A 57,671-nucleotide genomic window follows, 5' to 3' on the forward strand; every position below is an offset into this window, starting at 1 on the left:
AGCAACCTCGTGCTCGACGGTGGCAGCATTCCGCTTCCGGCCCGCCGCGGTCTCGTGCATTGCCTGTCCGGCCGCGACATCCGCATCGCCGATTGCGAAATCATCGCGAGCGGCGGCAACGGCATCTGGCTCGAGAACGTCTCGGGTGACATCAGCGGCAATACCATCACCAAGACCGCGGTCAAAGCCATTACCTCATTCGACGCGCAGGGGCTCGCCGTCACGCGCAACACGATCGCGGATACCAACGACAACGGCATCGAAATCCTGCGCACCTCGATCGGCGACGACGGCACGCTGGTGGCGGACAACCGCATTGAGGACATCAAGGCCGGCCCTGGCGGGTCAGGCCAGTATGGCAATGCCATCAACGCATTCCGCGCCGGCAACGTGATCGTGCGCGGCAACCGCATCAGCAATTGCGACTATTCAGCGGTGCGCGGCAATTCTGCGTCCAACATCCAGATCAGCGGCAACAGCATCACGGATGTGCGCGAGGTCGCGCTCTACTCCGAATTTGCCTTCGAAGGCGCTGTCATTGCCAACAACACGGTCGATGGCGCTGCGCTCGGGGTGTCCGTCTGCAATTTCAACGAAGGCGGCAGGCTCGCGGTCGTGCAAGGCAACATCATCCGCAATCTCTTGGCGAAACGGCCGGCCGGGACCAAACCCGACGACGACGGCGGCATCGGTATCTATGTCGAGGCCGATAGCAGCGTCTCGGGCAATGTGATCGAGAATGCACCGTCGTTCGGCATCGTTGCCGGCTGGGGCAAATATCTGCGCGATGTTGCAATCACCGGCAACGTGATCCGCAACGCCTTCGTCGGTGTGGGAATTTCGGTGACGTCGGGCGCCGGCACCGCACTCGTCAACAGCAATATGATTTCGGAGACGCCGCGCGGCGCGGTGGTCGGGCTCGATCACGCGCGCCCGGTGACGCCGGATCTTACCGCCGAAGATGCGCCGCGCTTTGCGCAGGTGTCCGTCGGCATGAATACCGTGCGGAAGCTGCCTTAAGATTTCCGCCGCTCGCCTTACAGCGTATTTCGTAACAGCGGATAACGCGCCGCGATGGTCGCGACATCCAGCACGGCCGCGAACGCATCCTCCGACAAAGGTTTGGCGGCACGCAGTTCGCTCGAAGCCCCATCATCCGCAGCAAGAATGGACATGATCTCCTGCGGCGGCACGATCGGAATATCCGCGATCTGCGGCTGAGGCACGCGATTGCGCCGCAATTCGTTCGGCGGCAATGCCGTTCGGCGGCCAATCCAGGACAGGTCGATCGGCCGGTTATCGCGCGACGCCTCACGTGACAGAATATCGCGCCAGGTCTGCACCGCGCTCTTGGCCTCACGGACATTTTCGAGAAATTCCTGTTCGCCGTAGAAGCGCCGCCAGCGTCCGGAATCGAATAATTCGGTGAGATAATTGAGCCGCTGCTCGGCGAGATTGCACCAGCGCGCGACGATTTCGCGGCCTTTTGCCACGTCCAGTTGAGATGTCATAAGCCAGCCCGCAAGGAGGAAAGACGCGGAAGCAACTGGTACGAATCACACGAACATGACCGATATATTTTGTGGAAAACTCGGAGAAAGTCTAGCGGGCTAAATTCGGATGGCGCAGCTAGCGGTCCAATTCTAACATTCGCATCCCTTCTCGGCGGGCACTTTTGCGAATGTTAGAATTAAAGGACGACTAGCAAATATAAGTTTTCAGTGGAGTTTTGGATCCGACATTCGCTTTACGGACTCGCGGCTAGGCGGGCAGCGAATGTCAAATCCACTCCACTGCCCCGCAATCATACTGACTGTCTGAAAAGAAAAGACCCGTCCGGGGGGACAACCGGACGGGTCAAGCCATATGGCGCTGGGGTGGATGGGCGCTCGCGCCAGATACAGCTGCTAGGGAGGGATGACCGCTCCCTACGCAGATAAGTCGCGGTTAGCCCTACCAGCGTTCAAAGGCCGTTAAGAAATTTAGCCCGCCTTAGTTCACGTCCGCGCGAGCAGGATTTGACGGCGTTCAGGGCCTGGTTTGGCCCGCATCCGGCTGAGATTCGCTGCCTGCCGGCTTTTCGGCCGCCATCGTCGCCACCGGAAGGTCTCGGGTTTCAGCCGGTTGAGCCTTTGAGGCTTCCGACAGCTCGTGGGTGGCCGGCTTCTCCGGCGCTACCGCAATCGGCATCGAAGGGGCTGCGACCGCCGAGACAGCTGCAAAAGCGTCCGCCTCGCCTGCCCCGAACTGATCGTCCGGTCCGGGCGGCCCGAGGTCCCGCGCCGTCTTCATCAGGATGGCGCGCACCTCATCAAGTTTCAGCGCCGGATTACGCTGCAAGACGAGCGCGGCGAGACCGCTGATGAAGGCGGAGGAAAACGAGGTGCCTGACGTGATCTGATACTTGTCGCCTGGCGCGGGCAGGAAAATATCGACGCCGGGCGCGGCGACCGCGATATAGCTGCCGCGGTTCGAGGCGGCAAATAGTCTATCCTGCGCATCGGTGGCGCTGACCGCAATGACGTTGCTATCCGCAGCCGGGTAGAGCGGCGGCGATTTGGGACCTGCATTACCGGCCGCCGCCACCATCACGATGTTCCGCGCGGCCATTGCCGCAAGGCCGCGCCCGATGAGCCCATCCTTCGGACCGGCAAAACTCATATTGACGATCTGCGCACCATGACTGGCCGCAAGATCGAGCCCCTTGAGCAGGACGTAAGAGGTGCTCTCCGCCCCCTTGCCCGAAGCGCCGAAGGCGCGGATTGCGAGGATTCGCGCCGCCGGCGCGCTTCCCATCAAACGCACATGTGCGACAATCGCGCCGGCAACACCGGTGCCGTGGACGTGCGGCCCGTCCTTGCTGTCGAGCGCATCGAAGGGCGTGATCGCAACGCCGGCGAATTCGGGGTGCTTGAGGTCGACGCCGGAGTCGATCACCGCAACGGTGACGTTGGCCCCCTCGGCCAGCGCGTGCGCCTCTGGCAGGCGCAGCTTGAGTTGCGGATATTGCGCCGGGTCGCCGTCGCGCGCACCCGTCTTCTGATCCTGCAATGCATAACGGAAGTTCGGCTGGACTGAGTGGACACTGCCGTCCTGCGCAAATTGCCGACTGGCTCTCTCCAGTGTCTTGCGGCCCTCAATACGGAACAGGCCAATCGTCGACCCGAGCAGTTCGAAACTCCGCGATTCGATCCGCCGCAAACCGTAACGCCTCGCCAGCGCATCGGCTTGCGCGTCGGTCAACGCGCCGTCGATCTCGGCCACGATCTCGTTGCCGATCTTGTTCGAGGCAAGCGATGGTTCGGACGCGTCGCCGCGACTGGATCCGCCCTTGTTCTTGCGACCCTTGCTGCTGGAAGCCACCTGGCCGGAGCAATTGCCGCTGTCGCGATCGGCCGCCGTGCAGGGAGTTTGAACGCTGATGTTGTCCCGGTTCAATCCGGTCACGGCGCGCCCGGCGAGATTCGGATTGATTCTGATATGCGGGCCATGATCGAGGCTCGGGACGCGCGACGAAAGATTGAGATTGGGCCCGCGCATGATGTTCTGCGCCGAGGCAGGCGAGCCGCCCCACCCTGCGAAGAACAAAGCGGCCAGCACGGCCAATGCCGTGGGCTGCATCTTCAGCCACGAGGTCGCGCCCATTCGCATCATGTGACCGGGCCCTTACGCGAGCGGTTAGTTCGCCACAGCGAGACTGACGATCTTTTCGTTTTGCAACCGGCTCAGGATGTTTGCGAAATCGTCCTTCGACATCGACGCATTGGCGAATTGCACGCGGAACATGCCGCCCTTGGCGCCGTCGACGATCGAGGCCTGATATTTGTCGAGCAGCGCGGTGATGTCGCCGATGCGCGCATCCGGCCTGAACTGCACCAGCGCGCGCTGCGGCCGCGCGGCCGAAAGCTCGCGGGTGATCGGCTCGTTCGTGCTCAACGACGCGGTCTGATACGAGGCGCCCCGGTCGTTCATCAGCACACCGGTGATGATGCCGGCCTGCAGAACTACGACCACTGCGGCGAGACTGGCGGACCAGGCCAACGTCCGCGGCGAAAGGCTAGAAAAAAAACCGGCGATGCGGCCCCCGAGATTGATCGACGAACCGGGCGCGCGCGCCGGCTCCGCGTCGATCGCGGCAAACAGCTTCTGCATGGCGCGCGCCGATGGTGCGCCCAGGCTTTCGTTCATGTCGATGGTGCCGGCATATTCTTCCCGGATCACAGCATATTGCTGCACGAGGTCGGGATCGCGGGCGAGCGCTTCCTCGACCTTGCGGGCGTCACGCGCGTTCAGCGTGCCCGCCGCGTACCACGGCAGCAGCAATTCGATCTCGGTCGGTTCCTGCTCCACGATCTTTCTACTCGCAGCCATCATGGCCAGCCTCGCTCTATGCCCGCCGCCTTCAGCAGCTCGGCAAGTTTTTTGCGTGCGTAGAACAAGCGGGTCTTCACGGTATTCTCCGGTATGCCGATGATTCCTGCTACTTCTTCCACGGACTTCTCGTGATAGTAGACGAGATCGACGATCTCGCGGTGGTCGGCCGAAAGTTGGCCCAGACACTTACGCAACGCGTCACTGGTATCCTTCTTCTGTACGGCCACCTCTGGATCGTCGGACGTATCCTCGATCGCGTTGGCCGCCTCGTCATCCAGCTCGGCATCCTTCCTGCGGCGAAGCACAGATAGTGCCTTGAACCGCGTGATTGCCAGGAGCCAGGTTGAAACGGCAGATCGCCCTTCGAATTTCCCGGCCTGGCGCCATACATCCAGGAAAACCTCGCTGATCAGATCTTCGGCAACCTGTTCGTCCCGAACGAGCCGAAGCCCGAACCGGAACACCCGGATATGATGGCGTCCATACAGAACCTGCATGGCGAGCCGGTCGCCGCCGGCGATCCGAGCGATCAACGTATCGTCCGAAGCCGCCTGTGTCGCACTCAATGGCCGTCTCGCAAGGTTGGTCGAACTGGACTGGCGGGTGGTTCGATCAAAAGGCAGGATTTTTCAATCTAAAGCAATTGCCCGTTTGAAACTGTGATCTGGCGCACAGAAAAACCGCCAGCACCATCTAACACATTATGGCACAAAGGTATAATAATACGCGCGCTGGATCCAAACCGTTCGGATTTTGGCCTGTCACGCATCGCCGGGCAATCGCTGCGCGTGATGGCGCAGAAACTGATTTTCTTCGTCCAAACAAGGGCGAAGCGGCTTCCCCACGCTGACATTTCGCCCCGAAAGATACCAAACCTAAAGGCTTTGCGCCGTAGATTTCGCCATTGCTTTCACCCAACGGCAAATTATGGGCATCGCTGCGTCGCCTTTTTTGAATCCGACGGCGGATAGGCCGAAGGACGCCGGCCGAAAGCTGACGGCCGAGGCGCTGTCGCGCCGGGCGCGGCAACGCCGCCAGATCCAGGGATTGATCGGCGCCAGCTACGTCGTCGACGCAATTGTCCTGCTGATCTATGCCCACGCCGGGACCACATCGGCGAGCATCGGCCCGGCGTTCGCCATCTGTGGCCTCATCTCGGTGACCGGATACATCGCGCTGTCGGAAGCCGGGTTCACCGAGCGCTTCAAGGATCACTATTTCGTCGTTCCCCAATCGATCATCAGCATGATCATCATGCTGGCCTTCACCTGGATCGCGCCGGAAGTCGGCGTGATGTTTTTATGCACGCTGTTCGTCGTATTCGCCTTCAGTTCATTGCGCTCGACGCCGTTGCAAACGGCGGTGGTCTGGACCGCGATGGCATTCGGCCTTGCCGGATTGTTCCTGCTGACCGACAAGCCGATCTCGCTGCCTCACGAAACCTATCTCGAACGCTTTGCCACGATGACGGTGTTCATCCTGACCATCGGGCGCTGTATGTTCATCGGCATCTTCTCCAGCGCCATGCGCGTATCGCTCTACAAGAGCGGACTTGCGCTGAGGGAGGCCAACAAGCGTATCGAAGAGCTCGCCGAACTCGACGATCTCACCGGCTCGTTCAATCGCCGCTGCATCATGCGCTTCCTGGATGAAGAGATCGCCCGCGCGCACCGCACCAATCTTCCCTGCTCGATCGCGCTGATCGACCTCGACTGGTTCAAGCGCATCAACGACACCTACGGCCACCCGACCGGCGACGAAGTGCTCAAGACATTCGCCATCACGGTCTTTGCCAACATCCGCGGCGTCGATCGGCTGGGCCGCTATGGCGGCGAGGAGTTCCTGCTCGTGCTCCCCGACACGCCTCACGATGCGGCGGCGCGTCTGCTCGAGCGGTTGCGGACCATCATTGCCGATCTCGACTGGAGCGCGTTCTCGCCCGGCATGCGGGTAACGGTTTCCGCCGGCGTTGCTTCGCTCAATCCAACCGAAACGCCGGACAGTTTTCTCGCACGCACCGACGGCGCGCTCTACAAGGCCAAAGCACAAGGACGCAACCGCATCGCCAGCGCCTGATTTCGATCATTCATCCCCGAGGCCGAAGAAAACCGCCGCGGGTCCTTAACGACGCTACTCCAGGACAGAGTCATGAGTTCGAGTTTGAAAACCGTTTCCACTTCCGAAGGCCTGCTTGACGAATTGCAAGCCACACTGGCCCACGGAACCGTCGCCCGCCGCGTCGAAACCCTCCGCCGGGTCGCGGACCTCTTCATCAGCGGTGCCGTCGAGTTCTCTGACGATCAGATCGCCCTGTTCGACGACGTATTCCAGTGCCTGATGCACCACATCGAGACTTCCGCCAAGGCGCTGCTGTCCAATCGCCTGGCTCCGATCGACCGCGCCCCGCCGCTGACGGTTCGCGCGCTCGCCTTCGACGATCTGATCGAGGTCGCCGCGCCCGTGCTGTCGCAATCGGAGCGCCTCGACGATCAAGCCCTGATCGAGACCGCACGAAGCAAGAGCCAGGCCCACCTGATGGCGATCTCGACCCGCAAAGTGCTGAGCGGGGCCGTCACCGATGTGCTGGTCCAGCGGGGCAACGACGAGGTGGTTCAAAGCGTTGTCGGCAATCCCGGAGCCGAATTCTCAGAGCGCGGCTTCACCCGGCTGGTCAACCGCGCCGAAGGCAATGACGTTCTTACGACCTGCGTCGGCTTGCGTCCCAACATTCCGCGGCACGTCTACCTGAAACTGATCGCCAAAGCGTCGGAGACGGTGCGGGCGAAGCTGGAAGCGGCCAATCAGCCGATAGCGCACGAGGTATCGAGCGCAGTGCGGGAAGCCACGCGCCTGGCGCGCTCTGCGCCATCGGCCATGACGCAGGAGACCGCAATCGCGCACGCCCTCGTCAAGTCCCTGTATGAGGATGGCCGGCTCGACGAATATCAGGTGGCGGCATTTGCCGAGGCCGGCAAGTTCGACGAAGCCAACGCCGCGGTTGCCGCTCTCGCCAACGTCGCGGTATCGATCGCCGAGAACATGATGGTAGAGACGCGCGCCGAGGGCGTCATGATCCTCGCCAAGATCTCCGGCATGTCATGGTCGACGGTCAGGTCGATCATCAAGATGCGGGAAAAGCTCGCCGGCAAGGAGCCGTCCGATCTTGAGAACTGCAAGGCGACATACGAGCGGCTCCGTCCGTCGACTGCACAGCAGGTGCTCCGCTTCCACCGCATGCAGCAGACGGCAACGCCGCCGGCGGCCTGATATTGCGCAGGCCTAGTAGCGGAGCACTTTCGCGCCGATCAGTGCGCCGGCCGCCGTGACCATTGCAGTTGCGATCGGATACCAGGTCGCCACGAACAGCGGCGAGTCATCGGTGCAGTGCGAGGCGTATAGGGTCGCCGCCAGTCCTGCCGAGATCAGCCCCGCAATTGCACCGGCCACCGCGGGGCGCGCCGGCGCGCCGTGCCGCAGTCCAATCAGCGCCGCCGCCAGCAGCGGCAGCGACAGTAGCGGAATGGCGGTCATACAGACGCGCGAATTGCTGCCGATCAGGCGCGTCATCATCGGCAGCCGCTGCGGCATCATCATCTCGCTGCCGATCCCGGCGGCAATAATCCCGACGGGAATCAACAGCAGCCAACCCCAGCCCTTCATCGACGCCTCGGGCCGCGACAGATGCAGGCCCAGGACAATGGCCGAGAACGCCAGCGCCAGCGTAATCACAAATTTCAGATCGAAGAACGGATTATGCATCGCCGTCATGACGTCGGGCCGAACGCCGAGCCCCGTCATGAACATGACAAGCGAAAACGGCGCAGCCGCCAGCAGAGCAAGCGCCAGCACAAATCCGACCGGGCGGGCACGGTGCGGATTGTCGGCGGCGAGCGTTCGAATGAGCTGTTCGGTTTCCATTCCCTATTGCTCCCGCAATTTGGCGGTGAGGCTCGAGAGAGCGCGATGGAGCGCCACCCGAACCGCCCCCTCGCTCATCGCGAACTTTGCGGCCGTATCCCTGATCGAGGTGCTTTCGACCGCGATCGACTGCAAAACCTCGCGCTGACGCGGCGGTAACGTCTGCAGCAGATTGGCGATCTCGTTGGCTGACGCGGTCTCCGCCGCAGGTTCGTCAGGAATGGTCTCGGCGAAATCGTCGATACTGACGAAAACCCGCCGGCCGCGGCGGCGCAACGTATCAATCAGCTTGTTGCGGGCGATCGCGAACAGCCAGGGTGCGAACGGCGCGTTCACGTCCCAGGTATGTCGTTTCAGATGCACCGCCAACAAAATGTCCTGCACGATATCCTCGGATTGATCGATTGGCTGACCAGCCCGTGCAAGCCCCCGGCGCGCCCCGGCCCTCAATACCGGCGTGACCGCCCTGAGCAGTCGATGATAGGCAGCGCTATCGCCAGAGATGGCCAGCCGCATCAGGCCGGTCCACTCGTCTTCACCTTCGCGCACGCGCGCTCCCACCCATCCAATTCGGTCGCTTTTTCAATTTGTTACGTCCGTCGGTGTAAATCACGAATTCGTGATCAGCCCATTGTTCCCGCCGGGGATCGTCGCACAAGAATTTGCGCCGTACGGCTCATAACACATTCTGCATCGCAGGCACGCAGGCTGATCAATCACGGCTAATTCAGCATCGCACCGATTTCCGCCCGGCGCGCCCCGCTTTTGCCGGACTTGTCCGAAGATTCCCACTTTTCGCCCCGCTACCGACATCCCGCGAGTCTCTTTCCCAAGCGGGACTGGCTCATGGGGAGATTTCAAATGACCAACAAAGCCAGCGGGCGCTCGGCCTTGATCTTGGCTGCCGGGTTCTTGGTGTTCGCAAGTCCGGCAATGGCGACAGACGGCGACGATTCCTCAGCCGCTGCAACGTCAGACAGTCAGGCCGCTGCTGTCACACGCCACCGATCCTTCCGGCATGCCTGGCACCACCGGGAGCACTATGCGCATCGCAGGCCGCATGCGGTCGCGAAAGCAGACGATGACGACAAGGCCGCCGCACCAGTGGTGGCCACGAGCGACAACAAGGTCCTGGCGACCATCCCACCGCAGGTCGCCAACGCCAACGCGCAGATGCTGCTGGCAGGCGCCCAGCTCAGTGCCGCCACGGTTATTCCGCCGGGCACGGACGTTCCCGCGAAGAGGTTCGAAACCGCCGATGCCGACAACGCGAGCGCCAACAAGGAGACCGTGGTCGCCGCGTCGGATCAGCTCAGCGATGCCGATCGGACGCTGCAGGAAAGCAATTCGGCCGCGCCCGCGACCACGGCTCCGCCGGCCGCACCCGCACCTGCGCCCGCGGCCACGATGACGGGCGAAAGCTCGGCCTGGGACCACACCTCGCTGATCGGCAAAGTCTTCATCGGCTTTGGCGCGCTGCTGACGATGGCTTCGGCCGCGCGCATGTTCATCGGCTGAGACAGCGTCGGGTCGCTGGCTGGACAACTTTATCTGGCCGGCGATCCGCATCACCGTCGCCTACTTGAAGCGCACCCCGTCAGCAGGCACATTTGCAGGCAAATCTGAAAATGCGGGATGCAGGCTATGAAAACATTCGAGCACATCATTGTCGAAACCAGGGGCAAGGTTGGCGTGATCACGCTCAATCGCCCGAAGATGCTCAACGCGCTGTCGTTCGGCGTATTTGGCGAAATCGCCACCGCCGTCGACGATCTCGAGGCGAACGCGGCCATTGGCTGCATTGTCCTGACCGGCAATGAAAAAGCGTTCGCCGCCGGCGCCGACATCAAGGAGATGCAGCCCAAGGGCTTCATCGAGATGTTTTCCAACGACTTCACCGCGATCCGCGGCGACCGTGTGTCGACCTGCCGTAAGCCGACCATTGCCGCGGTCAGCGGCTATGCGCTCGGCGGCGGCTGTGAGCTCGCCATGATGTGCGACATCATCATCGCGTCCGACACCGCAAAATTCGGCCAGCCGGAGATCACGCTCGGCACCATTCCGGGCATCGGCGGCACGCAGCGCCTGACGCGCGCGATCGGCAAATCGAAAGCGATGGACATCTGCCTCACCGGCCGGATGATGGATGCCGCGGAAGCCGAGCGTTCCGGCCTCGTCAGCCGCATCTTTCCATCTGACAAACTGATGAGCGAAGTGATGGCCATCGCGGAGAAGATCGCCGAGATGTCTCATCCGGCCGCCGAGATGGCCAAGCGCGCCATCAATCGCGCCTTTGAAACCCCGCTTTCGGAGGGACTCCAGGTCGAGCGCGATCTGTTCCGCTCGACGTTTGCCCTGGAAGACCGCTCCGAAGGCATGGCGGCCTTCATCGAAAAGCGAAAGCCGGCCAACAAGAACAGATAGCCCTCAACCATCGTGCTTGCGACTCCCCGTTAGCGCTGCAATCACTAGCGCGCGATAAAGCCGTTCCTGCCAGGTCGACGGTTTGTCCAGTCCCAATCTTGCCAGGCATTCGCTGTCGGCGGCTTGCAGTCGTTCTCTCCATCCCCGCCAGATCAACGCCGGCAAACGCTGCGGCGAGCGCTGCGCGTCCTGCAGGAACTGCAGGGCCGGGATCAGGCGCTGCTCCACATCAGTGAAATCGCTCCCGAACGGAAAGGATGGAAGCAAACCGGCCTGCCGTGCCGGCCGCAGCGCGTCCGCAATCCGCTCCGGATAATTGTCGCGAAAAGCCTTCGGGATCTCAAAGCCCGCAGGCAACTTGCCGGCGTCCTTCGCCCGGCTGGCAAGCTCGTCCTGAAAGCGGGAATCCGTCACCTGCAACATCGCCGCAATCACGTCAGCATCCGATTTGCCCCTGAGATCAGCCACGCCGTATTCGGTGACGACGATATCGCGCAGGTGACGCGGAATGGTCTCGTGGCCATAATTCCAGCGAATGTTGGATTGCCGCCTTCGGCCTGCCCATCGCGTTGCCTCGACCGTCAGGATGGAACGTGCGCCGGGCAGCGCAAAAGCCTGCGCCACGAAATTATACTGTCCGCCGACGCCGCTCACGACCTGCCCGTCCTCGAGGCCGTCGGAAACGGCTGCGCCCAACAAGGTCGCCATCATCGCGTTGTTGACGAACCGCGCATCGACGCGGGCGCGACGTTTTCCCTTTTCATCGCCGTAGAGTTCGTTGGTGAACGAGACGGGCATCATTTGAATGCGCGCGATCTGCTCTGCCGTCATGTCGCGCAGGGCGCGATAAAACGATTTCGGCCCCAGGAAGAACGCGCCATGGAGCAGAACGCCATCCACCTCGCGCTTGATGATGCCGGCCTCGATCAGGCCGATAAACGCCTCGAACAGCATTTCGCTGACGCCGTAGAGGCCTTTTTCGAAAGGAGCCGTTTCCGACGGCGGAGCAGCGGGTGCGAGCCGCTTCATCGTGGCGCCAAACTGGGCGGGATCGCGATGACGCAGGATCAAACCTTGCGCGAGCGCGTCCCCCACCTGCCCGATGCCGATCTGCAGTGTCCCGCCATCGCGGACAAGACCCGCCGCATGCAGGCCAATCGCATATTTGGTGTCGGTGATCGGCTCGGAGGACGGCGCGAACAGCGGAAACTCAGTCTCCGGACTGTCCAGCACAGCGCTGAACTCGTCGCCCGAGAGGTCGCCGGCGCCTGGCATGAACGGCAATTCGGAGTTGACCTGCCCGATCAGCTTGAAGGAGGCGCGGCCTTCGGCACGCGCCCGCAAGACATCCAGCGTCGTGTCGGTATTGCAGCTCAGGCTGTAGCGGGCAACGCCGTCGACCACGCGCTTGGCGACCAGCTGCGTCACGACATTGAGCCCGCGTGCGAGCAGATAGGACGCCGCGTGGGTATAATTGGCAGAGATATAGTGCTGCTGCGCGAATGGCACGTGCAGCCACCGGCCCGCCAGGAAGAAGAACTCGATCACCTCAACGTTCGTCGGCAGTTTGCCGGCGCGCAGTGCACCGGCGTAAGCGAGGTCCGGATAGCCGCCAAACAGCCGGTCGATGACGGGGGCAATGAAGCGCCGCTCGAGCAAATTGGCGGGACGCGGCTTTTCCAACGTCAGCGCCGAGAAGAAGGTGAGACGGATGGAGCGGTCGGCAACCGCACGCGCATAAAGCGCATTGACGATGTGATTGGCCTTGCCGAGACCGAGCGGCAGGCCGACGACAAGATTGGTCCCGACATCGCGGATGATGTCTTCGACGATCGCCTCAGGGTCGGAAAACAGCTTCGGCATCTATCTTCCTTCAGAACCGCCTCAGGGTCGGCATGAGGCTGACCGCTATCCGTCTGCCGCAATGGCGCGATGCGACATATCGCTTCCACTGTTCGTTCGGCTGCGATAACGGTTTTGTCAATGGCAAGGCGTTCGCACGCGTGAGACGTCGGCGAACGCCGGAATTTCTCACGGGGAGGTCACGATGATGAAATTGTATTACGCGACGGGCACCTGCGCACTGGCCTCTCACATCGCGCTTGAAGAGGCCGGCGCCGAATATTCGACTGTCAGAATCAACTTCGCAACCCACGAGCAAGGCTCGCCGGAATATCTGGCGATCAATCCCAAGGGGCGCGTCCCCTCGCTCGTGACCGACCGCGGCATCCTGACCGAGACACCCGCGATGTTGGCATTCATCGCCCAGAGCTTCCCAAAGGCGAAGCTGGCGCCGATCGACGATCCCTTCGCCTTTGCGGAGGTACAGGCCTTCAACAGCTACTTGTGCTCCACGGTGCACACCAATCACGCTCATCGCCCGCGCGCCACACGTTGGGCCGACGATCCCGCCGCGATCGAAGCGATGAAGAAAAAGGTGCCGGAAACCATGACCGCCTCCTTCGAACTGATCGAGACCAAAATGATGAAGGGGCCCTGGGTGATGGGCGATACCTATACGGTCTGCGACCCCTATCTGTTCACGATCGCGGGCTGGCTTGCCGGCGATAGCGTCGACATCGCCCGCTTTCCAAAGGTGAAGGCGCACCGGGATCGCATGGCCGAGAGGCCCAAGGTCCAAAAGGTCCTTGCAGCCGAAAAAGCTTGATATCCTGCAATCTTGAGCCCCTTCCCGCAGGAGATTTATCCCGATAGTGTGCGCCCAAAGCCGCGGCGGACAACGCCGGGCAAACGGGAGAAGCGTGCCATGGGACAGTTGGGGCGTGCGATCGCACTGATCGCGGCGACAGTTATTTTTGCCGGTCCCAGCACCGCCAAGATCGTCAAATTCGAAATCCTCAAAGTCGAATCTCCCGCCTTCGAAGGGCGGACCTTCGGCGCGGTCGGAACCTATGACCGCATTCTGGCGCGGGCGACGATCGCGGTGACGCCGGATGATCCGCACAACAAGATCATCGTTGATCTCGACCGCGCGCCGCGCAATGCGCAAGGCCAGGTCGAGGCGACGACCGACGTCGAAATTCTGCGCCCGACGGTCGCCGCCAGTGGCAACCGCGTCCTGTTCTACGATGTGCTGAACCGCGGCAGCAAGCTCGGGCTCGCGCTCTTCAACGATCTTCCCGCGGTGACGAATGACCTCGTCAAAGCCGGGGATGGCGGCAACGGATTTCTGATGAACCACGGCTACACGGTGGTGTGGAGCGGCTGGCAGGGCGACGTCGCGCCCGGCGCCGGCCGCATGACCTTTTCGCCGCCGGTCGTCTCCGGCGTGACGGGGCTTGCGCGCGAAGATTTCATCTTCGACCACACTGACAATCCGGCGAGCGCGACGCTGACCTATCCGGCGGCCGATCTCGATCCGGCCCACGCAAAGATCAGCGTGCGCGAACGCGAGGTCGATCCGCGTACTACGCCCGCCGGCCTTGACGTTTCGTTCGAGAGCCCGACCAAAATCTCGGTCAAGCGACCGGAAGGCTTTGACGCCGGCGCGATCTACGAATTCATCTATACCGCCAGGGACCCAAAGGTGATGGGCCTTGGCTTTGCCGCTACGCGCGACGTCGTCTCTTTCCTGCGCCACGAAGCCGCAGATGCCTCGGGGACCGCCAACCCGCTCGCGGGGCGGATCGACCGCGCCATCGGCTTTGGCCTGTCGCAAAGCGGCCGCTACCTGCATGACTTTCTCTATCTCGGATTCAATGCCGACGAATCCGGCCGCACGGTTTTCGAGGGACTGATGCCGCACATCTCGGGCGGCAAGAAAACCTTCACCAACTACCGCTTCAGCCAGCCCGGCCGCTCGCCTTATGAGCATGCCGACATGCTGTATCCCGGCGCGGACTTTCCGTTCACCTATCCCGTGCTGACCGACAGCATCACGGGGAAAAGCGACGGCTTTCTCGCCCGCTGCCTCGTCGCGGGCAATTGCCCGAAAATCATCAAGACGGACAGCGAACTTGAATTCTACCAGCAGCGCGCCTCGCTGGTCGTGACCGATACGACGGGCAACCCCATCGCTATGCCGGACAATGTCCGGCTTTTCCTTCTGTCAAACCTGCAGCACTATGCGCTCGCGCAGGACAAATCGCAGATGGTGAAGACCTGCGCCAATCCGACCAATCCCTTGAATGCCGGACCGGTGGTGCGTGCGCTGCTGGCCGCCATGACTGACTGGATCGGCAAGGGCACGTTGCCGCCGGCGAGCCGTTACCCGAGCCGCGCCGATGCGACGCTGGTGCCTCCGTCCGCGGATGACGTCGGCTTCCCCCGCCTGCCCGGCTTTGCCTATCCGAGCCGGATCGCACAGCCCACTGTCATCAAGGCCGACGAGATGCCGCCGTCGAAGGGCGCGGCGTACCCTGTGTTCGTCCCAAAGACCAACGCCGACGGCCGCGACATCGCCGGCATCCATCTGCCAACGCTGGAAGCGCCAGCCGCAACCCATACCGGCTGGAACCTGCGCAAAGCGGGCTTCGGCGAAGGCGAGCTCTGCGACAATAACGGTACGATGATTCCATTCGCGGCAACGAAAGAAGAGCGGCTCAAGACCAACGATCCGCGTCTCTCGATAGCCGAGCGCTATCCGAACGAAGGCGACCGGGCGACGGCGATCGCAAAGGCGACGCAACAATTGGTCAACGACCGGCTCATTCTGAAAGAAGATGCCGGACTGTTTATCGCCAATTCCAACTAGCTTCTTCACAAGGCTCATGCGGGCGAGCTAGGACAACGTCGACATATAAGAACTGAGTATCGAGCGGGAGGAGTTTCATGGCGGCGGAAGCCACAACGGCAATCGAGAGCCGGACGATCGCCAAGGTTTCCTGGCGGCTGTTGCCTCTCGTCGCGCTCGGCTATTGCATCGCCTATATCGATCGCAGCAACATTTCCGTCGCCTCGCTCACCATGAACCCGGACCTGGGATTCAGCGCGTATCTTTACGGCTGGGGCGCGGGTACTTTTTTCTTCGGCTATTTCCTGTTCGAAATCCCAAGCAATCTCATCCTGGAGAAGGTCGGCGCGCGAATCTGGATTGCGCGGATCATGATCACCTGGGGCCTCATCTCCGGCCTGATGGCTATCGTGACTGGACCCACCAGTTTTCTGATCATCCGCTTTCTGCTCGGCGCGGCGGAGGCGGGCTTCTTCCCGGGTATGATCCTCTACCTCACCTACTGGTTTCCCGCGCAATATCGCGGACGCGTCATCTCGACCCTCTTCATCGCACAACCGGTCGCCAATGCCGTTGCGTCGATCGCGTCTGCGGAAATCCTGAAGATGGACGGCATGCTCGGCATCAAGGGCTGGCAATGGATTTTCATCATCGAAGCCGTGCCGGCCGTCCTGCTGGGTCTCGTCGTCTTGCGTTACATGACAGACCGGCCGGCGCACGCCGACTGGCTCACCGAAGACGAGAGAAACTGGCTGCAACGACGACTTGACAATGAAAGCCGCCAGATCGCGAGCGCCGGCCACCTGACCTGGACAAGAGCACTGGCTGATCCGCGCGTCGTAGCACTGTCGTTGATCTATTTTATGAGCGTAACGGCCAACTACGGCATCGTTTTCTTCATGCCGCAGATCATCAAGGGAATCGGTCTCTCCAACACCATGACCGGCTGGGTTTCCGCGGTGCCCTATATCGTCGGAACGATTGGCTTGATCGCGTGGGGATGGTCGTCCGATCGCAACAAGGAACGCCGCTGGCATTTGATTGTGGCGTCCACGCTCGGTGCGCTCGGGCTTGCCTTTGCGGGATGGTCGGGGGCGTCGTACTGGGCGCTGCTCGGAATGGCCGCTGCTACCGTCGGTATCTATGGCTCGCGCGCCGCCTTCTGGCCGATGCCTTCGATGTTCCTGACGGGAACGGCAGCGGCCGGTGCGATTGCCATGATCAACGCGATCGGCAATCTCGGCGGATCCGTTGGCCCCCTCGTCGTCGGATGGGTCAAGGATTCCACGCAAAGCTTCAGCGCCGGACTTTACTTCCTCGCCGCCTGTTCGCTGATGGCCGCCATCATCACCTTCTTTGCCGCACGTGCAGCGGGCGCACCCGCTGCCGTGCCAAGCCCGAGCGCCGCCGAATAACCAACAAGAGCTAAAAAGAGGAGACGACCCATGATCAATCGACGAGACCTTCTGCTTGCATCCGTTGCCGCAGGCGTCGCGATGCAAGATCAAGCGGCCTTCGGCAAAGCGTCGCAGCCGAAGATGAAAGTGGATTTCGACGTTCCAGCCCACGCCTGCGACTGCCACACCCACATTCACCTGCCGGAGAAATATCCGTTCTTCGCCGGGCGCGTTTACACGCCCGAACCTGCGTCGCCGGAAGAAATGGCGGCGCTGCACAAGGCGCTGGGCATCGAGCGCGTGGTGATCGTGACGCCGAGCGTCTACGGCGCCGACAATCGGGCGACGCTGGAAGGCATGAAATTCCGTAACGGGACGGCGCGCGGCGTGGCCGTGATTGACGACAAGACGTCGGAAAGCGATCTCGACGAGATGGGCAAGGCCGGCATCAAGGGCATCCGCGTCAATCTCGCCACCGGCGGCACCAATGATCCCTCGATCGGCCGCAAGCGGCTCGAGGCCGCGATCGATCGCGTCAAGGGCCGCGGCTGGCACGTTCAGGTTTACACCATTCTGCCGCTGCTGAAGAACATCACCGACGTCCTCGCCTCCTCGCCTGTCCCCGTCGTGTTCGACCATTTTGGCGGCGCAGAAGCCGATAAAGGTCTCGAGCAGCCGGGCTGGGCCGAGCTGGTCGAAGCGGTGAAGAGCGGCAAGATCTATGTGAAGATCTCCGGCGCTTACCGCCTGTCGAACAAGGCGCCCGACTATCCGGATGCCGTTCCGTTCGCCAAGGCACTGATCGCCGCCAACCCGGACCGCCTGGTCTGGGGTTCGGATTGGCCGCATCCGGATTCGGTGACGCCGCCCGGCAAGAAGCCGACCGACCTGACGCCGCTCTATCAGATCGACGATGGCCGCGTACTGAACCAGCTGGCGGTCTGGGCGCCGGACGCCGCGACGCGCAAGAAGATCCTCGTCGACAATCCGGCGCGGCTTTACGGCTTCGCGTAAGTCAAATGCCAGCGGCCGGCGCTTCACCGCGCCGGCCGATCAGCAGGCGACAACGCAAACTGGCGCCGCCACGCACCGGCCTTGCGCAGCCCGCCGAACGGAAACAGATGGATCCCGGCAATCGAGGCGTTCGTTTTTTCGAAACCCGATTGGAGTCCGCGGATGACCTCATCCGGCCCGGCATCGGTCAAAAGGCGGCCGAAACGCCCGATCTGGTTACGCACCGACCTGATCGAGTTGCCGATCCCGCAGCGAAGCGCAAATTTGATCAACGTCGCAGGCGTCGCCGGACCGGCAAGGCCAACGATGACGGGAAGACCGCCGTGCGCCTCGAGTTCGCCGATCCATCCAAGGATCGGCGCGGCCTCAAAACAGAACTGCGTCATGACCTCGAGGCGAACGCCGGCCTGCCGGCCCCAGTCCCGCCAGGCGCCAAGCATTTTGAAAGCGTTTTGCGGTGTAAGGAACGGATGGCCTTCGGGATGGCCCGCAACACTCACGGACGAAATGCCGTGGGCCTCGATCAATCCGCTGTGACACACATCGAGGCTGGACCTGAATGGACCCTTTGCCGCCGCAACGTCGCCGGCAATCACCAGAACGCGCGTCACATCCGCCTCGCCGCGCGCCCTCTCGAGAAAATCACTGAGCGAGTCGCGCGAGGCCATCTCCCTCGCGGCGATGTGGGGAATCGGATTGTAGCCGGCGCGCCGCAGCGCGGCCGCCGTCTCGACGTTGCGGCGATAGTCGTCGCCCGGCAAGAACGTGATCGTCACATTGGTGCCGCGATCGAAATTGTCCTGTAACGCAGATAGCTGATGTCCATGCGATGAAATCTCGACGGAAGCCGCCGACACGAGCGCCGCGAATTCGCTGGATATGGCCTGGTCTGACGCCGTCATCGCACAGTCTTTCGAAAAATCAGGCAGGCGCGCGGCGACGCGAGATGACGTAGGTCTCGTCGTTGAACCACAGACCGCCATGCTTTTTCAGGACCCGGTCAGTGGCTTCGAGGTAGCGCCCGTCGCGAACCACGTCCGACAGCCTGACGTCCTCGATCTGCGCGACATAGATTGCGGCATTCCAGGCGGCAAACAGCGTCGACGTGCCGATCGGCCCGCTCACTTCGTCGGGAAGCGTGTGCATGTGATAGCGGAAGATCGAACGCGCATCGGACGATGCATTGAAATTGTAATACCGGGCTGCGGCGCCCAGTTCGTGCTTGACCTGGCGCAGGATGGCATGGCGATCGGACGTGAAGGGATTGTCGCCGGGCCAGACGCCTTCGACAATCTCCATCCCCGGATCGTTGCCGTGCGAGTGAATGCCGATCAGCCGGCCGCCCGGCCTCAAGGAGCGGACCAAAGGGCCGATGACCTTCGCCGCCTTGAATTCGACGCTGGCCCTCGCCCGATAAGGCTGCGACGCGATAACGAGATCATAGTCGGCCATCACCCGCCCGGGCCGCGGCATGATCGGGTCAAGCAGGAAGGAATGGTCTTCACGCCGAAGCGTCAGCACGATGGGCCGCGCGTAAACCGGGTTGCCGGTGGTGGGACTAATCCCCGCGCGCCAGTTCTCGGCGAGAAATCCTTCCAGCTCCCTGATCTGCTCGGCAAAGCCGTGCGCCGTGTTGCCTGACAGCGCAACATCTTTCCAGATCAGGCTTTGCGCCGCGGTTGCCGAACGCGGCGTCAGCCAGGGCGCTTCGGCGTAATAAAGATTGGTGACGACCAGCACGGTGGCGGGATGTTCGAACAGGCGGTCGGCCATTTTCTCCAGCATCAGCCGGACATCTTCGTAGCTGATCTCCTTGGCGACGGCATAAAGCGGCATGGTGGGAAAGCGCGCGTGCAGCGCGCGCATGACGCGCGAGAGCACGGTGCCGTCGCCCACGCCGGCGTCGAAAATCCGAAGCGCCGGAGGTGCCGGCTGCAAGCTGCCGAGCTCGAGCGAAATCCGGTTTGCGACATCAGTCTTCTCGCTGCAGGTCGACACGAAAAGCAGATACTTCTGGCGATTGTCGAAGAAGCGGAAGCCCGAGGGCGCTGGTTCAGTCACCGTCAACGCGCCGTTGCCGCGCTTCGGTTGAGGAGACATGCCGCCGGCCGCCGGCTGAGCGGCGCTGCGATGTTCGGACAGGTAGTTGCGAACCTTGTCCAGCGTGCCGGTCGTGATCCTGGCCCCGTCGCGCAACCGCGACACCAGCTTGCCGTCGTTGACGACGAGCCGCCCGAACGTCGACTCCGCGGTCTGCGTTGCCCGGCAGTAGTCCCGTATTTCGCCCAAGATCTGATCTGAGGTCCCAGTTTGCTCCCGAACTTGGCCTTCAAGTCGACCTTGGCGCTCTGCGGTCCGCATGATGAGCTCCGGCATTTCATCCCTGACTGGCAATCAAGAGCGGCCCGCGAGAGCGCGTCAACCACAATCCGAGTGGGCAGAGATCATGGGCACATGCCCACAATCAGCGCGCTAGTGGTCCGATTCTAACATTCGCATCCCCTTTTCGGCGGCTGCTTTTGCGAATGTTAGAATCACAGGACCACTAGCAAATGCATGTTTCTAGTGGAGTTTAAGATTTGACATTCGCTTTGCAAACTCGCGGCCAGGCGGGTAGCGAATGTCAAATCTACTCCACTAGCCATTGCGGCGGATTGCTGCCGAGCGGCACCGTCGGACGCGACCAGAAAGCCGGGGTCCGCGACATCTGCGCGGCGTGGCGGATCGCCGTGAGCGGCCCGAAGCCGGACGGCATCTGCTCGACAAACGGCTTGACCGCCTCCCCTTTCAAATCTTCGCCCTCGAGGCCGCCGGCAAGGCGGCCAAGATTCCAGATCCATCGTCCGGTCTGCGCCAGCGACACACGGACATGCCAGCTGCCGCCTTCACGCGGCTGGCGGGCTTTCGCCATCATGGCGCCGAACGCCATCAGGTAGCCGGTGGCATGATCGAGAATCTGCGCCGGCAATTCCTTCGGACCGTCAACGCCGGCCGCCTGCCCCTCCGCATGGTTGAAACCGGTCGTGGTCTGCACCAGCGAGTCGAAGCCGCGGCGCTCCGCCCACGGACCAACATGGCCATAAGCTGACAGCGTCACATAGATGATGCCCGGATTGATCTGTGCCGCCTCCTCCGGCGAGAAGCCGAGATGAGCCAGCGCTTGCGGGCGATAGCCTTGCGAAAGAATATCGGCGTCGCGAAGCAACGCCTTCAACCCGTTTCGCCCCTCGTCGCTTTTGAGATCGAGGAAAGCCGACAGCTTGCCGCGGCCGGTATCGATGGTGAGCCACGGGATCGCGGGCAAATCGGGACCCGAGATCAACAGCACGTCGGCGCCATGCGCGGCGAGCGTGCGGCCGGCGACGGGACCTGCGATCACGCGCGACAGGTCGAGCACGCGCAAGCCCGAGAGCGGCCGGTCGCCTTGAGGCCACGGTTTTGGTGCGGCGTCGCCGATTTTCTCGATTGAGATCACCGGCAAGGCGGCCAGCGCCTTCGCCTGCGGCAAGGCCGACCACTCGTCATGCGAACGCATCATCGAGACCACGCCACCGGCCTGATAGGCCGCGGTCTCGAACGCTTCGGCGTCCCATTGCATCAAGGCGGCCTGAACCGCCTCGCGTTCGGCCTTGCAGTCCAGGACGCGGCAAACGGCATCGCGATGATGGGGAAAATTGGTGTGCAGGCGAACGAAGCGCCGATCGCGCGTCTTGTAGACGCCCGCAATCGCATCCCACACCGGCGGTGGCGGCGTGCCTTCAACGCGCAGGTAACGCTCGCTGCGGCATTCGACGACAGCGTGGACCATGTCGACCGCAACCTGCTGTCCTTGTCCGCTGCGCAGCTTCCAGATATCGGCAGCCGCAAGCCCCGCGGCAGCGATGCTCACCTGGGCTGCAGCCGCGACACGGAACGAGGATGGGAGTTGCGGCTCATCACCCGTCAGCGTGACGGCATCGAGGGCCTCGGGCTCTCCGCCGGCCAAGGTCCACAGGTCGGTAAGGATTTCGCGAGGGCTTTGCATGTCGGTCTCTCTTCCTTAAACCTCTTTGCTCTGCCCTACCGTGGAAGGAACCGCAATGGCTGCGATCGATCCGTTGACTGCCGGTGGTGTCTTGCTTGCAACTGCCTTGACCGATGCGGTCTACGTCATGTTCACGTCGGCCGTGGTGGCGCGAAAGCGCGTACCCGCGGCGACATGGAGCAGCATCTGGTATCTGCTCTCATCCTTTGCCGTGATCTCCTATACGGAGAACTGGGTCTATGTCGTGTTTGCCGCAATCGGCTCCTGGCTCGGCGCATTTGCATCGATCACCTTCCTGCATCGGCCGCCCGGCGGTCCGCCGATCGGCGCTGCGCCGGAGATCTAGATACGCGCTGGTATTCTCGCGACGCGGAGCATGCGTCCGAGCTTTGCGAAGTCTCACGCCCACGAGGGCGCAGGAAATGCCGGATGCTTGCCGCACCCGCAGCCTCGCGTGCAAGAATAGAAAGCACACGAGTTAGTCACCACAGGTCAGCCAAGACAGTCCGGCATTCCCTGCGCGATGGTGTTACGGTGTCCTTCGTGCTCTCTCCGGTGATCGGGCTTCCTTGTCACCGTCCCCAGTGCAATGCGTCAGCATTGTCACCAGGTTGACGCCAGCGTCGAGGCGTCAAGACCACACGACTTCTTCGTCCGCGGACCACCCGGCTTCGCCAAGTGGCTTCGCCAGGCGTCAGCGTCGCTCGTCTAGCGACGCTTCCGCGTCCATCGCATCCCGCCCAACGTTCGTGACGATGGCCAACGCCCCTCTCTCGGGCGGAACGGGCGAAGCTGTAGGCGTGATTTGCCCGTCGACTTAAGCGAATTATTTTTGCATGGAGGGCTAGACGGCCGAAGCAAATCAGACGTGACCAATCCCGCTTGGGGCACACCGTGCCTGCATAAGGTGCAAAAGCGGACTTGGAGTAAGCGGTGACGGACGACCGCTAATGACCCAAGTGAGGCTGTCTCAGTGAGCCGCGAACGGCGACGCGCCCTCGATCAAGAGACGGACAAGTCCGGACTGCGTCCGCACACCCGTCTTGTCGAAGATTCCGGTGAGATGGAAACGCGCGGTGGTCGTCGAGAGACCGAGCAAGGCAGCGGCCATCGGCACCGACCCCGTATCGATCACGGCCCGCAGGACGCGCGCCTCTTGCCTGGTCAATGCGAACTGGCTCGCGAACGCCTCGATTGCCGCCGCTCCCGTACCGTCCATGTTTCGCACGAACACGAGAACGGCGGCTCCGCGATCGGCGCCGAGTCGGGCGCGACGGTCGCGGTCGAGCGGCAGCATGTGCAAGGAAAATTCCCGCTCGTCGGGATCAGTGATCGGGAGCGATACGGCCTTGTTGCGGAGCTCGAGCGGGTCGCCCGCCGCAGCCGCCGTGAGCGCTTCCTGAAACAGCCGGTCCGACGCGCGAAAGACCAGTTCGAAACGTCCGTTGACAATCCTCACCGGGCCGGACGAATCGATCATCGCTGCCGCTGAAGCGTTGGTGTGAATGAGCCGACCGGCCGCATCGAGCAGAAACATGCCGGAAGCGAGCGCGTCCATCGCCGTCGTGAACGTCGCTGCCTTGATCTGCGCCAGGTCGATCGCCTTGCTGATCAGCGCCGCGCGCCTGATATGCGGCACGACCAGCGTCATTCGCTGTCGCGCCTCCTCGTCGATGAGGCCGTGACGCTCGCCTCTCATGATCGAGAAGCCGACCGAACTCGTGGGCAGCCTTTCCAGATTTGCGAAGGCCGCGTCGACGAGACCCTGAGGCGCCGCCCATTCCTGGTAGAATCGGGTCTTGCTGAATTCCTCGAACGGCATGAATTCAGAGCCCGCGTGCACCTCCTCGATCGGACAGAAGGTCTGAAACGGCTGCAGCGGGTTGAGCGGCAGATAGGTTTCGAAATATGACCGCTCCCATTCGGGGGAGATGCCCACTTGGCAGAAGTTGTTTCCGACCGGTCGGACCGAGTCGTGCCAGTAGATGTTAGCGACCTGCCCCCCGACGAAATCGCGTGCGCTCTCGAGAGCCTGGGGCCAACGTTCCAGTTCGAGTGCCGCGTCGTAGATGGTGCCGATAAGGATGGAGAGGTGCTCGGATTCGGAGCGATGCAAAGACTTACCTCGAAACGCATAAAATATTGCGTCAGGTTGCTGCATGCATTGCGCGGTCGCAAGAGGCCTGTAGCGAAACCGCAACAGGTTGGACGTTTTGCCGCGCCCCCTTCGATCGTAGGGGGCACGCCGGCGCAGCCGTTCTCTACCGTCGCCACAACAACAGGGCATGCGGGGCGCAGACACATGGTGAGGACGGTCTTTAGGCCGGTTTGGATCGGCGGACTCTTTGCATTGGTTCTCGGCATGGGAGCGCCTGCGCAAGCGCAATTTGTCTGCGGTGGCAGTGGGACGGGCGCGGAGCCGCAAAATGGCGGCACCTCATCTGGGAGCGCTGGAAGCGTTGCCTGCGGACTTGGGGTAAGCGCTTCCGGCGCGGGCAGCGTCGCGGTTGGTACCGCTCTCCCGCTCTCATCGGTTATCGCTTCCGGCGCCCGCAGTATTGCGATCGGGACTGGCCGTTTCAGTGGAATCACCGCGCAGGGAGCTGACTCCATCGCAATAGGTACGGACTCGTTCACTGACTTCGCCAGTTCCGGCCAAGTAGCAATTGGGCGTGGAAGTGGGGCCCAGGGCCCGAAGTCCGTTGCAATTGGTGATGGAGCCTTCATAAATGGCGGATACAGCAATTCAACAACGATTGGCGGAGGCACCCTTCTAAACGGGTCGAACACGACAATACTCGGAGCAAATTCTACCACAGGGAACAATCCTTCCGACAACTCGACCGCGGTGGGCGCTGGCGTCAACGTCGCCGGAAATAACTCGACTGCGGTCGGACAGGGCTCAAGCGCTACGGCACTCGGCGCGACTGCGCTGGGTCAGGGCTCATCAGCCACTTTCGCCAATTCTGCTGCCATTGGGTCCGGGGTGTCGACCACGCGTGCAAACCAGGTGGCAATCGGCACCACCGCCAACACCTACACGCTGGCTGGCGTTTCGTCGGCGGCGAGTCTCGCCACGCAGTCAGGGCCGCTCAAGGTGGTGACGGCGGATGCCGCTGGAAATCTCGCAACCGCGAGTTTCGCCCCGCAGGACATCTCGACCTTGCAATCTAACGTCGGTGTCCTGCAGCAACAGATGAAGCAGGCCTTCGAAGGCACTGCAATTGCGATCGCGCTGGGCGGCACCGCGCTGCCGGACAACAAGAAGTTCGCGATCTCCACCAACTGGGGCAACTTTCGCGGACAAAACGCCGCCGGCGTCTCTGCCCAGTACAGGGTTAGCAACAACGTGGTGACCAATTTTGGCGTGGGTGGAGGCTTCCAGCAGGGCGGCATCGGCAGCCGCGCAGGCGTGACGCTCGCTTGGTGACTCTCCGAAACGTCTGTTATTCGCTGGCGTTTGTCCTGCTTGCGTCCACCGTCGCAACATCCGACGATGGCGAGGCGCAAACGCCAAAGCAGAAGTCTGTCCAGGCCGACGTCCAGCCGAAGCCGGCTCAAATTGATCGCAATGGTGTCCTGATCCTTGTGCGCTCAGCATTGCTCGCGCTCGATCAGGCCAACAAAACCGGCAACTACACCGTCTTGCGCGACCTCGGCTCGCCGGGCTTTCAAGTCAATACAGCAGCCCGCCTCAGCGAGATATTTGCAAAACAACGCAACGACAATATCGACCTCTCCGGCGTGGCGGTCATCGATCCGCAACTCAGCCTTCTCCCACAAATTGAAGCAAACGGGATGATGCGAATGGCGGGTTTCTTCCCGTCCGTGCCATCTCAAGTCAATTTCGAACTGGTCTACGCGCCAGTGAACGGCCAATGGCGATTGTTCGGCATCGGCGTCACGATCGGACAGATGGCGCCCACCCCGCCGGAGGCGGCTTCGCCAACGCCTAACCCCACGCAGTCGCCCACTGCCGCAGCCGTATCAGCCCCGCTGGCAGCGCAAAAGCAAGCGCCCGCCAACGCTATAAAGCAAGTGCCTAACAACGCGGTGACGTCGCCCAAACAACCTTGATCACGGCGGGATCTCATGTTGCCTTTTGGCCCCTGGCTGAGCTAGGACCTAACGAAGGTTACGTCTGCTTCCAGCCGTAATTGGCACGCCCGCTTCCGGCGCTAGTCCGTCGGCTCAAGTAAATTGTCCACGTTTTCGACTACGGCGCGAACCACATCCGCGCGGCTGACAATGCCGACCAACACGCCATCACGCAGGATAGGAATGCGCTTGATGCCATGTTTCAGCATCAGATCCGCCAACTCCGCAAGCGAGGCGTCCTCGTCAGCGGAGATGATAGCGGTATGCATGATCTCGCGGACGTGCTGCAGGTTCAGCCGGATTTCGGCCAGGAACTCCGGGGCGAGCGTCTCGCCTTCCGCCAGCATGCGGAGCCACTCCGCCCGCTTGTTTTGAAACTGCGCACCAAAGTGGCGCATAATGTCACCCTCGCTGACCAATCCAAGCGGCCGGTGATCGGGGTCCACCACGGGTACGGCGGAGACGTGATGGATCAGCATGCGCCGGGCGGTCTCAACTATGGTGGTCTCGGGCGATACCGTAACCATATCCGTTGTCATCACCGACTTGGCAGGGATCGTCATGCGTACGGCTCCTACAAGTAGAGCATGCACGATACCGGACCGACCTGGCGGCCGCCTTGACGTGCCTCAAAGCGGCTGGTTCGGGAAAGGCGTCCAAATCTTTTGCGACTGAGAAGCCGAAGTTTGCTTGATCTGGATCAAGCCACGCCCAACCTGGCAAGCCAAACAGTTGCGTTGCCCATCATGCGCCAAAGGGAATTTCGCAAGCGCAGCGGCGCAAAATGCAGAAATGCATGCATATCGTCCTTGAGGAAATCAGATCTGACAAAGGGACATGGCGCGGATGACCCTCGATCCGATCGACCAATTCAGCATCAACAACTTCTTCACGATAGGCACGATCGGCGGTCAGACCATCGCCTTCACTAATTCCTCGGCCTACATGCTGCTCACGGTAGCGGTGATTTGCTTGCTGGCAGTTCGGGGCTTTAAAAAGCAAGAACTGGTTCCTGGTCGTTTTCAATCGGCCGCCGAATTGAGCTTTGTGTTCGTCGCCAGCATGATCCGTTCTACCGCCGGCGAGGACGGCATGAAATTCTTCCCACTCGTCTATTCAATCTTCACGTTTATTTTGGTCGCAAACGTGATCAGCATCATTCCCTACACTTTTTCAGTGACGAGCCACATCATAGTCACCGCTGCCTTCGCGCTGCTCGTATTCTTCACAGTGCTGATCTATGGCTTCTACAAAAACGGACTGAAATTCTTCAGGATCTTCGTGCCATCAGGCATTCCGATCTACATCCTGCCCCTGATCGTCGTGATCGAGATCATCTCTTTCCTGTCGCGACCGCTTTCGCACAGTGTGCGTCTGTTCGCCAACATGCTGGCCGGACATATCACGCTAAAGGTGTTCGCGGGTTTCGTCGTCCTGCTCGGCACGTCGCTCGGCACAATCGGCTGGTTGGCCGGCATCGTGCCGCTGGCGATGACCGTTGCGCTCACCGCGCTTGAACTGCTGGTGGCATTCCTGCAGGCCTACGTGTTTGCGGTTCTGACCTGCATCTATCTTAACGACGCCATTCACGGCGGCCACTGAGTGGTCCGAGGCAAGGCTGTCCGGCGAGATCAAGTTGATCGGCTGCACGCCTGCCTGAACAGGACGTGCGGAGAGGAACCACTGACTTGCCCGACGGCGCAAGCGCTTGTTTTCGCAAGGACGCAAAGCAAAGCAGACGTGACAGGTCCCGTTTGGCGGCTCCTGCGCGGCGTAAAATCGGCCGGGAAAGCCAGAACTTAAGGCATTCTTAGAATCCTGGAGCGAGAATTCCCCGTTCGGGATATTTCCAATGGTCAGGTCGAGAGCCTCAGTCACTCCCGGAGCAAGCTTCCGCGTCCTGGTGATCTTTCCCCTCATCATCACGGGCCTTGCGCTCCTGTGCACGGCCGTGACGTCGATGTGCGCTTCTTCCCTGACTGTTCTCTCTGCTGCGTTCAAGGCCGACCAATACGCGCAATCCCATCTCGCAAGCATGCAACCGCCGTTGCGGAGCGGCCTCGACACGACCACCCGTCTCGCCAACGTCAGCGATGAGCCGCAAAGAGGCATTCGACCCGTCAGCCGCGAACCCCATGTCGCAAGCACGCCACCGCCGTTGCGGCGCGACCTCCGGAACGTCACGACCGCGGCGCTCGCGATCACGCCCCGCGAGCCTCAGCGCGGTGTTCAATTCATCAGGTTTGACGCACCAACCCTGGCTCCGATGGCATTCACGCAGTTCTGCGTGAGATATCCCGGTGACTGCAAACCGCAGCGTCTGGGCGACCGGATCGAATTGGACATCACACGTTGGTCGGAACTCGATATCGTCAATCGCACTGTCAACTCATCGATCCGGCCGTTGCGAAATGAAGACGGCCTCGCCGGTGAAAAATGGCTGCTTGCCCCCGCCAGCGGCGACTGCAACGATTACGCCGTAACAAAGCGTCACCAATTGATCGCCAAAGGCTGGTCCGCCCGTACTGTCTTGTTGAGCGAGGTCGTGACCGGCTCGGGCGAGCATCACCTTGTGACTGTTGTCCGTACCGACGGCGGCGATCTGGTGCTCGACAACCTGACCGACGAGATCATGCCGTGGTCTCGCACGCCCTATCGATGGGTGCGTATCCAGACGCCGAAAAACCCGAACTACTGGGCGTCGATTTCCGGACGAAACGCTTGAACTGAGCGCTCCTGCGAGTTCCGCCTTCGCACCGCAGTCGGGGCTTGGCGGACAAGCCGTGTGCCTGTGCCCGGCTTGAGGTGGAATGCGACCGCGGCTATTGATTGAGGATCGGACTGCGGTTCGCACCGACTGATAATGGCAATGTTGGGGAGAGAGCACGTTGCGTCACGTTGCGTTGGCTGCGGTGTTCGTGTTCGGCGCTATCCACACAGCTTTCGCGGCCGACCCGGCGCGGTGCCGCGACCCGGCTCGCCGTTATGAGACTCGCAAGTCCGAGATGACCGCGATTGAAATCTCGTCGACGCTGTTTTCCGCTGCCGACCGCAACTGCACCGATCTTGCGACAACCTTGCTCGACCAGGGCGCATCGGTGGACGCACGAGACCGGTTGGGCGCCCGGCCGCTCGCCCGCGCGGCGCGATCCGGCCATCTCGAGATGGTCGATCTGCTCTTGCAGCGAGGCGCGCCGATCGACGCGCGCGATCTTGCAGGCGCAACCGCGCTCTACGTTGCCGCCGAACGCGGCCAGGCGGCCGTCGTGCAGCGGCTGATCGACAAAGGCGCCGACGCCAGTCTGACGGGGCGAAGCGGCACCTCGCCTTTAGCGGCTGCCGCCTTCGCCGGCAGGAACCAGGTCGTCAAGTTGCTGCTCGCGCACGGCGCCGACCCGAGGGCGGCGGACGATACCGGCAAGCCGCCGATCGTCTATGCTGCCGCGAGCGGCAGCCTCGATATTGTCCGGCAGTTGCTGGCGCAGAATCTCGATGTCAATGCGCGTTACGCCAACGACCTCACGCTCCTGATGTGGGCCTCGGGCCCTGACCAGACTGTCGCGGAGGCGCAGGCGCTGGAAGTCGTCTCCTATCTCCTCGATTCCGGTGCGCGGATCGATGACCGGGACGATCGCGGGCGCACGGCACTGATGACCGCGGCCGAAGGCGACCACGCAGAGATCGTCCAGCTGCTACTCAAGCACGGAGCGGATCCATCCCTGCGCGACAAGGCCGGCAAGCGCGCCGCCGATCTCACCCGGTTGACGGCGCTGCGCGAGACGCTATCGGCGCAGTGAGGCAGCTCGGCCTCGTGGTTCGAGACGCCCGCTGGAGGCGGGCTCCTCACCATGAGGGGCTGAGGTCTCGCCGTGAAACACGACCTGATCCTGAGGAGCCTGCGCAGCAGGCGTCTCGAAGGATGGCCGCAAAGAGACTGAGCGCCGAGCGACTCACAACCCCGCGAGATATTCCGCGAGCGCTGCCAGATCGTCGGTTGACGTTGCAATCATCAGGTCGCTCATGCCGGGGTTATTGCCGCGGGCACGGGTTCGGAAGTCCGCCATGGTCTTCGCCAGATAGTCGCGGCCCTGCCCGGCCAGACGCGGGACCGTCGAGTCGCCCTGGAAATGGTCGAGATGACAGCCGGTGCAGCCGACCGAGCCGTTTGCGGTCTGGGCGCGCTGCGCCACATCTTTCGGCGCGCGAGGCTGGTCGAGATCCGGCCACGGCTTGTTCGAGAAGTATTCGGCAATCGCCAACATGTCGTCTTTTTCAAAGGCCGAGGCGATCGGCTGCATGATCTCGCTCTTGCGATCGCCGCGCTTGAAATCGCGGAGCTGGATATAGAGATAGCCGGTCTGCTGTCCCCAGATGTTCGGAATCGTCTTGTCGACCGGCTTGCCGTTTTCGCCATGGCAGGCTGAGCAAACTTGAACCTTCTCTTGGACTTTCTCGTCCAGCGTCTGCGCGCCGAGCGGCGTGATTGCGAACGCTATCGCAGCCACGACGCTTCCTAGTATCCCGGAATAAATCCTGCCCATCGCGTTGCCTTCGCACGTTTCCAAAAGAAGCGGGACCGCAAGCGGTCCCGCTCCCTCAATCGATGTCGCTTCGCTCTTAATCCAGCGAGAACGCGATGATGTTGTTGCCGCGCTTGGCGTCGATCTGAACGTTACCGCCGGCGCCGACCACGATGTATTGCTTGTCGCCGACCATATAGCTCGACGGCGGCGCGTTGACACCGGCGCCGGCGCGGAAGCTCCACAGCTCCTTGCCGTTCGCGGAATTATAGGCGGCGAACTTGCCGTTGGCTTCGCCGGTGAACACCAGCCCGCCGGCGGTCGCGAGAATGCCGCCGATCATCGGCTCCGGCGTCTTGACCTGCCACTTGATCTTGCCGGTGTCGTAGTTGACGGCGGTGATGTTGCCGGACTGCGTCTCCGACGGAATCACCTTGAACGCGCCGCCGAGCCAGAGCTTGCCGTTCGGATACGGCGAGTTCTCGACATGGTAGGTCATCGGCTGATGCAGGTTGATGGCATAGGCGAGACTCTGGCCCGGATCGGTGGCGATCGGCGACCATTCGACGCCGCCATTGGCGCCGGGCAACATGCGCGCGCCTTCCTTGGTCGGAAGCGTCCACATGTTCTCCTGCGGCACCATCGCCTCCGAGAAGCGGATCAGGCTGCAGTCCTTGCGGTCATGCACGTAGACATGACCGGTCTTGCCGGCGTGAATGACGCCGGGGATGGTCTTGCCGTTCTTGTCCTTGACGTCGACCAGCACCGCCGGGCTGACCGCATCGAGGTCCCATATGTCGTGGGCGATATACTGGAAGTGACAGACATATTTGCCGGTATCGAGGTCGAGCGAGACCAGCGAGTCCGTGTAAAGGTTGTCGCCGGGCCGGACCGATCCGTCGAGGTCGGGCGACGGGTTGCCGACCACGAAATAGATCCGGTTGGTGGCAAGGTCGATCGCAGGGTTCTGCCAGACGCCGCCGCCGAGCTTGGCCGCGGGGTCGCCGGTCTTGGCGAGTTGATCCTTTTCGGCCTGGATGTTGCGGTGCATGTCGCGGCCGGTGGCGTCCTTGGTGGCCCAGACGCCGACGGAGTTGTCGGGAATGGTGCTGAAACTCCAGAGCTGCTTGCCGGTGTTGGCGTCGTAGGCGCGCACGAAGCCGCGGATGCCGTATTCGCCGCCGTTGGTGCCGATCAGGACCTTGTCCTTGATCACGGTCGGCGCCATCGTCTCGCTGTAGCCGAGTTCGGGATCGGCAATATTGGTACTCCAGATCACCTCGCCGGTCTTGGCGTTGAGCGCGACCAGCTTGGAGTCGAGCGTGGCGAGATAGACCTTGTCATTGAGGACCTGGACGCCGCGGTTGTTCGGCCCGCAGCAGAAGGTCGTGATCGGGCCCATCTTGTGATTGTAATGCCAGAGTTGCTGGCCGGTCTTGGCATCGAGCGCGTAGACATGGCTGTACGAGGTCGTCACGAACATCACGCCATCGACGACGATCGGTGAGGTCTCCAGCGATTCCTTGACGTCGGTCTGGAAGATCCAGGCGACATGCAACCGCTTGACGTTGTCGCGATCGATCTGCTTGGCGGGATAAAAGCGCGTCTGCGCGTAGTTCCCGTTGGTCAGCAGAAAATCCTTGGCGTTCTTGTCTGCTGAGTTGAGTTGGCTCTGGGTGACCGGCGAAACCTTCGCATTGCCGATTTGCGACTTTCCTTCCTGCTTGACCTCCTGCGCGCCCGCGGTCGCCGACAAGAGGGCAATGCTGCCGATCGCGGCAAAACCTGCCGCAAGCCCTTTCGCGTACTTCATGATTTCCCCCTTAAGGTTTTTGTTTATGACTGCGATGAAACGAATGATGGGCAAGTTCGCTAATAGTGCTCGCTAAGAAGTACACCGTCAATCATCCCTGAGATGTCATTGACGCTTGCTGCAATAGCGAAGTGCCGGTGCCGCGAAGCGGACACGATCTCGGATCGGAGGGCCGCTCACGGCGTCGGCTTGCGGCCCATAATCGTTTATATTGACCCTTCACTCGCACGACGTCGCCCAAAGGAGGCCTGAATGCCCAAAGGTTCTGATCTGCTCGTTGCGGCGCTGGCCAATGAAGGCGTGACACGGATCTTCGGGGTTCCGGGCGAGGAAAATCTCGATGTGGTGGAATCGCTGCGCACCTCGAAGATCGAGCTGGTCGTGACCCGCCATGAGCAAGGCGCAGCCTTCATGGCCGCCACCTACGGCCGGCTGACCGGCAAGCCCGGCGTTTGCATCACGACGCTGGGACCTGGCGCGCTCAATCTCACGACAGGTGCCGCCTACGCGCTCTTGGGCGCCATGCCGATGATCATGATCACCGGACAAAAGGGGATCATGAAGAGCCGGCAGGCCGGCTTTCAGATCGTCGACGTCGTGAGCGCGTTCCGCCCGCTGACCAAGATGTCGCGCCAGATCGTCTCCACCGCCACGATTCCGACGCTGGTCAGGGACGCGTTCCGGATCGCGGTCGAAGAGCGGCCGGGCCCGGTCCTGCTGGAGCTGCCCGAAGACGTCGCCGGTGAGGAGGCTGAGCCCGTCGCGGTCGTTCCGGTGCACCCGATCGAAATCCCGGTCGCGCACCGGGCCTCGCTCGACCGCGCGGCGGAGATGATCCTGGCAGCAAAGCGGCCTCTGATCATGCTGGGCGCGGCGGCGTCCCGGCCACGAAGCACGGCCGGCATCGGCGACTTCGTTCGCCGGACGCGGATCCCGTTTTTCAACACCCAGATGGGAAAAGGCACCGTGCCGGGCGGCACGGGCCTCTATATGGGAACGGCGGCACTCAGCGAGCGCGATTATGTGCATGAGGCGGTTGACCAGGCCGACCTCATTATTGCGATCGGCCACGACACGGTCGAGAAGCCGCCCTTCATCATGGGCCCGAACGGGCCCCAGGTCATCCACGTCAACTATACGCCGGCAACCGTCGAGCAGGTTTATTTCCCCCAATGCGAGGTGGTCGGCGATGTCGGGCCGAGCCTCGAATTGCTCGCGGGTCGCCTCGAGGGCCGATTGCGCCACGCCGATGCGCTCTTGAACTTGCGGGACGGAATCTTGAGCCGCCTCAGTGACCGCAATGAGGAAGAGCGCTGGCCACCGACCCCGCAGCGCATCGTTCACGACGTCAGGCAGGTCATTCCGGAGGACGGAATCATCGCGCTCGACAACGGCATGTACAAGATCTGGTTCGCCCGGAACTATCGGACCTACGTTGCCAACACCGTGTTGCTCGACAATGCGCTGGCGACCATGGGCGCCGGCCTGCCGTCGGCGATGATGGCCTCGATCCTTTACCCCGGACGGCGGGTCATGGCGGTCTGCGGCGATGGCGGCTTCATGATGAATTCGCAGGAGATGGAGACCGCGGTTCGCCTCAAGCTCAATCTCGTTGTGCTCATCCTGGAAGACTCCGCCTACGGCATGATCCGCTGGAAGCAGGCGGTCGACAATTTCCCGGATTTTGGCCTGACCTTCGGCAATCCGGATTTCGTGAAATATGCCGAGAGCTATGGCGCCAGGGGATCGCGGGTCACGAGGTGCAGCGACCTCATTCCGACGCTGGAGGCCGCCTTCAAAGGAGGCGGCGTTCATCTCGTTGTCGTGCCGATCGATTATTCCGAGAACAAGCGGGTTCTGGTCGACGAGCTCCGCGCCAAAGTGAAGCCTGCCGGGTAGCGATATCTGAGGGCCTAGAGCCTATCCGGTTCTGATTAAATCAGAACCGGGCTCTACTTTTTTGTTTTGACGCGTTTTCTTCACGCGAACCGGTCTCCACTTCGCTCGAAAACGCTCTAGTGAAAATCCCGCGACGGCGGCAGAATGCGGACGTTGCGGGGATGGCGGATTTTCTGCGCCGGTTGATCCGCATGATCGCGCCGGTCGTCGTTGAGCGGCTCGATCAAGGCGGGCTGGAGCGGCAGCGCGTGTTTGCGGCTGACCATGTCGTCGGAGAGATCGAGCAGGTCGCGCGAACGATCGAACAGGCGTTCTGCGACCAGATGCACCACTTTTTCCGGGCTGCTCTGGATATACCCTTCGACCAGGATCAGCCGCGATCCCATCACCTCTTTGCGAAAACGCTCCATCGCCTTGGGCCACACGACGATATTGGCGATGCCAGTTTCATCCTCCAGCGTCATGAAGACGACACCCTTGGCGCTGCCCGGACGCTGCCGCACCAGCACCACGCCGGCGCAGCGGACATATTGCCTGTCCCTTGCATCCGATACCGACGAACAGGCGATCACGCCCTCGCGCTCGAACTTCGCGCGCAAGAACTCCATCGGATGGCCTTTCAGCGACAGACGGATCGTTTGATAATCCGCAACGACATGTTCCGACAGCGGCATCGACGGCAAAGGCTTTGCCCGTTCATCCGGCTGCTCGCGCGCGGCAGCGGTCTCGAACAACGGCAACGGCACATCGTCAGGCAGACGCCGCACAGCCCAGAGCGCAGCGCGGCGGTCGAGCCCGATGGAGCGGAACGCATCGGCATCCGCCAGCAGGATCAGCGCGCGCTTGGGCAAGGCGGTGTCGCGGGCAAAGTCTTCCAGCGAGGTGAACGGCCGGCGATTGCGGGCGGCGACGATGCGGTCGGCCCAGTCGTCAAGTTGGACTTCATTGTCGTTGCGTGGCGTCAGGACTCCTTCAGCGTCGTCATTCCGGGGCGCGCCCCTTGGCGCGAGCCCGGAATCCATTCCTCCGCACGAATGCGGCTCAATGGATTCCGGGTCTGCGCCTGACGGCGCATCCCGGAATGACGACGTGGAGAGATCCCGAAACGACTGCTGGATTCTCTTCAGCCGCTCCTCATCCGCATCCTTCCATGAAAACCCGTCGATCTGGCGAAAGCCGAGCCGAACCGCGCAATATTTTCCGCTCCCCTCCTCCAGCGTGTTCTGGGCGAAGCTGAAGGACACATCGATGTCGCGCACCTCGACGCCGTTCTTGCGGGCATCGCCGACGATCTGCGCCGGAGCATAAAAGCCCATCGGCTGCGAGTTCAACAAGCCGCAGCAGAATGCATCGGGATGCCAATGCTTCAGCCAGGAGGAGATATAGACAAGCTGGGCAAAGCTTGCGGCGTGACTTTCCGGAAAGCCGTAAGAGCCAAAGCCCTTGATCTGCTCAAAACAGTTTTTTGCGAATTGCGGCTCGTAACCGCGACGGATCATGTTGCCGATCAACTTCTCTTCGAAGTTTCCGATCGTCCCGACATTGCGGAATGTCGCCATCGCGCGGCGCAGACCATTGGCTTCTTCTGAAGTAAAGCCTGCGGCTTCGATCGCGATCCGCATCGCCTGCTCCTGAAACAGGGGCACGCCGAGTGTCTTGTGCAGAACCTTGTAGAGTTCGTCCGGAGGACCAAATTCCGGCGACGGCGCCGGATAGTTTTCCTTCTCGATGCCGTTTCGCCGCCTCAGGTAAGGATGCACCATGTCGCCCTGGATCGGCCCGGGCCGCACGATCGCGACTTCAATGACGAGATCGTAGAAGGTGCGCGGCTTCAGCCGCGGCAGCATGTTCATCTGCGCCCGGCTTTCGACCTGGAATACGCCGAGCGATTCACCCCGGCACAGCATGTCGTAAACCGGCTCCTGATCCTGAGGAACCGTTTCCAGCTTCCAGCGCTCGCCTTTGTGCTCCTCGATCAGGTCGAAACATTTGCGGATGCAGGTCAGCATTCCCAGCGCCAGCACATCGACCTTCATCATGTTCAGCGCGTCGACATCGTCCTTGTCCCATTCGATGAAGGTGCGGTCGTCCATGGCGGCGTTCCCGATCGGCACATAGGTGTCGAGCCGGTCCTGGGTCAGCACATAACCGCCGACATGCTGCGACAGATGCCGTGGAAACTCGATCAGCTCAGTGGCGAGCTTGACCGCAAGCACCACCATCGGGTTTTTCGGATCAAAGCCGGCCTGCTTGACCTGCATCTCGTTGAGGCCACTTCCCCAGCTTCCCCACACCGTATCGGCAAGCGCAGCGGTCACGTCCTCGGTCAGGCCAAGCGCCTTGCCAACGTCGCGGATCGCGCTGCGCGGCCGGTAATGAATGACGGTTGCGATGATGGCGGCGCGATGCCGGCCGTAGCGGCGATAGACATATTGCATCACCTCCTCGCGCCGCGAATGCTCGAAATCGACATCGATGTCGGGCGGTTCCAGCCGCTCCTTGGAAATGAAGCGCTCGAACAACAGATCGACCTTGGTCGGGTCGACCGAGGTGATGCCGAGCACGTAGCACACGGCGGAGTTGGCCGCCGATCCCCTGCCCTGACAAAGAATCTTCTGGCTGCGCGCGTACCGCACGATGTCGTGCACGGTGAGAAAATAATGCGCGTATTTCAGCTCGGCGATGAGCGCGAGTTCCTTGTGCAAGGTCGCGCGCAACCTGTCGTCGATCTGACCGTCGAAATAGGTTTGCACGCCAGCCCAGGTCAGGTCTTCCAGATGCTGCTGCGCGGTCTTGCCCGGCGGCACCGGCTCGTCAGGATACTGGTACTTGAGTTGATCGAGCGAAAAGCTGATACGGTCAGCAAACCGCATGGTTTCCGCAATCGCCTCCGGTGCATCGCGAAACAGTCGCGCCATTTCTTGCGCCGGCTTGAGATGACGCTCGGCGTTGGCCTCGAGGCGCTTGCCGATGGCCTCGATGGTCGTCTTTTCACGGATACAGGTGAGGACATCCTGCAGGGGACGCTGCGACGGATGATGGTAAAGCACCTCATTGGTGGCCAGCAGCGGCACCCCGGCCCCATCTGCAATGCGCGCAAGCCGCGCCAGACGCCGCCGATCGTCGCCGCGATAGAGCAGGCTTGCCGCCAGCCACACGCCATCGGCCTGGCTTGAGCTCAACTGGCTGAGAAGGTCATGCGCTTTCGTCTCGTCGAAACGATGCGGCAGCGCGAGTGCGAGAAGCTGTCCTTCGGCGAACTCCAGAAGATCGTCGAGCTTCAAGTGGCACTCGCCTTTGAGAGTGTCCTCGCCACGCTTGCCGCGGGTGAGCAACTGGCACAGCCGGCCGTAGGCGGCACGGTCGCGCGGATAAACCAGAATATCCGACGTGCCATCGTTGAAAACGATCCGCGATCCGATCAGAAGTTTTGGCTTGTGCTTGACTTCCGGATTATCGAGTTCGTTGTAAGCCCGTACGACGCCCGCAAGCGTGTTGTGGTCGGCGATGCCAATGGCGGGAAGACGAAGTTCTCCCGCCTGATGCACATAGGCCTGCGGATGCGAGCCGCCGCGCAGGAACGAAAAGTTCGTGGTGATGCCGATTTCCGCGTACTCTTGAACCGTCATGCGAACAGTCCATGCATGAACCAGTTTGGCGGCTGGGGCTTGCCTTCTTTCTGCGCGACCTCGCCAAACAACCCGTCGCGATAAAGCCAGAAGCGCAGACCTTCCTCGTCCTCGACGCGGAAGTAATCGCGCGTCAGCATTGCGCTTCCCGCCCGCCACCATTCCATGGCAACGCGTTCGGGACCTTCGACGCGGACCACGGCATGGGTGGCGCGGCGCCAGACGAACCGCGCCGGCGGTCCGTCCGGCACCTCGGCGATCACCTTGATCTCTTCCGGCCGCTCGAACAGCCGCAAGGGCCGCAGCGGCGGCTCGCCCGCGACCCGCGCCGGCCAGGTGGCTTGCGCGGCTTCCGCCAGATGATGCTGCGCCGGGGCGGCTAAAACGGCGCATTCGGGGATGTGCGTATCCTGCGGCAGATGGACGACCACGCGCTTGCCGCCAATGCGCGCCGCGATGCGATCGATCAGGGCCGATATCTCGTCCTGGTCATGCACATGGGCGTCGAGGTCGCGCTGCTCTTGCACGACGATTTCGGTGCGGCTCGCGGTCAGGCGAATAAGGTCGAAACCGAAACCGGGATCGAGCGGATCGCTCAAAGCCTCCAGCCGCTCGCGAAACAACCGGTCGATCATCGCAGCCTTGGTGACGGGCTGGCCGGTATCGACCGTGATGGTGCGAACCGCGCCGTCGGTGCGGAAGAAACAGGCCTCCAGCTGGCGCGCGCCCTTGCCCTGTTTGGCCATCGCCGTCACCAGCGTCCCGGCCAATCCAGACAAGGTCGCCGAGATCACCGTTTCAGTCGCGACCGGCTCGGCAAAGCGCCTCTCCACGATGTAATCGGGTAGCGGCTTGCGCGGGCTGATCGGCGCATCGCTTTGGCCCAGCGCCTGCTCCAGCAGCGCCGTGAAACGAGCGCCAAACCTGGCGGTGATTTCATGCCGTCCGCGCTCGGCCACTTCACCGATGGTCTTCAAGCCGGCGCGGCTCAGCCCCGTCACGACAGCGATATCCGCACCCAATGCCGATACCGGCAGCGACCGGACGGCTTCATACTCCTCGCCGTCGCTGATAATCCGGCCATGGACGTGACGGGTCAGGGTCCGGGCGCAGACAGCCGTGCCAGCGATGGCGCTACTCACCACAAACCCCTGTGCGGTCAGGACACCGCAGACGAGATTCATCATCGCCGCCTCACCGCCGAACAAATGCGCGCAACCGGTGACATCGAGAAAAAGACCGTGCGGGGGATCGAGCGCGACCAACGGAGTGAAACGATCGCACCACTCCGCGATGGCGCTCAGCGCCTCGGCGTCGGCGACATCATCGGCATCGTAGACCTGAACGTCGGGACAGATGGCGCGGGCGTTCGCAAGCGGCAGGCCGACGGCAAGGCCAAGATGGGCGGCCTTGTCGTCGAGCGCGGAAATCCGCAGCATGTTGTTGTCCTTGGCAACAACGATGCTGGGTCCATCAGGCAGCTTAAGACGATTTGACGTACCGTCTTCACGCGACCCGATAACTGCTTCGGCCAGAAGCTTTTTTGTAAGTTGCCGTTTGATGCGGTCGGTGGGCAGGCGCGGCAGCCACAGGCTGAGGATACGCCGCCGGTTTTCCGAAAAGGCACTCATCACTTTTCCATTCCATGATCCAGCGGCCGGTCGGGCCATGACGGTTGCGGACAAGCTGCGTCTCCAACAGAGGCGCGCCCCATGCACTCGATGGGTGTGAAGCTGGTGGCGAATGCGCCGCGCGCACGATCCATCTGGTCTCGGCGGTCGAGGCCCTCGGCTCTGCCGCCATCCGCAGCACAAGGCCGGTCGCGCCCGAAGCTTGCGCTGCCAGCGTCAACTTGCGGCTGGCGACGAGGTCGAACTGTTTCGCCTCGCCCCAGACCTCCAGCACGACGGCGCCCACCGCATCGCAGGCCAAAGCGTCGGCAGTCGTCCGTAATGCCTGATCGACATCGGCCGCGCGGACGGTCACGAGAAGACGCGGATCGAGGCCGAGTTCGGAAAACCCGTGCATCGAGACGGCGCCAGCTTCGACTTCCGCAAAGTCCTGCCGGATCCAAACCAGAGGCCGCCGCGCGGTCACGCGCCCGGCTAGCCCCGCGACAAAGCCGGTCGCAGCCGCGCTTTGCCGTCCGGCTTCCGCAAACACCTCATGCATCGCGCCCAAAGCGAGCCCGCCTTGCAGGTGAGCATCGGCCTCCGCATGCCCGAGCGGCACCTTGCGCAGGCCACATGCCGCGCCATGCGTCTCGATGCGCTCGATGTGGCTGCGTAAGGCCGCAAGATTCCGTGCCGCGCTCGTCATGCGCTGCGTCCTGAATTGATGAAAGCCATTCCGATTTTGAGAGAACCAGAAGCTGGCTCATTTGTTCATGATATGTTCTAATTTAAAGCTAACGGCCACGAAAGAGTCAATCGAATTGGTGGCTCGAAAATTCATGAGCGGAATCAAGGGGATTTAGGATGGACGTACAACGCAAGCTGGAAATCCTGGCAGATGCCGCCAAATACGACGCCTCCTGCGCCTCCTCTGGCACCGAGCTGCGGGATTCCAGCGACGGCAAGGGCCTCGGCTCGACCGCGCCCGGCATGGGCATCTGCCACTCCTACGCGCCGGATGGCCGCTGCATCTCCCTGTTGAAGGTGCTGCTCACCAACGCCTGCAACTACGATTGCCTCTATTGCGTCAATCGCGCTTCCAGCAACGTGCCGCGCGCCCGCTTCACGTCAGACGAGGTGGTGAAGCTCACGATCGACTTCTACCGCCGCAATTACATCGAGGGATTGTTTCTCTCTTCCGGTATCATCCGCAGCCCCGACTACACCATGGAACAGGTGATCCGCGTCGCGCGAAGCTTGCGCGAAGAGCATCACTTCCGCGGCTACATTCATCTCAAGACCATTCCCGAAGCCGATGACGCGTTGATCACGGAGGCCGGCAAATATGCCGATCGTCTCAGCATCAACATCGAGGTCCCCGAGGAGAACAGCCTCGCGAAGCTCGCGCCGGAAAAGGACGTGCGCGCGATCCGCCGCACCATGGGCCGGCTTCGTTTAAAACTCGACGAAGCGAAGCCGGACGGGAAATCAAAAGCAAAACCGCCGCGCTTTGCCCCCGCAGGCCAGAGCACGCAGATGATCGTCGGCGCGGACACAGCAGACGATCAGACCATTCTTGCCACCAGCGCCAATCTCTACGGCGCATACCGCCTCAAGCGCGTCTATTACTCGGCTTTCAGCCCGATCCCGGATGCAAGCCGCTCGCTTCCACTTCAAGCCCCTCCTCTGATGCGCGAGCATCGGCTGTACCAGGCCGACTGGCTGATGCGCTTCTACGGCTTCGACGTCGGCGAGATCGTCGAAGGCGCGGGCTGGCTTCCGCTCGACATCGATCCGAAACTTGCCTGGGCGCTGCGACATCGCGACCGTTTTCCGCTCGATGTTGCGCGCGCCAGCCGCGAGGAGCTGTTGCGCGTGCCGGGCTTTGGCAGCAAAGCCGTCGACCGCATCATCGAGACCCGCCGCCTCACCTCCATTCGCATCGCCGACCTCGGCCGGCTTCATATTCCAAAGCACAAGGCGCTGCTCTTCATCATCCTCAGCGACCATCGTCCCTCGCCCGCTCTGCTTGATGCCGCAAACCTTGCCCAGCGCTTCAAGCCGAAGGTGGCGCAGTTGGGATTCGAATTCTAAGACGTCGTCATTGCGAGCGAAGCGAAGCAATCCAGAATAAAAATAAAAGGACTGGATTGCTTCGTCGCTTCGCTCCCTTGCGCAAACGCTTTGCGTTTGTCGCAGGCAATGACGAGAAAGCGAGTAGCGTCATGCACCACATCATCCTCGACCACGAAACCGATTTCGACGGCTGGCGGCAGAGCGCACGCACGCTGGCGCTCGACGGCGTGAAGCCTGAGGATGTGATGTGGAGCGTCAAAGGCGATGAACAACTATTCGCATCCACCGATACGGCGGCGCTGTCGCCGCCACCGACAGAGACATTCAGCGTCTCGGCTAAATTCGTCGCGTTGGCCAAAATCGCGATCCTGCACCGCGACCGCGAGCGGTTTGCGTTGCTCTATCGTTTGCTGTGGCGATTGCGCGGCGACCATGACCTGCTGGATATCGCCACCGATCCTGACGTCATCCGCATTACGGCCATGGCAAAGGCGGTACGGCACGACGAGCACAAGATGCACGCCTTCGTCCGCTTCCGCGAGATCGGGCGCGAACGGGAGGCCCGCTACGTCGCCTGGTTTGAGCCCGAGCATCACATTGTCGAGCTGGCGGCGCCGTTCTTCGCGCGCCGGTTTGCCGACATGCCCTGGTCGATCCTGACGCCCGACCTATGTGCGCATTGGGATGGTTTTGCGATTTCGTTCACGCCGGGCGTCAGCAAGGCGGAAGCGCCGACCTCGGACCGGCTCGAAGAAACGTGGCGGCGCTACTACGCCACGATCTTCAACCCGGCCCGGCTCAAGGTGAAGGCGATGCAGACCGAAATGCCGAAGAGGTACTGGAGGAACCTGCCTGAGGCTTCACTGATTAAGCCTCTGATCGCGGGCGCGGCGCGCGCCACCGACGCGATGATCGCCAAAGCCGCAAGCGAGCCGCACAAGGTCCAGAAGCGGCTGGAAGAACCGATGAGACGCAAGACCGCAGCCGACGAGCTTGAGACGTTGCGCGAGGAAGCCGCCGGTTGCCGCGCCTGTCCGCTCTGGAAGGACGCAACGCAGACCGTGTTCGGCGAAGGCCCAAAGCGCGCGCCGATCATGCTGGTCGGCGAGCAGCCCGGCGACAAGGAAGACCTGGCTGGAAAGCCCTTCGTCGGTCCGGCAGGACAGATGCTTGACCGCGCGCTGGTCGAGGCCGGCATCGACCGCAAGCTGGTCTACGTCACCAATGCGGTCAAACACTTCAAATTTGTTCCGCGCGGGAAAATCCGCCTGCATCAGAAACCGTCAACGCCGGAAATCAGGGCTTGCCGGCCGTGGTACGAACGCGAACGCGCCGCTATCGGGCCGGTGCTTGTCGTGGCAATGGGCGCCACGGCGGCGCAAAGCGTGCTCGGCAAGGCGACGCCGATCAACAAGAACCGCGGCCACCTCATCGACCTCGATGAAAAAGCCAAGGCGCTGGTGACGGTGCATCCGTCCTATCTGCTGCGGCTGCCGGATGAAGATGCCAAGGTGCGGGAGTATGAGCGCTTTGTCAGCGACCTGAAAATGGCCGCGGCTTACTTACGAAAATCAGCCCACGCGGCCTGATCGACATTTTCCGGCCGCTCAGCCATGTCGCAAACGCGCGAGCTGACGGGCTCGTTTGCCATTTATTCCCGAAAAAATTGCCGGGCACCGGCGACCTGTTAACAGGTTCGTTCGAAAGATTTCTGCGAGTAATTCCAAAGCGATCGATGAGGTTCTTGGTCGCCAGCAGCGATAACCATGTCGCTGTCATCTAACCTTCAAATGCATCGGTCATTGGTGAACGCTCAACGTATCAAGGGTTGGGATATGAGCGATATTGCACTTAACCAAAATATAGATGGCGCGCGGATCGAACCCGCTTCAAGACCTAATCTCGACAAAGGCTTTAACCCTCTGACGATGATTATCTTTTTCGGCATTCTCGCGGCCGGCCTGTTGTTCGTTGCCTACAGCATTTATGCGGACGTCGATGCCACCGGCACCAAGATCACAAGCTATGTGCCGTACATGCTGCTGATGGTGGCGCTGCTGATCGCGCTGGGCTTCGAATTCGTCAACGGCTTCCACGATACCGCCAACGCGGTCGCGACCGTGATTTACACCCATTCGCTTCCGGCCGAATTCGCCGTGATGTGGTCGGGCTTCTTCAACTTCCTCGGCGTTCTGACCTCCTCCGGAGCGGTGGCGTTCGGCATCGTCTCGCTGCTGCCGGTCGAACTCATCCTTCAGGTCGGAAGCAGCGCCGGCTTCGCGATGGTGTTCGCTTTGTTGATCGCCGCGATCATCTGGAACCTCGGCACCTGGTACTTCGGCCTCCCGGCATCCTCTTCCCACACGCTGATCGGCTCGATCATCGGCGTTGGTGTTGTCAACGCGTTGATGCGCGGCCGAGACGGCACCTCGGGCGTTGACTGGAGCAAGGCCACCGAAATCGGTTACGCGCTGCTGCTCTCGCCGCTGGTCGGCTTCATCTGCGCTGCGGTCCTGCTGTTGGTTCTGAAACAGATCATCCGCAATCCCGCGCTCTACGCCGCGCCGGACGGCCACAAGGCTCCCCCGGTCTGGATCCGCGGTCTCTTGATCCTCACATGCACCGGCGTCAGCTTTGCGCACGGTTCGAACGACGGCCAGAAAGGCATGGGCCTGATCATGCTGATCCTGATCGGCACAGTGCCCACGGCTTACGCCCTCAACCGCGCGCTGCCGGATTCGCAGATCGCGATCTTCACGAAGGCTTCATCGGCTGCCTCGGCCGTGATCTCGGCCAAGGGCGCCGGCCACAGCATCATCGGCGATCCGCGGCCTGCCGTGACGCAGTACGTCTCGCAGCACCAGATCAACGAAGGCACCTACCCCTCGCTCGCGGCTCTGGTGAAGGATATCGCCGACCAGGTTCAGAGGTACGGCTCGCTGAACAAGGTTCCCTCGGACCTCGTCGGCAACACCCGCAACGACATGTATCTGACGTCGGAAGCGATCCGCTTCCTGATGAAGGACAAGGCGAATGACCTCAACAAGGAAGAGGTCGCGACCCTGAACGCCTACAAGGGCACGCTGGACAGCGCCACCAAGTTCATCCCGAACTGGGTGAAGATCGCGGTCGCTCTCGCGCTTGGCCTTGGCACCATGATCGGCTGGAAACGCATCGTCGTGACGGTCGGTGAGAAGATCGGCAAGACGCACCTGACCTACGCCCAGGGTGCGGCGGCCGAACTGGTTGCCGCTGCGACGATCGCCGCGGCTGATAACTTTGGCCTTCCGGTCTCCACCACCCACGTGCTGTCATCCGGCGTCGCGGGCGCCATGGCAGCCAACGGATCGGGGCTTCAGGTCTCGACCATCCGCAACATGGCGATGGCCTGGGTGCTGACGCTGCCGATCGCGATCGCGCTTTCGGGCGGGCTATACTTCATCTTCGCCCACCTGTTCTGATCTCTGGCGGATCGAAACGCAAAATAAAGAGGCCCGCATCATGCGGGCCTCTTTTTTGATCACTCTTGCTGTCCGAAGCGCGTCAGCGGTCTAGGCCGCGAGCGCATTCTCGACCAGCTTGATCCAGTACGACGTGCCGAACACGATCGCCTCGTCGTTGAAATTATAGGCGGGATGATGCAGCCCGGCGCTCTCGCCGTTGCCGCAGAAAATGAACGCGCCCGGCCGCTTCTCCAGCATGAAGGCAAAGTCTTCGCCGCCCATCATCGGCGGCATCTCGGCAACGTTGCCGCTTCCGGCAACCTCGCTCGCCACGGTGACCGCAAAATCGGTCTGCGCCGCGTGATTGACCACCACCGGGTAGCCCGGCACGTATTCGAGATCGATCTTCGCGCCGGTCAGCTGCGCCACGCCTTCCACCACCTCATGCACCCGCTTGCCGATGAGCGCGCGGACTTCCGGCGTCAGCGTGCGAACGGTGCCCCGCAATTCGGCGGTCTGCGGGATCACGTTGCGCGCATTGCCGGCGTGAAACTCGCACATCGAGATCACCGCCGCCTCCAGCGGATCGACGCTGCGCGACACGATCGATTGCAATGCGGTAATCAGCTGGGCGCCGACCAGAACGGAATCGATCGACAGATGCGGCCGCGCCGCGTGTCCGCCGCGCCCCTCGATATGGATATTGACGGCATCGGTCGAAGCCATGATCGGACCGGGCCGGATCGCAAACGAGCCGACCGGGATGCCCGGGCCGTTGTGCATGCCGTAGACCTGATCGATGGCAAAGCGGTCGAACAGCCCGTCCTTGATCATGGCCTCTGCGCCGAAACCGCCCTCTTCGGCCGGCTGAAAGATCACGATTGCCTCGCCGGCGAAATTTCGGGTCTCGGCCAGGTACCGCGCCGCGCCAAGCAGCATGGACGTATGCCCGTCGTGGCCGCAGGCGTGCATCTTGCCGGGATTCCGCGATGCGTAAGGCAGTCCGGTCGCCTCCTCGATCGGCAGCGCGTCCATGTCGGCGCGAAGCCCGATGCTCCGGATATCTCCCTTCCCGGGCGCTTTGCCCTTGATGACGCCGACGACGCCGGTGCCGCCAAGCCCGGTCACCACGTCGTCGCAACCGAATTCCCGAAGCCGGTCGGCCACAAAGGCCGAGGTGCGGCGTTCTTCATATCCCAGTTCAGGATGTTCATGGATGTCGCGGCGCCAGGCCTGAATTTCGGGTTGCAGGTCGGCCGCGCGGTTGACGATGGGCATGGGAAACTCGGTTCTGAAAGCGGGATCAAAGCGTTATCTAGCACACTAGTGCGGCGAATTTGAAGTTCCTATCAGTTTCGGCCGCGAGTTCGTTATAGGAACTCTCAAATTCAAAAGCCGCACTAGAGGCCATTGTTAGCTAGAGCTCCTTTGATTTCGAAGTTCGCACCAGAGGCCGCCTCAATAGCTTGCGAACTCCGAAATCGGAGCTCTAGGTGCTGCCGGCCCAATAGCTCTGGACCATAGGGATCATTGACAAAGGCGTGTGGGCCGGACTTTCTCCAGCCGGGTCTGGAATGGAAAAACAAGCAATGGCGGCGCGGCTCGAGGGAGATTTCGACTACATCGTCGTCGGCGCGGGCACCGCCGGCTGCATCCTCGCCAATCGCCTGTCTGCCGATCCGGCCCATCGCGTGCTGATCCTGGAAGCCGGTGGCGGCGATAACTGGATCTGGTTTCACATCCCAGTTGGCTATCTTTTCGCGATCGGCAATCCGCGGTCGGACTGGATGTTCCGGACCGAAGCGGAAGCCGGCCTCAATGGCCGATCGCTGGCCTATCCCCGCGGCAAGGTGATCGGCGGCTCGTCTGCCATCAACGCGATGATCTCGATGCGCGGACAGGCGGCCGACTATGACCATTGGCGCCAACTCGGGCTGACGGGCTGGGGCTATGACGATGTGTTGCCGGCCTTCCGGAGACTCGAGGATCACTTTCTCGGCGAGAGCGAGCACCATGGCGTCGGCGGCGGCTGGCGCATCGAGGCGCCGCGGCTGTCATGGGCGGTTCTCGACGCTGTTGGCGAGGCGGCCGTGCAGATGGGCATTCGCAAGATTGCGGACTTCAACACCGGCGACAACGAGGGCGTCGGTTATTTCCACGTCAACCAGAAGCGCGGGCGCCGCTGGTCGTCGGCGCGCGGCTTTCTCAAGCCGGCCTTGAAGCGCACGAACCTGCGGCTTGAGAAGAACGTGCTGGTCGACCGCCTGATCGTCGAGAACGGCCGAGCGGTCGGCGTCGTGTTCGCCAGAGACGGACAGGTCTTCGAGGCGCGCACCAAGGGCGAAATCATTCTCAGCGCCGGTTCGATCGGATCGACGCAGGTGCTGCACCGCTCCGGCATTGGCCCGGCAGAATGGCTGACGCCGCTCGGCATTACCAGCGTCGTCGACCGGCCGGGCGTCGGGCGCAACCTGCAGGACCATCTGCAGCAGCGCGCGATCTACAAGGTCTCGGGCGTGCGCACGCTGAACGAGACCTATTACTCACTCGCGCGGCGCGGCCTGATGGGCCTCGACTATGCCTTCCGCCGGCGTGGGCCGTTGACCATGGCGCCGTCGCAACTCGGTATTTTTACCCGCTCCGATCCGCATCGCGACCGCGCCAACATCCAGTTCCACGTGCAGCCGCTGTCGCTCGACAAATTCGGCGATCCCCTGCACCGCTTTCCCGCGATCACGGTCTCTGCCTGCAACCTGCAGCCGACCGCGCGCGGCACCGTGCGGATCAAGTCGCAGGCTCCCGACCAGGCGCCGTCGATTGCGCCAAATTATCTGTCGACCGATGAGGATCGTCAGGTCGCCGCGGACGCGATCCGCACCACGCGGCGGCTGATGAAGCAGCCGGCGCTTGCGCGCTTTTCTCCGGAAGAATTTCTGCCTGGTCCGTCCGTCGGCGATGACGATGCGTCACTGGCGAAGGCTGCCGGCGACATCGGGACGACGATTTTCCATCCCGTCGGGACTGCGAAAATGGGAACGGAGAACGATCCCCTGGCCGTCGTCGACGCGCGCTTGCGCCTCCGAGGGCTGGCGGGCCTGCGCATTGCCGACGCCTCGGTGATGCCGACGATCACCTCGGGCAACACGAATACGCCGACCGCGATGATCGCGGAAAAAGCTGCGACGATGATCTTGGAAGACGCGCGCTGATCCCTGCGACGCGAACCTAGGTTTTATCTTGACGCGTTTTCTTCACGCGAACCGGTTCGCACGTCGCTCGAAAACGCTCTATGCGGATTTGCGAACCGCGTTGTCGACCAGCGTCTTGCCGAGCGACCAGATCGCGCCGGGGACCTTGTGGCTCGAGGCGATCACGTTATCGAACGCCTGCTCGATCCAGTTGCAGTCTTCTTCGGTGATGGTCAGCGGCGGCAACAGCTTGATGGTGTGGCTGCCGTGGCCCGACACCTGGGTCAGGATCTTGTGGTCCTTGAACAAGGGAACGGTGATGAGCTGACAGAACAGGCCCTTGTTGGCGGTCTCCAGCACGTTCCATGACGCTTTCAGCCGCAAGGATTTCGGCGAGCCGAACTCGAGGCCGATCATCAATCCCTTGCCGCGCACGTCCTTCAGCAACTCATATTCCGGCACCATCCGGTTGAGCGCGAGCCGCAGTTCGGCGCCGCGCTTGGCGGCGGCCTCGACCAGCTTCTCGTTCTTCATGACCTCGAGCGTCGCAATTCCGGCCGCCATCGCCAGATCGTTCTTGGCAAAGGTCGAACCGTGTACGACCGCGCGGTCCATCTGGTTGAAGATCTTGTCGAACACGCTTTTGCGCGTCAGCACCGCGCCAACCGGGACATGGCCACCGGACAGCGCCTTCGACAGCAGAACCATGTCGGGTTCGACATTCCAGTGTTCGACTGCAAGGAAGCGTCCCGTGCGGCCCATGCCGGTCTGGATTTCGTCGGCGACCATCAGCGTACCGTACTTGCGGCACAGCGCAGCCGCGCCGGGCAGAAACTCGTCCGTGGGCATGTTGACGCCCTTGCCCTGGATCGGCTCGACGAGGAAGGCAGCGACTTCGCGCGACGACAGCGCCTGCTCCAGCGCCGGGAGATCGTTGAATGGAATAGAGGTGCAGCCCGGCAAGAGCGGCTGGAAACCGCCGCGGAAGTTGGGATCGTCCGTCAGCGACAGTGCGCCATAGGTCAGCCCATGATAGGCGTGCGCGCAATAAACAATGCCGGGCCGGCCGGTGGCGCCGCGGGCGAACTTGATCGCCGCCTCGACGCACTCCGCGCCGGAGTTTGCGAAAAACACCTTGTCCAGATATGGGACATATTTGAGCAGCCGCTCGGCCAGGACGCCCGCAAGCGTCGAAACGTCAAGTTGCACCAGATTGGGAAGATCGCTGTCGAGCACGCTCTTGAGTGCCGCGCGCAGGGCTGGATGGTTTCGCCCGATCGCAAAAACGCCAAAACCGCTCAATAGATCGAGGTAACGAACGCCGTCGCGATCGAACAGGTACTGGCCCTGGCCCTTCTGGAAGCCGACATCATAGCCAATCGTCTTGAGAACGCGTACGAGCTGTTCGTTCAAATGGCGCGCGTGCATGGAGCTGCGTTGCCCCTGCCGGTCCACAAACATCTCAGAAACGTCTAGATTGGAATATGTCATCGGCTAAATACTTCGGTTAGTGCCCATTCCGTCAACTGAAAACGCCCTATGCGGCGTTTTGCCATCCTATCGATTTTTCATTAGAGCATAGGTTACGCCATGTTGCACTGCCAACGAGAGATCATGCGCACCATCATTTTTTTTGGAGTGTTGTCAGCGTTAACGACAACGTCCGCTTTTGCGGCCGACCCGACCGGAGACTGGCGCGTGGCAGATGGCGTAGCCCATATCCGCGTCGCCGAATGTAACGGCAACATGTGGGGCGCGGTAGTCTGGGAGAAGGAGCCTGGCGGCCTCGACGAACACAACCCCGACGCCTCCAAAAGAAGCAGACCAACCCTCGGCATGCCGATCCTCATCAATATGAAAAAGAAACCCACCGCGGATCAGTGGGAGGGCGAAGTCTACAACGCCAACGACGGAAAAACCTATAGTTCGACGATCAAGCCCGTCGGTCCCGACAAGCTGGAAATCAAGGGCTGCGTGCTCGGCTTTCTGTGCGGCGGAGAAACCTGGACGCGTATCGCCGGACCGATTGCGCCGAGCGGCGCAAACAACAGCCTACCAAAGGCCGCAAAGACCACGGTAGCCCCCAAAACTACGGGCTCGGATTCGTCTTCGGCCAAAGGTCAGAAGCAGGCGGCGGCGACGCCTGCTGTCGCCGCCGATCCGGTTGGCGATATCTGCCTAATTCCCGACATCGCGCGGTTTGCCCATTAACGCGGGTTGAAACAGCAACACGGCGGCAAGCGTCGTCACCAGTGACAGCGCAAGAAGCTTGCCCATGCTCGCAGTTCCCGGGTGGCTTGAAAGCCACAGGCTGCCGAACGCCGTCGCCGTCGTCAGCGCGCTGAAAAAGATTGCGCGCGTCAGGCTCGATTGCAGCAGGTTGGTTCTGCCGGCGCGCCAGGCCGTCACATAATAAATCTTGAACGCGACGCCGACGCCAAGCAGCAAGGGCAGCGCGACGATATTGGCGAAGTTGAGCGGCAGGTCGATCAGCACGCATATCTCGAGCGTCACCGCGCCTGCCACGAGGAGCGGCACCAGCGTCAGCAGCACGTCGGTGATGCGCCGCAGGGTGATCCAGAGCAACAGGCCGATCACCAAGAGCGCCCAGAAGCCCGCGTGAATGAAGGCCTTCACGATCGTGTCGCCGGACTTGAGAATCGAGACCGGTCCGCCGATCGCGTTCGGCTCGGCGGCGAGCACGGCGGCGGCAAACTTGCGCAAGGTCTCGTTGTCGTTGGGATCGCCGCGCGGTTCGGCCTCGACGCGCATCAGGCCATCCTTGGTTTTCCAGCCTCGCACCAGATCGGGCGGCAGGCTGTTCAGGCTGACGGGCTTCGCTTGCAGCGCGTCCTTGAGCTGATCGAGCACGATCTTGAGCGGCGTGACGAAAATCGCTTGCGTTTTTTCGCGCGTGGTCTGGCTGGCGTCGGCGAGCTTTGCCAGGTCATCGGCCAGCCGGCGCGAGGCGCTTGCCCCCGGCCCTTTCGCATCGCCCGCGGTCTTGCGCAAACTTTCCGCCGAGCCTTTCAGCGCATCGACGTTTTCCGCGTCTGAAGGCGGCTCGTCGACGGATTCAGGGTTGAGCGCCGGATTGAGGACCTTGGCGCCTTGCGCGATCAGCTTCAGCTTTTCGCCCTGGTCTTCCGGCACGAAGCTGTCCAGCGAAATCACATTCAGCACTTCCGGAAGCTTGGAAAGCTTTTCTTCGATCTTTCGCGCGTCCGCTTCCGAGTTCGTCATCACGTTGATGGCGTTGGCGCCGGTGTTCGGATCTTTCCTCAGGTCGAGAAACGTTGCGATCGATTCAACGTTGGGATTGCGCAGATGCATCGGGTTGAAATCGAAGTGCAGAAAGTAAAGCAGCGGCAGGCCGGCGGCTGCAACCAGCAGCGTACCGGCAACGATGATGACGCGATGGTCTTCAAGGAAACGATCGACCGGAGCCAGAAAGGCATAGCCGACGGGATCGTCTTCGCCGGGCGGATTCAGAAGGCTGAGCAGGGCCGGCAGCACGGTGATACTCGACAGAAAGGCCACCAGCATGCCGACGCCGGCAATTTCGCCGAGTTCGGAAACGCCTTTGTAGTCGGTCGGCAGAAACGACATGAACCCCGCCGCCGTCGCCATCGCCGCCAGCGAAAGCGGGATGGCGGAATATTCGGCGGCCTTCGCCAGCGCGATCTTCAGATCATTGCTTTTGAAGCGCTCCGAACGATAGCGGACGCTGAACTGGATGCCGAAATCGACGCCCAGTCCGACAAACAGGACGGCAAACGCAATCGAGAGCAGGTTGAACGAGCCAACCATCATCAGGCCGATCGCGGTCGTGATCGCAAGACCGATGAACATATTGGCGAACACCGCCGAGATGATCTTTGCCGAATGCAAGGCGAGCCAGAGGATGAAGAGCACGACCACGACCGTGCCGATCCCGTTGACGACGGCGCCATCGGCAACCGTCGCGAACTCCTCATTGGCGATCGGCACCGGACCGGTCAGGCGGACCCGCGCACCATATTGGCCTTCGAGATTGAGATCGGCCGCCGCCTGGCGGATGGCGTCGGTCGCAGCCTTACCGGGCTCGAGCGCGTTGAAATCCAGGATCGGCTTGAACTCGATGAAGGCCCGCCGGTCGGCATCCGTCAGCGGCTTGTCGCTGACCAGTTCGCGCCAGGAGAATGTTGCATTGCCGTTCTTCAGCACGTCCTCGATCGTCCCGGAGATCTGGTTGAAGGGTCGCTCGGTGCTGTCGAGCTTGATCTGGCCGCGCCTGACGCCCGCGAGCACCGTTTCCAGTGCCCCCGTCAGGCCGCGCAGCGATGGGTCTCCCGCCATGATCTCGATCAGGGGGGCTGCCTGCTCAAACTGGCCGGTGAGACGGGCGACCTGCTCCTTGGGCAGGAACAGGAAGGCGTTCTTTTCAAAGAACTCGCCCGAACCAAGCGCCAGCACCGACTCGAAGTGCTGCTTGTCGCCGGCGAGCTTCTTGTAGAGCGCCGCACTCGCACTGGTCGTCAGTTCGGGGGTTGGCCCCTCGACGACGGCCAAAATCGTGCTGTCGCGGTCAAAGGCCTGGTCAAACTGGATGTCACGCTTGCGCCAATCCAGATTGGACGAAATCAGCGTGTTGATGTCGGTGTTGATTTCAAAATGTTCGGCAGCATAAAAGCCCGCCCCCACCGCAAGGGCGAGGGCTATTAGAACAGTCGTGGCAGCAAACCGCGTGCAAGTCGTAACAATCGCAATAACTAATTTGGTGAGCACATCGCCTCTTTCTGGTGTTTGCGGCCTGCCGGCAACGCCCGCTATCTAGCGGAGTTCCGGGGGGCAATCTAATGTTGTTTTTGAGGTTTTTCCTTCGGTTAGGGCCAAGGGAGCCTCAAAAAGCGCCAAATCTGGGCCACCAGGCGTCAGATCATCACGTAGCCAGACCTGATGACGCAGCTGTGAGCAAATCAAAGCTGGCGCAGCAAAAAACTGTACGATATTACCTAAATTAACGCTGGGAACCACATATAGGTGTCCGGAAACGCATCCCGGTTCGAGTCGCCTTTCCTATCCGGACTTTTTTTGACACAAAGCCCTGCACCAACAGACCTCATGCGTTGGTGTAGATATTGCAGCGCGGACTTCCAAATGTCGGCCGGTGTCCTGATCGGACAGCGCGCCAGAACGAGGTAGCTTAATTTGCGTAACGGCCGTCCAATCGAAGTGTTTCTCGCGCAGCCCCGCGGCTTTTGCGCAGGTGTCGTGCGCGCGATCGAGATCGTCGAGCGCGCGCTCGAAAAGTACGGCCCGCCGGTCTATGTCCGGCACGAGATCGTGCACAACAAATACGTCGTCGAAAGCCTCAAAAACAAGGGTGCGATCTTCGTCGAGGACCTTTCTGAGGTCCCGGCCAACGCGGTCACCGTGTTCAGCGCCCATGGCGTGGCGCGGAGCGTCGAGGAAGAGGCCGCCGCTCGTGGCCTGCCGGTGCTGAACGCCACCTGCCCGCTGGTGACCAAGGTTCACAACCAGGGCAAGCGGTACATGTCCAAGGGCCGCTCGCTGATCCTGATCGGACATGCCGGCCATCCCGAGGTCGAGGGAACCATGGGGCAGGTTCCGGGCCCGGTGCTGCTGGTCCAGAATGTCGATGAAGTGGCCGCCCTGACCCTGCCGGCCGACGCCCCGGTGGCCTATATCACCCAGACCACGCTTAGCGTGGACGACACCAAGGACATCATCGCGGCCCTGCGTCAGCGTTTTACAGATATTCAAGGCCCGGACACCCGGGATATCTGCTATGCGACACAGAACCGCCAATCTGCGGTAAGGGACCTCTCCAAGCTCGTCGACGTTATCCTGGTGGTTGGGGCCACCAATAGTTCCAATTCGAACCGCTTACGCGAAATCGGCACCGAAGTGGGCGTTCCGAGTTACCTGATTGCTGATGGCAGTGAGCTAAACCCGGAATGGCTGAAGGATGCCAAGGCTGTCGGCATCACCGCGGGCGCATCTGCGCCGGAGGTCCTTGTCGATGACGTGATCGAGGCTTTGAGGCGCATTGGACCGGTCGCGGTCTCGGTGCTTCCAGGCCGTGAAGAAAATATCGAATTTCGGCTTCCGGCCGAACTGGCTGCGGGCTGACAACTCACTCTTTGGATTCAGAAAGACAAGTAATGGCAATACCGTTCTTCAAGGAAATTCGCATCGGTGGCTATCTGATGAAGCAGAAGCTGATGGGCCGGAAACGGTACCCGCTCGTGCTGATGCTGGAGCCGCTGTTTCGCTGCAACCTTGCTTGCGTCGGTTGCGGCAAGATCGATTATCCCGATGCGATCCTCAATCGCCGGATGACCCCGCAGGAATGCTGGGATGCGGCCGACGAATGCGGCGCACCGATGGTGGCGATCCCGGGCGGCGAACCGCTGATCCACAAGGATATTGGCGAAATCGTTCGCGGCCTTGTTGCACGCAAGAAGTTCGTCTCGCTCTGCACCAACGCGCTTCTGCTCGAGAAGAAGCTGCACCTGTTCGAGCCCTCGCCCTACCTGTTCTTCTCGGTCCACCTCGACGGCCTCAAGGACCATCACGACAAGGCCGTGTCGCAGGAAGGCGTGTTCGAGCGCGCGGTCTCGGCCATCAAGGCCGCCAAGGCCAAGGGGTTCACCGTCAACGTCAACGCCACCATCTTCGACGGTCATTCGGCAGAGGACATCGCCAAGTTCCTCGACTACACCACCGAACTCGGGGTCGGCGTTTCGATGTCACCCGGCTACGCCTATGAGCGTGCGCCCGACCAGGAACACTTCCTCAACCGCACGAAGACCAAGAACCTGTTCCGCGACGTGTTTGCGCGCGGCAAGGGCAAGAAGTGGAACTTCATGCACTCCAGCCTGTTCCTGGACTTCCTGGCCGGTAACCAGAGCTATGAGTGCACCCCGTGGGGCATGCCGGCCCGCAACATTTTCGGCTGGCAGAAGCCCTGCTACCTGCTCGGCGAAGGCTACGCGAAGAGCTTCAAGGAGCTGATGGACACGACGGACTGGGATACTTACGGCACCGGCAAGTACGAGAAGTGCGCCGACTGTATGGCCCATTGCGGCTATGAGCCGACGGCGGCGACCGATGCGTTCAAGAACCCGCTGAAGGCGCTCAAGGTCGCGATCAGCGGCGTCCGCACGTCGGGCCCGATGGCGCCGGAAATCGACATGAGCAAGCAGCGCCCGGCGCAGTACATCTTCTCTGAGCAGGTCCAGAAGAAGCTGTCAGAGATCCGCCGTGACGAGGCCCTCGCTGCCCAGCAGAAAGCCTCGACAGCCGCGTAAGGAACGCAGCGCGCGGTTGAAATCCAACCCTGTTGCGACCAGATCGCGTAGCGTCCGCGGATTCCGCGCGACGCTGCGCAACACCTTGCGCAGGTCGATATCGCCGTTCGGCTTGATGGCGGCCATTGCGAGCGGCGGCAAGGCCCGGTGAGCGGGGTCGCTGACCACCCGTAGCGCCGCAAACGGCAGCCCGGCATTGGCGGCATATTCGGCAGCGATGTGGCTTTCCATATCGACCGCAGCCGCGCCGGTTTCCAGGTGCAGCGCTTCCTTGAGGTGACGCGCCGCGACCACCTCTTCGGTCCCTGCCAGCCGTCCCCGGACGATGCGCCGGCGACCAAGGCCAAAACCCTCGATCAGATCTTCTTTCAGCGCGAGGTCGGCCAGCCAACGGGTATCGCCCGCCTGCACTTCGGTCGCCACCACGATATCGCCGGACTTCAGGGTCGGATCGAGCCCTCCGGCCACGCCGAAGCTGATCACCCCCCGGATCGTCGTGGGATCGAACACGGTGAGCAGCGCGCGCAATTGCTGCGGATCGCTGGAGCTGCAGATAACAGCCATTCCGGGCCCGGATGCGATCCGGGCCTCCTGCACAAGACCAGTTACGATGAGCACCGGCCGCGGGTCCACCCTGCCCACGGGCGCGCCAAGACTTGCCCCCAATCTCACATCCCGACCCCTACCACCCTGCTGTTGGTCTTTCGCAAATTCCGATACCGCGCCAACGCCCAGAGCGGAAAGAATTTCGAATAACCATGATAGCGCAGATAAAACACCCGAGGAAAGCCCGTTGCCGTATAGCGTTGCTCATCCCAGAGACCTTTTTGGGTCTGTGTGGTCATGAGGTACTCAACGCCGCGAGCAACGGCCGGATTTTCAACCTCGCCCGCCGCCATCAGACCAAGCAAAGCCCATGCCGTTTGCGAGGCCGTCGACGGGCAACCGTCAAATCCCTTCTTGAATTCATTATAGTCGAGTCGGTAGCTGGTCGCATCTTCGCCCCAGCCGCCGTCGGCATTCTGGACCGACGATAGCCAGCCCACGGCCTTCCGCACCATGGGGTCATTATGATCGACCCCCGCGGCATTGAGTGCGCAAAGCACCGACCAAGTGCCATAGATGTAGTTGAGGCCCCAGCGGCCGTACCAGGACCCCTCCGCGAGCTGGGTCCTGCGCAGGTAGGCGATCCCGGCCGCGACCGCCGGGCTCGTCTCGGCGGTCTCCCCGAGCTGGGCCAGCATCGAAATGCAGCGCGCCGTGACGTCTTCGGTCGGGGGGTCGAGCAGCGCGCCGTGGTCCGAAAACGGGATGTTGTTGAGGTAATATTCGAGATTATTGACGTCGAACGCGGCCCACCCGCCGTCCTTGCTCTGCATGCCCTCGATCCACTCCCGGCCGCGGGCGATCGCGGCATCGTAGGCCGGGTTCGGCACCGCGCGCCGGGCACGATCCATCGCCATGACGACGACTGCGGTGTCGTCGAGATCCGGATAGTGGTCATTGTTGTACTGGAAAGCCCAGCCGCCGGGACGGGTGTTCGGCGCCTTGACCGCCCAGTCGCCTTTCACGTCCAAAACCTGCCTCGGCACGAGCCAGTCGAGCCCCTTCCGGGCCGGCGGCAGCGCCTCCTCGCTTTCGGCTTCGAGCAAGGCATGACAGGTCAGCGCGGTGTCCCAGACCGGCGACACACACGGCTGGCAATAGGCTTCTTCCTCGCCGATCACCAGCAGCAGGTCGAGGCCTCGCCGCTGGCTGGCGCGCGGCGGATAATCCGCATCCTTGCCGAGCGCCTCGTACATCATCACGGCGTTTGCCATCGGCGGAAAAATGGCGCCCATCCCGTCCTCGCCGTTCAGCCGCTCCTCCGTGAAGGCGACGGCTGCTTCGATCGCGCGGGCGCGCAGGCGCTTCGGAAATAGCGGCTCGACCACGCGCAGCACGCTGTCGAGCGCGCTGAACAGCATATACCAGCCCCGGCTCTGGTGAGGCGCTCTCGACGTCATGCCGACGGAGCGCGGGTCCTCCAGGAACAATTCGTCGATGCCGACACCCTTGGGGTTTTTCGCGCGCGGCTTCAACGCCGCCAGCACCAGCAGTGGCACCAGCGTGGTGCGGGCCCAATAGGAGGTCTTGTTGAGATGAAACGGAAACCACATCGGCAACAGCATGATCTCGACCGGCAGCACCGGTGTGGCGCGCCAGGTCGTCACACCGAACAGCGCCAGCATG

General features: G+C 62.0%; 45 protein-coding genes and 1 pseudogene (2 of these 46 cut by a window edge). 24 read left to right on the top strand and 22 right to left on the bottom strand.

What is annotated here, in order from left to right; translation table 11 throughout:
• A protein-coding gene (locus VFB05_RS22995; protein ID WP_325016522.1) for a TIGR03808 family TAT-translocated repetitive protein crosses the window boundary here: on the top strand, window positions 1–1,020 show its 3' portion. 351 nt of this gene lie to the left of the window's left edge; the window shows 1,020 of its 1,371 coding nt (coding positions 352–1,371); its start codon lies off the left edge, out of view; its stop codon occupies window positions 1,018–1,020.
• A 17-nt stretch (window positions 1,021–1,037) separates the two neighbouring features.
• Here the strand turns inward: VFB05_RS22995 and VFB05_RS23000 are convergent, their stop codons facing one another.
• The 4 genes from VFB05_RS23000 to VFB05_RS23015 all read right to left on the bottom strand — a co-directional run bounded on the left by VFB05_RS23000 (window position 1,038) and on the right by VFB05_RS23015 (window position 4,940).
• Complete coding sequence (locus VFB05_RS23000) at window positions 1,038–1,511, bottom strand: TIGR03809 family protein (RefSeq protein WP_325016524.1); 474 nt, start codon at window positions 1,509–1,511, stop codon at window positions 1,038–1,040.
• A 517-nt stretch (window positions 1,512–2,028) separates the two neighbouring features.
• On the bottom strand, window positions 2,029–3,654 hold the full coding sequence (locus tag VFB05_RS23005) for a S8 family serine peptidase (protein WP_414643258.1): 1,626 nt from the start codon (window positions 3,652–3,654) through the stop codon (window positions 2,029–2,031).
• Between the two features lie 24 nt (window positions 3,655–3,678).
• Window positions 3,679–4,374 (bottom strand): hypothetical protein, encoded by a 696-nt coding sequence (locus VFB05_RS23010; protein WP_325016527.1) that lies wholly within the window; start codon window positions 4,372–4,374, stop codon window positions 3,679–3,681.
• Window positions 4,371–4,940 carry a sigma-70 family RNA polymerase sigma factor gene (locus VFB05_RS23015; RefSeq protein WP_325016529.1) on the bottom strand — a complete coding sequence of 190 codons (570 nt, stop codon included), beginning with the start codon at window positions 4,938–4,940 and terminating at the stop codon, window positions 4,371–4,373. The genes VFB05_RS23010 and VFB05_RS23015 overlap by 4 nt, the downstream gene beginning before the upstream one ends.
• Window positions 4,941–5,301: 361 nt before the next feature.
• Between VFB05_RS23015 and VFB05_RS23020 the strand changes: the two genes are divergently transcribed.
• Both VFB05_RS23020 and VFB05_RS23025 read left to right on the top strand, forming a co-directional pair.
• The gene (locus VFB05_RS23020) at window positions 5,302–6,450 is read left to right on the top strand and encodes a diguanylate cyclase (protein WP_325016531.1); all 1,149 of its coding nucleotides are present in this window, start codon (window positions 5,302–5,304) and stop codon (window positions 6,448–6,450) included.
• A 72-nt stretch (window positions 6,451–6,522) separates the two neighbouring features.
• On the top strand, window positions 6,523–7,641 hold the full coding sequence (locus VFB05_RS23025; protein ID WP_325016533.1) for a DUF2336 domain-containing protein: 1,119 nt from the start codon (window positions 6,523–6,525) through the stop codon (window positions 7,639–7,641).
• Window positions 7,642–7,653: 12 nt separating this feature from the next.
• On the opposite strand, the gene VFB05_RS23030 is transcribed toward VFB05_RS23025, so the two are convergent.
• On the bottom strand, window positions 7,654–8,292 hold the full coding sequence (locus VFB05_RS23030; protein WP_325016535.1) for a DUF1109 domain-containing protein: 639 nt from the start codon (window positions 8,290–8,292) through the stop codon (window positions 7,654–7,656).
• Window positions 8,293–8,295: 3 nt separating this feature from the next.
• The gene (locus tag VFB05_RS23035; RefSeq protein ID WP_325016537.1) at window positions 8,296–8,841 is read right to left on the bottom strand and encodes a sigma-70 family RNA polymerase sigma factor; all 546 of its coding nucleotides are present in this window, start codon (window positions 8,839–8,841) and stop codon (window positions 8,296–8,298) included.
• A 312-nt stretch (window positions 8,842–9,153) separates the two neighbouring features.
• Here VFB05_RS23035 and VFB05_RS23040 point away from each other — a divergent pair, with 312 nt between their 5' ends.
• Complete coding sequence (locus VFB05_RS23040; RefSeq protein WP_325016539.1) at window positions 9,154–9,810, top strand: hypothetical protein; 657 nt, start codon at window positions 9,154–9,156, stop codon at window positions 9,808–9,810.
• A gap of 126 nt (window positions 9,811–9,936) precedes the next feature.
• Window positions 9,937–10,716 (top strand): enoyl-CoA hydratase, encoded by a 780-nt coding sequence (locus tag VFB05_RS23045; protein ID WP_325016541.1) that lies wholly within the window; start codon window positions 9,937–9,939, stop codon window positions 10,714–10,716.
• A 3-nt stretch (window positions 10,717–10,719) separates the two neighbouring features.
• Here the strand turns inward: VFB05_RS23045 and VFB05_RS23050 are convergent, their stop codons facing one another.
• On the bottom strand, window positions 10,720–12,579 hold the full coding sequence (locus VFB05_RS23050; protein WP_325016543.1) for an acetyl-CoA hydrolase/transferase C-terminal domain-containing protein: 1,860 nt from the start codon (window positions 12,577–12,579) through the stop codon (window positions 10,720–10,722).
• 184 nt (window positions 12,580–12,763) lie between these two features.
• On the opposite strand from VFB05_RS23050, the gene VFB05_RS23055 reads away from it, so the two are divergent.
• The 4 genes from VFB05_RS23055 (at window position 12,764) to VFB05_RS23070 (ending at window position 17,820) form a co-directional block, all read left to right on the top strand.
• Window positions 12,764–13,384 carry a glutathione S-transferase family protein gene (locus tag VFB05_RS23055; protein ID WP_325016546.1) on the top strand — a complete coding sequence of 207 codons (621 nt, stop codon included), beginning with the start codon at window positions 12,764–12,766 and terminating at the stop codon, window positions 13,382–13,384.
• Between the two features lie 99 nt (window positions 13,385–13,483).
• Window positions 13,484–15,430 carry an alpha/beta hydrolase domain-containing protein gene (locus tag VFB05_RS23060; protein WP_325016548.1) on the top strand — a complete coding sequence of 649 codons (1,947 nt, stop codon included), beginning with the start codon at window positions 13,484–13,486 and terminating at the stop codon, window positions 15,428–15,430.
• 77 nt (window positions 15,431–15,507) lie between these two features.
• Window positions 15,508–16,824: an MFS transporter gene (locus VFB05_RS23065; RefSeq protein WP_325016550.1), complete on the top strand. Its 1,317-nt coding sequence runs from the start codon at window positions 15,508–15,510 to the stop codon at window positions 16,822–16,824.
• 30 nt (window positions 16,825–16,854) lie between these two features.
• Window positions 16,855–17,820: an amidohydrolase family protein gene (locus VFB05_RS23070; protein WP_325016553.1), complete on the top strand. Its 966-nt coding sequence runs from the start codon at window positions 16,855–16,857 to the stop codon at window positions 17,818–17,820.
• 23 nt (window positions 17,821–17,843) lie between these two features.
• On the opposite strand, the gene VFB05_RS23075 is transcribed toward VFB05_RS23070, so the two are convergent.
• The 3 genes from VFB05_RS23075 to VFB05_RS23085 form a co-directional block, all read right to left on the bottom strand.
• Window positions 17,844–18,722: a hypothetical protein gene (locus tag VFB05_RS23075; RefSeq protein ID WP_325016555.1), complete on the bottom strand. Its 879-nt coding sequence runs from the start codon at window positions 18,720–18,722 to the stop codon at window positions 17,844–17,846.
• Window positions 18,723–18,741: 19 nt separating this feature from the next.
• Window positions 18,742–20,181, bottom strand: a complete 1,440-nt coding sequence (locus VFB05_RS23080) for a hypothetical protein (RefSeq protein WP_325016557.1) — start codon at window positions 20,179–20,181, stop codon at window positions 18,742–18,744.
• 268 nt (window positions 20,182–20,449) lie between these two features.
• Entirely contained in the window at window positions 20,450–21,844 is a 1,395-nt protein-coding gene (locus tag VFB05_RS23085; RefSeq protein ID WP_325016559.1) for a CoA transferase, read from the bottom strand.
• 55 nt (window positions 21,845–21,899) lie between these two features.
• Between VFB05_RS23085 and VFB05_RS23090 the strand changes: the two genes are divergently transcribed.
• Complete coding sequence (locus tag VFB05_RS23090; protein ID WP_325016561.1) at window positions 21,900–22,190, top strand: hypothetical protein; 291 nt, start codon at window positions 21,900–21,902, stop codon at window positions 22,188–22,190.
• Between the two features lie 624 nt (window positions 22,191–22,814).
• Here VFB05_RS23090 and VFB05_RS23095 read toward each other — a convergent pair.
• Window positions 22,815–23,960 (bottom strand): hypothetical protein, encoded by a 1,146-nt coding sequence (locus VFB05_RS23095; RefSeq protein ID WP_325016563.1) that lies wholly within the window; start codon window positions 23,958–23,960, stop codon window positions 22,815–22,817.
• 246 nt (window positions 23,961–24,206) lie between these two features.
• Between VFB05_RS23095 and VFB05_RS32230 the strand changes: the two are divergent.
• The 3 genes and pseudogenes from VFB05_RS32230 to VFB05_RS23105 form a co-directional block, all read left to right on the top strand.
• Window positions 24,207–24,818, top strand: a pseudogene (locus VFB05_RS32230) (hypothetical protein); the annotation flags it as partial.
• A 12-nt stretch (window positions 24,819–24,830) separates the two neighbouring features.
• Window positions 24,831–25,274: a YadA-like family protein gene (locus tag VFB05_RS23100; RefSeq protein WP_325016565.1), complete on the top strand. Its 444-nt coding sequence runs from the start codon at window positions 24,831–24,833 to the stop codon at window positions 25,272–25,274.
• Window positions 25,275–25,444: 170 nt separating this feature from the next.
• Entirely contained in the window at window positions 25,445–25,921 is a 477-nt protein-coding gene (locus VFB05_RS23105; protein ID WP_414643263.1) for a hypothetical protein, read from the top strand.
• A gap of 101 nt (window positions 25,922–26,022) precedes the next feature.
• Here the strand turns inward: VFB05_RS23105 and VFB05_RS23110 are convergent, their stop codons facing one another.
• Window positions 26,023–26,505, bottom strand: coding sequence for a CBS domain-containing protein (locus VFB05_RS23110; RefSeq protein WP_325016569.1), 483 nt, complete (start codon window positions 26,503–26,505; stop codon window positions 26,023–26,025).
• A gap of 283 nt (window positions 26,506–26,788) precedes the next feature.
• Here VFB05_RS23110 and VFB05_RS23115 point away from each other — a divergent pair, with 283 nt between their 5' ends.
• The 3 genes from VFB05_RS23115 to VFB05_RS23125 all read left to right on the top strand — a co-directional run bounded on the left by VFB05_RS23115 (window position 26,789) and on the right by VFB05_RS23125 (window position 29,739).
• Window positions 26,789–27,544, top strand: coding sequence for a F0F1 ATP synthase subunit A (locus VFB05_RS23115; RefSeq protein WP_325016645.1), 756 nt, complete (start codon window positions 26,789–26,791; stop codon window positions 27,542–27,544).
• Between the two features lie 250 nt (window positions 27,545–27,794).
• Window positions 27,795–28,667, top strand: coding sequence for a transglutaminase-like cysteine peptidase (locus VFB05_RS23120; protein ID WP_325016571.1), 873 nt, complete (start codon window positions 27,795–27,797; stop codon window positions 28,665–28,667).
• A 163-nt stretch (window positions 28,668–28,830) separates the two neighbouring features.
• Window positions 28,831–29,739: an ankyrin repeat domain-containing protein gene (locus VFB05_RS23125; protein ID WP_325016573.1), complete on the top strand. Its 909-nt coding sequence runs from the start codon at window positions 28,831–28,833 to the stop codon at window positions 29,737–29,739.
• A 153-nt stretch (window positions 29,740–29,892) separates the two neighbouring features.
• Here VFB05_RS23125 and VFB05_RS23130 read toward each other — a convergent pair whose 3' ends face one another.
• Together VFB05_RS23130 and VFB05_RS23135 are read right to left on the bottom strand one after the other, a co-directional pair.
• Complete coding sequence (locus VFB05_RS23130) at window positions 29,893–30,447, bottom strand: c-type cytochrome (protein ID WP_325016575.1); 555 nt, start codon at window positions 30,445–30,447, stop codon at window positions 29,893–29,895.
• Between the two features lie 112 nt (window positions 30,448–30,559).
• Window positions 30,560–32,275 (bottom strand): pyrroloquinoline quinone-dependent dehydrogenase, encoded by a 1,716-nt coding sequence (locus tag VFB05_RS23135; protein ID WP_325016577.1) that lies wholly within the window; start codon window positions 32,273–32,275, stop codon window positions 30,560–30,562.
• 252 nt (window positions 32,276–32,527) lie between these two features.
• Between VFB05_RS23135 and VFB05_RS23140 the strand changes: the two genes are divergently transcribed.
• The gene (locus VFB05_RS23140; protein WP_325016579.1) at window positions 32,528–34,174 is read left to right on the top strand and encodes an acetolactate synthase large subunit; all 1,647 of its coding nucleotides are present in this window, start codon (window positions 32,528–32,530) and stop codon (window positions 34,172–34,174) included.
• A 116-nt stretch (window positions 34,175–34,290) separates the two neighbouring features.
• On the opposite strand, the gene VFB05_RS23145 is transcribed toward VFB05_RS23140, so the two are convergent.
• Genes VFB05_RS23145 through VFB05_RS23155 form a run of 3 tightly spaced genes read right to left on the bottom strand, consistent with a single transcriptional unit; the run spans window position 34,291 to window position 40,122 of the window.
• The gene (locus VFB05_RS23145; protein ID WP_325016582.1) at window positions 34,291–37,803 is read right to left on the bottom strand and encodes an error-prone DNA polymerase; all 3,513 of its coding nucleotides are present in this window, start codon (window positions 37,801–37,803) and stop codon (window positions 34,291–34,293) included.
• Window positions 37,800–39,404, bottom strand: coding sequence for a Y-family DNA polymerase (locus tag VFB05_RS23150; RefSeq protein ID WP_325016647.1), 1,605 nt, complete (start codon window positions 39,402–39,404; stop codon window positions 37,800–37,802). Before VFB05_RS23150 ends, VFB05_RS23145 begins: the two co-directional genes overlap by 4 nt.
• Window positions 39,310–40,122 carry a DNA repair protein gene (locus tag VFB05_RS23155; RefSeq protein WP_325016584.1) on the bottom strand — a complete coding sequence of 271 codons (813 nt, stop codon included), beginning with the start codon at window positions 40,120–40,122 and terminating at the stop codon, window positions 39,310–39,312. The genes VFB05_RS23150 and VFB05_RS23155 overlap by 95 nt, the downstream gene beginning before the upstream one ends.
• A 158-nt stretch (window positions 40,123–40,280) precedes the next feature.
• Between VFB05_RS23155 and VFB05_RS23160 the strand changes: the two genes are divergently transcribed.
• From VFB05_RS23160 to VFB05_RS23170, 3 genes are all read left to right on the top strand, one after another.
• The gene (locus VFB05_RS23160; RefSeq protein WP_325016586.1) at window positions 40,281–41,510 is read left to right on the top strand and encodes a putative DNA modification/repair radical SAM protein; all 1,230 of its coding nucleotides are present in this window, start codon (window positions 40,281–40,283) and stop codon (window positions 41,508–41,510) included.
• A 131-nt stretch (window positions 41,511–41,641) separates the two neighbouring features.
• Window positions 41,642–43,081 carry a UdgX family uracil-DNA binding protein gene (locus VFB05_RS23165; protein ID WP_325016588.1) on the top strand — a complete coding sequence of 480 codons (1,440 nt, stop codon included), beginning with the start codon at window positions 41,642–41,644 and terminating at the stop codon, window positions 43,079–43,081.
• A 246-nt stretch (window positions 43,082–43,327) separates the two neighbouring features.
• The gene (locus tag VFB05_RS23170; RefSeq protein WP_325016590.1) at window positions 43,328–44,953 is read left to right on the top strand and encodes an inorganic phosphate transporter; all 1,626 of its coding nucleotides are present in this window, start codon (window positions 43,328–43,330) and stop codon (window positions 44,951–44,953) included.
• Window positions 44,954–45,043: 90 nt separating this feature from the next.
• Here the strand turns inward: VFB05_RS23170 and VFB05_RS23175 are convergent, their stop codons facing one another.
• Entirely contained in the window at window positions 45,044–46,213 is a 1,170-nt protein-coding gene (locus VFB05_RS23175; RefSeq protein ID WP_325016592.1) for a M20 aminoacylase family protein, read from the bottom strand.
• 311 nt (window positions 46,214–46,524) lie between these two features.
• On the opposite strand from VFB05_RS23175, the gene VFB05_RS23180 reads away from it, so the two are divergent.
• The gene (locus VFB05_RS23180; protein WP_325016649.1) at window positions 46,525–48,144 is read left to right on the top strand and encodes a GMC family oxidoreductase; all 1,620 of its coding nucleotides are present in this window, start codon (window positions 46,525–46,527) and stop codon (window positions 48,142–48,144) included.
• Between the two features lie 78 nt (window positions 48,145–48,222).
• On the opposite strand, the gene hpnO is transcribed toward VFB05_RS23180, so the two are convergent.
• Window positions 48,223–49,614: an aminobacteriohopanetriol synthase HpnO gene (gene hpnO, locus VFB05_RS23185; RefSeq protein ID WP_325016594.1), complete on the bottom strand. Its 1,392-nt coding sequence runs from the start codon at window positions 49,612–49,614 to the stop codon at window positions 48,223–48,225.
• Between the two features lie 123 nt (window positions 49,615–49,737).
• Here hpnO and VFB05_RS23190 point away from each other — a divergent pair, with 123 nt between their 5' ends.
• A complete protein-coding gene (locus VFB05_RS23190) occupies window positions 49,738–50,334 on the top strand; it encodes a DUF2147 domain-containing protein (protein WP_414643268.1) in 597 nt (198 codons plus the stop codon).
• Here the strand turns inward: VFB05_RS23190 and VFB05_RS23195 are convergent.
• Entirely contained in the window at window positions 50,302–52,890 is a 2,589-nt protein-coding gene (locus VFB05_RS23195; protein WP_325016598.1) for an MMPL family transporter, read from the bottom strand. The two genes, VFB05_RS23190 and VFB05_RS23195, sit on opposite strands and share 33 nt — an antisense overlap.
• A gap of 441 nt (window positions 52,891–53,331) precedes the next feature.
• Between VFB05_RS23195 and ispH the strand changes: the two genes are divergently transcribed.
• Entirely contained in the window at window positions 53,332–54,258 is a 927-nt protein-coding gene (gene ispH, locus VFB05_RS23200) for a 4-hydroxy-3-methylbut-2-enyl diphosphate reductase (protein ID WP_325016651.1), read from the top strand.
• Between the two features lie 32 nt (window positions 54,259–54,290).
• A complete protein-coding gene (gene hpnH, locus VFB05_RS23205) occupies window positions 54,291–55,439 on the top strand; it encodes an adenosyl-hopene transferase HpnH (protein WP_325016600.1) in 1,149 nt (382 codons plus the stop codon).
• On the opposite strand, the gene VFB05_RS23210 is transcribed toward hpnH, so the two are convergent.
• Complete coding sequence (locus tag VFB05_RS23210; protein WP_414643271.1) at window positions 55,380–56,111, bottom strand: phosphorylase; 732 nt, start codon at window positions 56,109–56,111, stop codon at window positions 55,380–55,382. The two genes, hpnH and VFB05_RS23210, sit on opposite strands and share 60 nt — an antisense overlap.
• On the bottom strand, window positions 56,108–57,671 hold the 3' portion of the coding sequence (shc, locus tag VFB05_RS23215; RefSeq protein WP_325016653.1) for a squalene--hopene cyclase. Its footprint extends 407 nt past the window's final position; 1,564 of the gene's 1,971 nt are visible here — the last part of the coding sequence; the start codon falls outside the window, past its right edge — the gene reads right to left on this strand; its stop codon occupies window positions 56,108–56,110. The genes VFB05_RS23210 and shc overlap by 4 nt, the downstream gene beginning before the upstream one ends.

It is taken from the genome of Bradyrhizobium sp. (assembly GCF_035652035.1).
Classification (GTDB): domain Bacteria; phylum Pseudomonadota; class Alphaproteobacteria; order Rhizobiales; family Xanthobacteraceae; genus Bradyrhizobium.

Excerpts from the sequence above, each read along its gene's own strand:
- VFB05_RS23060 (WP_325016548.1), top strand. The coding sequence starts at position 13,484 with ATGGGACAGTTGGGGCGTGCGATCGCACTGATCGCGGCGACAGTTATT.
- VFB05_RS23030 (WP_325016535.1), bottom strand. The coding sequence starts at position 8,292 with ATGGAAACCGAACAGCTCATTCGAACGCTCGCCGCCGACAATCCGCAC.
- VFB05_RS23085 (WP_325016559.1), bottom strand. The coding sequence starts at position 21,844 with ATGCAAAGCCCTCGCGAAATCCTTACCGACCTGTGGACCTTGGCCGGC.
- VFB05_RS23160 (WP_325016586.1), top strand. The coding sequence starts at position 40,281 with ATGGACGTACAACGCAAGCTGGAAATCCTGGCAGATGCCGCCAAATAC.
- VFB05_RS23045 (WP_325016541.1), top strand. The coding sequence starts at position 9,937 with ATGAAAACATTCGAGCACATCATTGTCGAAACCAGGGGCAAGGTTGGC.
- VFB05_RS23120 (WP_325016571.1), top strand. The coding sequence starts at position 27,795 with ATGGTCAGGTCGAGAGCCTCAGTCACTCCCGGAGCAAGCTTCCGCGTC.
- VFB05_RS23190 (WP_414643268.1), top strand. The coding sequence starts at position 49,738 with ATGCGCACCATCATTTTTTTTGGAGTGTTGTCAGCGTTAACGACAACG.
- VFB05_RS23070 (WP_325016553.1), top strand. The coding sequence starts at position 16,855 with ATGATCAATCGACGAGACCTTCTGCTTGCATCCGTTGCCGCAGGCGTC.
- VFB05_RS23055 (WP_325016546.1), top strand. The coding sequence starts at position 12,764 with ATGATGAAATTGTATTACGCGACGGGCACCTGCGCACTGGCCTCTCAC.
- VFB05_RS23020 (WP_325016531.1), top strand. The coding sequence starts at position 5,302 with ATGGGCATCGCTGCGTCGCCTTTTTTGAATCCGACGGCGGATAGGCCG.
- VFB05_RS23065 (WP_325016550.1), top strand. The coding sequence starts at position 15,508 with ATGGCGGCGGAAGCCACAACGGCAATCGAGAGCCGGACGATCGCCAAG.
- VFB05_RS23145 (WP_325016582.1), bottom strand. The coding sequence starts at position 37,803 with ATGACGGTTCAAGAGTACGCGGAAATCGGCATCACCACGAACTTTTCG.
- VFB05_RS23090 (WP_325016561.1), top strand. The coding sequence starts at position 21,900 with ATGGCTGCGATCGATCCGTTGACTGCCGGTGGTGTCTTGCTTGCAACT.
- VFB05_RS23155 (WP_325016584.1), bottom strand. The coding sequence starts at position 40,122 with ATGACGAGCGCGGCACGGAATCTTGCGGCCTTACGCAGCCACATCGAG.
- VFB05_RS23180 (WP_325016649.1), top strand. The coding sequence starts at position 46,525 with ATGGCGGCGCGGCTCGAGGGAGATTTCGACTACATCGTCGTCGGCGCG.
- VFB05_RS23110 (WP_325016569.1), bottom strand. The coding sequence starts at position 26,505 with ATGACGATCCCTGCCAAGTCGGTGATGACAACGGATATGGTTACGGTA.
- VFB05_RS23005 (WP_414643258.1), bottom strand. The coding sequence starts at position 3,654 with ATGATGCGAATGGGCGCGACCTCGTGGCTGAAGATGCAGCCCACGGCA.
- hpnH (WP_325016600.1), top strand. The coding sequence starts at position 54,291 with ATGGCAATACCGTTCTTCAAGGAAATTCGCATCGGTGGCTATCTGATG.
- VFB05_RS23050 (WP_325016543.1), bottom strand. The coding sequence starts at position 12,579 with ATGCCGAAGCTGTTTTCCGACCCTGAGGCGATCGTCGAAGACATCATC.
- VFB05_RS23140 (WP_325016579.1), top strand. The coding sequence starts at position 32,528 with ATGCCCAAAGGTTCTGATCTGCTCGTTGCGGCGCTGGCCAATGAAGGC.
- VFB05_RS23040 (WP_325016539.1), top strand. The coding sequence starts at position 9,154 with ATGACCAACAAAGCCAGCGGGCGCTCGGCCTTGATCTTGGCTGCCGGG.
- VFB05_RS23000 (WP_325016524.1), bottom strand. The coding sequence starts at position 1,511 with ATGACATCTCAACTGGACGTGGCAAAAGGCCGCGAAATCGTCGCGCGC.
- VFB05_RS23025 (WP_325016533.1), top strand. The coding sequence starts at position 6,523 with ATGAGTTCGAGTTTGAAAACCGTTTCCACTTCCGAAGGCCTGCTTGAC.
- VFB05_RS23075 (WP_325016555.1), bottom strand. The coding sequence starts at position 18,722 with ATGACGGCGTCAGACCAGGCCATATCCAGCGAATTCGCGGCGCTCGTG.
- VFB05_RS23165 (WP_325016588.1), top strand. The coding sequence starts at position 41,642 with ATGCACCACATCATCCTCGACCACGAAACCGATTTCGACGGCTGGCGG.
- VFB05_RS23170 (WP_325016590.1), top strand. The coding sequence starts at position 43,328 with ATGAGCGATATTGCACTTAACCAAAATATAGATGGCGCGCGGATCGAA.
- hpnO (WP_325016594.1), bottom strand. The coding sequence starts at position 49,614 with ATGACATATTCCAATCTAGACGTTTCTGAGATGTTTGTGGACCGGCAG.
- VFB05_RS23115 (WP_325016645.1), top strand. The coding sequence starts at position 26,789 with ATGACCCTCGATCCGATCGACCAATTCAGCATCAACAACTTCTTCACG.
- VFB05_RS23135 (WP_325016577.1), bottom strand. The coding sequence starts at position 32,275 with ATGAAGTACGCGAAAGGGCTTGCGGCAGGTTTTGCCGCGATCGGCAGC.
- VFB05_RS23010 (WP_325016527.1), bottom strand. The coding sequence starts at position 4,374 with ATGATGGCTGCGAGTAGAAAGATCGTGGAGCAGGAACCGACCGAGATC.
- VFB05_RS23080 (WP_325016557.1), bottom strand. The coding sequence starts at position 20,181 with ATGCGGACCGCAGAGCGCCAAGGTCGACTTGAAGGCCAAGTTCGGGAG.
- VFB05_RS23175 (WP_325016592.1), bottom strand. The coding sequence starts at position 46,213 with ATGCCCATCGTCAACCGCGCGGCCGACCTGCAACCCGAAATTCAGGCC.